The organism is Pradoshia sp. D12 (genome assembly GCF_008935075.1).
Taxonomy (GTDB): Bacteria; Bacillota; Bacilli; order Bacillales; family Pradoshiaceae; genus Pradoshia.
Window position 1 is genome coordinate 568,187 of sequence record NZ_CP044545.1, and the last position, 57,671, is coordinate 625,857.

Genomic DNA, 57,671 nt, shown 5'->3' on the forward strand with positions numbered 1-57,671 from the left:
CACGTACTGCTTGTGTTTGAGATTGGAATCCATATGTTTCTGCTTGAACAGTGTAATCACCTGTTGCGTGCGTTAATTCATAGGATCCATCCTGTGGGTTGGTGTAAACAGAACGGCCAGTTTCAAGAACGGTTACCTCTGCTTGAATTGGTAAAAGCAGTGGTCCCGGGCTTTCATTGCTAGGTTTTTCATTTTTTGAACTATCTTTTTCAGATATTGGTTTGATTTTTGCTGCGTCTACTTTTTCTTTTGCTGCTTTTTTGTCGTCTTTAGGGTCTTTAGCTTTTGTATCTTTGATTTTAGTATCAGTAGCTTTTGTATCTTTCTTCACACCATGTTTAGCTTTTGACGAAGGTTGGATAGGAGTTGCCGATAATTTGACATCATCCAAATACCATCCAGCTTTCTGGACAGACCCATCAGTTGTAACATTGAAGGAAATGTAGATGCGTTGTCCTGCATATTCGCTTAAGTCAACTTCGCCATCAATCCAACCATCGGATGTTTGGTTGAAACGAGCTGCCTGTGTCCAGTTGGTACCATCAGTAGAAATAAATACATGCCCAAAGTCATAGTTTCTTTCTAAATCAAACCATTGTTTGAACTGTAAGTAGCTGGCTCCTTCAGGAAGATCAATTGGTGGCATTTCCAGGCTCATATTAGAGCTGTTTGCATAGTTTCCTGTCAGATTTGTTGCATATACCTTTTCACCAGAGAATGCAGCGCCAGGGCCTGTTGTTGGTACTCCCCATTCCCATGAATTATTTGTACCGTAAGATGTCCATCCGATTGGGTTTTGTTCAAAATCTGTTTCATAGCCAACTGTAATACCCGGAAGTAATTCTATTGGATAAACAGCTGTTTCTTTTGAATTGCCTCCAAAGTCATATGCGATAAATTGGTATTCTGTTGAATCACCGGTTAAATCAACACCAGGTATGGTTGCTTCGTATTCACCGGATTTATAATTTCCGCTTACACGTTCCGCAGCGACTTCAGTCCAGCTGCCATCTGCTTTTTTATATTTCAAAACGACAGATGTTACGGATACATCGTCCGTAGCGGTTGCGCTAAGAGGAAGGTCCATTTCTTTATAAGAAGTAGTCACAGGCTCTGTTTCAATTTCAGGTGCATGAGTATCATCACCTTCCTTGGAGACAGTTCCTTTAATTTTTCCTAAACCACTAACAACTGAAGAGACAGCATCAAAAGCATTTACCAAACCGTGACCATATCCATAGTTAGGTGACTCTGGATAAGCGCTGTCAGTTAATGGTGTTGCTGTTAAGTCCATAATCTCTTCCATTTGATCGACAGTTAAGCTCGAATCAGCTTGTCTAAGCAGGGCAACTACTGCGGCCACATGAGGCCCGGCCATTGATGTTCCATTATAGGAAGCATAATCGTTTCCAGGTATAGCTGAGCGAATATTTACACCTGGTGCAGCTATATTTGGTTTCATGACTCCTTCATATGGAGAAGGTCCCCTTGAAGAAAAGCTTGCCAAAGCATTATTGATATCTGTTGCGGCAGTTGCGTAAGATTCAGGATAATTGGATGGAGCTGCTATAGTTCCTGCTCCTCCTCCGTCATTTCCTGCTGAAAATTCAGGGAAGATATCCGCATTTTTCCATGCTTGAACCATTGGACGGAACCATTCGTCCAATCCTGGTCCGCCACCCCATGAGTTGTTTACGACATCTGGTGCGTATTCAGGATGTGGAGTTCCATTAGCATCTTTAGGAGCTAATACCCATTCACCTGCTTCTAACAAATCAGCACTCGAGCCTCCACCTGATGCAGAGAGAGCTTTAACCGCTATGAATTTAGCGCCGGGTGCTACGCCGATTTGGTTAGTACCGTTTGAATCTGATCCGACCATTGTTCCAATTGTATGTGTACCGTGACCATTATCATCAAATGCTGCAGGGCGGTTTGTAGAAGTAGCATCAAACCAGCTGAACTCATGGGTCGGGTTGTCTGGATTAGCAGGGTTGTACCCACGGTATTTTGTCTTTAGGGTAGGGTGATCCCATTGCACACCAGTATCTATGCTGGCAACGACTGTTCCAGCTCCATCAATTCCCATTGCCCATGTTTGAGGTGCGCTGATTTTTTCGATATTCCATTCAATCGAGGAGACTTCTGCCTTTGTCTCTGTTTTAGAAGGTTTCTCCTTAATATTGGACTCGATTAGTGGTTTCTCAGCTTTGGATTGTTTAACAGGTTCTACAAGGTGTACTTTTTCATTCGGTAAAAGTTTTTCTACTTCAGGAAATGCGGCAATTTGTTCCATGACTTCTTTTGTAGCCGTAACAGCCATACCATTAACGATGTAGAAGGATTGAATATCTTTAACCTTACCGGCTTTTTCTTGTTTCTCTAAATAGTTTTTTAGCTCATGCTGAGTTTCTTCAGCAGTTGCGCGCAGATTTGTAACGATGGAAGATCGTTTTGTCAAGGTCGTCTTGGCTGATGAAAGCTTTTGTTTTTTTGCAGTAGCAGTAGCTTCTTTTGCTACCTTGGCAGTGTCGACCTGCTCTTTAAGTTTAATTAAGAAGGTGACTTTTTCTTCTTCCTTAAACTCATTTTGAAGATCTTTGGAGATTTTGTTACTGCTATTCTGTATAATCGTAGATTTTGCTGAACTATGGATGGATTCTGAGGAAGCAGTAGAAGATGGTGAAGACGTAAATCCTGTAGTTAAGAGCAATGATGGAATGAGCATAGATGTTAGAATGAGTGACGACAGTTTTTTTCTCTTTGTTTTCAACAAGTATTCCTCCCTATACTAGATTATTAAATTGCCAATATGCCAAGTATTTTTTCACCTCCCTGTTAAGTAATATCGAATTATGTAATCCTGCTGATATTTCTACCATAACGAATTGAAGTAAACAAATGCTGTCACTAAATGTCGCAAGTATACTATGGAAATTGAAAATGAATCATTGGATGTAGTTTGGCTACAGCTGTAGGTGTCATTCTAATTAGGAAATGATTAGAAAAGAATATACTTATACCTGATTTCATATGGAGATAGTTGTATGAAAAAGGAGGGAGGAAGAATTTTAATATACTATTATAATAAAAATAAGCCATCTGACTTATTAAGCTATTTAATTACTAGTCTTTCTTTGTCTTATTCAAAAAAAGACTGGGGATTAAGGTGGGATATTTTGTTACTTATATGAAATAAGGTGAATCCAACTCTCACCTTTATCCCAGAAAAATATTCAGAATCGGTAGTTTTAATTTATTTAGATAAAGAAATAGGCTATGTTTATTGTTGGAAGATGTCGAACTATAGCAGGATATTTAGAGGATACTGACATAACTGATGTAGAATATGGTTTATGTGCTTTTGTCTTATGCTTGTCGGAGGCCAACAGGATGTTGGTCACAAAGACGTTGCCACACGATGTGGCGTATTTAGTCTTTGTTCCTTGATGCAGTCGTTTCAGCTTTTTATTCAATCTAGCTTCAGGGCCTAGGAGCTCGGGACATAAGCAAAGCCACTGCGGGGGGAAGTACATCCCCTACGTGCCTTTGTCTTATGCTCCTCGCTCCTGACCAAGGCCCTTCAGCTTTTTTGTTTTGAATTGCTTGAAAAATTAATGAAATTTGATGATAATTAAATAAAACATGTATACTGGCTACATGCTGATGTTGGTAGAGAATATTTATACGCTTTATATAAGGGAGAAATCATGATGTTAACAGTGACACCCAAATTACCTGGAGAAAATAATAAACATTATTCGTACAGAATTATTAAGAATGGCATTATGTCTCTAGAATTAAAACCAGGACAAGCAATCAGTGAAATTGAGCTGGCTAATGAATTAAGGATTTCTCGTACTCCAATCAGGGAGGTAATCGGAAAATTAAAAGAGGAACATTTGGTTGAAGTATGGCCGCAGGTCGGTTCATACATATCAAAAATTGATTATAAATTGGTTAAAGAGGCGGCCTTTATGCGCTCTGTACTAGAAAAAGAGGTTCTTAAGTTAGCCTGCGAATCTATTTCTGATGAAACATTATTAGAGTTAAAGAAAGTTATCAGTTTACAAGAAAATTTTATAGGAAAAAAAGGAATGGAAAGAACTTTTCATGAATTGGATCAGGAATTTCACTCCCTATTTTATAAAGATCAGGAAAAAGATCATATCTGGGATGCAATAAATCGGTTAAGTACACATTATAATCGAATCCGATTGCTATCTGAAATCGAATATGATTATACAGATATTATTAAACAACATAAAAACATTATTGATATTATTGAAAATAAAAAAGTTGATCAAATAGATGAGGCTGTTAGTCACCATATATTAGGACCAGAGAAATATTGGAATAGTTTGCTGGAACCGGATAGCCAATATGCTGAATACTTTGTAGAATAATCTCGTATGTCCTTATCATCAATGGTATATTGGATTATTCGATCAGCCCTTATTCATGGAATAAGGGTTTTTACTGTTTAAAAGGGTAATATAAACTTAAATTGGATGTATGTACGTTTTCCCCCCTTTAAATATAATAGATTGATAAAATTTACCGTTACTTTAGTTTCTCTAATACCCTTGCAAATATAGAGGACAGTTACTATAATCACCGATATAGGAAAAACGGTGAATGTTAGAAGAAAAGTGGGAAAGTTGAGAAATAGGGCGAAATGTCTGAATAATCTTGACAAATGTGTTAAAATGGGTAATGTTATATTAAAAGATGTTAGAATTATTAGAAAATTTAAAATGTTCAACCAGATAGAAACGGAGGGTTTTAATTGGGTAATATGAAGAGTAAATCTACAACACTAGCGATTGGCTTTATGCTCTTTGCCTTATTTTTTGGGGCTGGAAATCTAATATTCCCAGTATTAATGGGACAAATGTCAGGGTCAAATGTTTGGGAAGCTACATTTGGCTTCATCATAACTGGGGTGGGATTGCCTCTGTTAGGGGTATTGGCAATTGGGTATTCTGGCCAAAGCGATTTATATACGATGGCTAAACGTGTACACCCAATGTTTGCTATTATATTTACTACAGTTCTTTACTTGGCAATCGGGCCTTTATTTGCGATGCCGAGGACAGGAACGGTTTCATATGAAATTGGTGTTAAACCTTTAATCGGTGATATGAATAGCACAGTAGCAATGGCGCTTTTCACTGTAATCTTTTTTGCTATTACTTGTTTCTTTGCATTAAAACCAGGAAAAATTATAGATATAGTTGGTAAAATGTTAACACCAATATTATTATTTTTTATCGCTTTATTGATTCTAGCAGCTTTGTTTAATCCAATGGGAAGCCTGACAGCTCCGGCTGAACAATATACAGAAAACGCATTCTTTAAGGGTTTCCAGGAAGGTTACCTAACAATGGATACATTGGCATCCTTCGTATTTGGAATTATCATTATTAATGCAGTTCGTTCAACAGGGATTCATGGCAAAAAAGAAATGATGACAAGTGTTATGAAATCTGCTTTCATTGCAGCCGGTTTACTTGCGGTAATCTATGCAGGGCTAGCATATTTAGGTGCTACCGGTGTGGAAGAGATTGGTGCATTTGATAATGGGGGTGCGATATTAGCAGCAGCATCTCATTATTATTTTGGTTCTTATGGAAGATTAATTTTAGGACTTGCTGTTATTGCAGCGTGTTTAACGACTAGTATCGGTCTTGTGACGGCTTGTGCGGCCTACTTTAATACATTGGCTCCGAGATGGTCCTATAAAACATATGCTATTGTTTTATCGGTATTCAGTGCATTAGTTGCCAATGTGGGACTTGCCGACTTAGTGGCTATTTCAGTACCTGTCCTGACAGCTATTTATCCTTTGGCTATATGCTTGATTTTCCTTACATTCATGCACAATGTATTTAAAGGTTTTTCAGAAGTATATATTTGCAGTTTGGCATTAACCTTTATTGTTAGTTTGTTTGATGGTTTTAATGCAGCGGGTCTGCAAATAGAAGCAATCAATAATTTATTTGCTTATTTACCGCTTTACTCCGTGGGATTAGGATGGATTGCACCAGCCATATTGGGCGCTATTATTGGTTATCCGATTGGTATGATGAGACAGTCTGCTCCCATAATGAATGAAGTTCCAGATATGCAGAAAGACTAGTTAGTACATGTAAAGCCAGCGTGAGACACCGCTGGCTTTTATAATTTACTTTTTTACCAATAAAGAAAATAATCCCGGCTCTATGATGGAGCTGGGATTATCTTTTATTCTACACGCTTAGCAAGGTCGATATGATCGGCAGCAGAATTATGAGTAGAAGGCAGTGGATTCTGTATAAGAGATCCTTCTGATGGCTTTACATAATCATCATAGAAGACAGCTAATGAAGTAGTTATAAAAGGTGCAAGGTATATAGCAATACCAAAGATTGTGATATACCCGATAATCAGGCTTGCCATGCCGCTTAAATATACTCCATCATTTACAGTATCAGCACCAATAGCAATAGATACGATTCCGATAAAAATTAATACGATAGGGATAATAAACCATGGTAAAAAAGATAGGTATAGTACAAATAAATCTTTCTTTTTACCATTCATGATTCGTCGGCTTTCTGTAATCGCTTGAAGAGCGGTTAAATCGGAACGGTCACGCAAGATAAATAAAGTCATAGAATAGGCTAACGCTTTAATGATGCCGGGTATAATTAATAAAACTGACCAGAGTAAGGTAAATAAAAAGATTAAAAAGTTTGTTAAGGCATTCCTGAAATAGTTCAATTTAAAACCATCAAATAGTGTTTCAATAGAAGGATTTTGCTGCCTCTTTATAGCTAAGTGGAACCATTGATATCCTACAGCCAATGGGCTTGATATAAAGAAAAATGCAAGAATAAAAAGAAATGATTCAGCAACTCTGCTAACAAGGAGAGTTATGAAAAAAACTCCTATCGCAATTCCCCAGTAGCCAGTTAATTTTTGTTTGGCTGTGTTTTTAATCAGTTTGATATTCATTTTACAACTCTTTCCTTCTTCCTGTGTGTTTATTACTATTTATAAGAATAATATAATCTGACTGAATTTGTAAAACTATATAAGTATTTGTAATTTTTAGATAATTAGTTGGAATTTAAAAGAGCATCAAGTATAATTGGGAGTAATTAACAATACCTACCGGTCAGTATGTGAAAGGAGTGAAGGAATGGATTTTTCCTATTCGAGTAAGGTGATTGACTTGGAGAGACAGTTAAGTGATTTTATGAATAAGTATGTATATCCTAATGAAGGATTATATGAGGTTCAGTTAAATGAGCAAGAATCACGGTGGAGTCTGGTGCCTCCGATTATGGAAGACTTAAAATCAAAAGCTAAAAATGCGGGGCTTTGGAATTTATTTCTGCCTGAGAGTGAATATGGTGCTGGTCTGACCAATTTGGAATATGCACCTTTATGTGAAATAATGGGACGCTCATTAATCGGCCCTGAAGTGTTTAATTGCAGTGCTCCTGACACAGGTAATATGGAAGTATTAGAAAGGTATGGGTCTGCTGAACAGAAAGAGGAATGGCTTAAGCCTTTATTAGCTGGTGAAATACGTTCCTGTTTTTCAATGACCGAGCCAGATGTCGCTTCATCAGATGCTACGAATATTGAAGCAAGTATTGAAAAAGATGGAGATGGCTATATCATCAATGGCCGCAAGTGGTGGTCTTCAGGCGCAGGAGATCCAAGATGTAAAATTGCAATTGTGATGGGGAAGACGAACAAAATGGCAGATCGGCATGAACAGCAATCTATGATTCTTGTACCTCTTGATTCAAAAGGAGTAAAAATCGAAAGAATGCTTCCTGTTTTTGGTTATGATCATGCCCCTCATGGACATGGAGAAATTACATATGAAAACGTTAAAGTACCCGCTGAGAACATAATTTGGGGAGAGGGAAAGGGATTTGCGATAGCACAGGGAAGGCTGGGTCCAGGAAGGATTCATCATTGTATGAGGCTGATTGGGGCAGCAGAGCGTTCACTAGAAATATTATGTAAGCGCATTCAAACAAGAACTGCCTTTGGGCAGCCGCTATCTAATCAAGGTGTAATAAAAGAGTGGATTGCAAATTCAAGAATTGAAATTGAGCAGGCAAGATTATTAACTTTAAAAGCAGCTTACATGATGGATACGGTTGGGAACAAAAAAGCGAAGGCCGAGATTGCGATGATCAAAGTCGTTGCTCCAAATATGGCTTTGAAGGTTATCGACAGGGCTATACAGGGACTTGGAGCAGCAGGAGTTTCAGAGGATTATCCTTTGGCAGCTCATTGGGCAAATGCAAGAACATTGCGATTAGCTGATGGACCCGATGAAGTTCACCGTGCACAGATTGCCAAGCTAGAGCTTAAAAAATATCTAGGGGAGGAACAAGCTGATCATGAACGTTTTACAAATGTTTGATTTAACCGGTAAGACAGCGATTATCACAGGAGGCGGACGTGGGCTTGGAGCCCATATTGCACAGGGTTTGGCAGAAGCGGGAGCAAATATTGTTCTATGTTCACGCAAGATTGAGGCTTGCACCGAGGTAGCAGATCATCTGAATAAAGAATATGGAGTTGAAACCTTGGCCTTAAAATGTGATATCACGAATGCGGAAGATATTCATAGTGTCGTCTCAGAAACACTAGATAAATTTGAAGATATTGATATTCTTGTCAACAATAGCGGTGCCTCATGGGGAGCTTCTGCATTGGATATGCCGCTTGAAGCCTGGAATAAGGTTATCAATACTAATTTGACAGGTACCTTCCTGATGTCCCAGGCAGTGGGAAAGGTGATGATGGAACAGAAGCGAGGAAAAATAATCAATATTGCTTCAGTTGCGGGGCTCGGTGGAACTCAAGCTGACATGATGGATACTGTTGGGTACAATGCCAGCAAAGGAGCTGTCCTTACTTTAACAAAGGATTTGGCAGTGAAATGGGGGAAACATAATATTCATGTTAATGCAATCGCACCTGGTTTTTTCCCAACCAAAATGTCTCAGGTCTTACTCGAACGCGGAAAAGATGCAATTGAATATATGACACCGCTTGGAAGGCTTGGAAATGATGAAGACCTCAAGGGAGTTGCTTTATTCCTAGCCTCTGCTGCATCCAATTATATAACAGGTGAGGTATTGGTAGTTGATGGCGGAAAACACGCCATGGTTTAAATAAAAGATGAAGGAGATTTGACTATGGAAAATATGAAAAAGAAAGCTTGGCTTACGCAATATCCGGAAGGTATTGCATCTGAAATCGAAATTCCGAACAAATCACTGCCAGACATTCTTCATGAAACGACAATCCATTACCCCACAAACAATGCCCTATCTTTTTTTGGAAGAAAAATGACCTATCAGGAACTTTTAGGGACATCCAATCGCTTCGCCGCAGCACTTCAGAATAATGATGTTAAAAAGGGTGATAGGGTGGCAATAATGCTGCCAAACTGTCCTCAGTATGTGATTGCCTATTATGGGGCCCTATCGATGGGAGGAATTGTCACACAAATCAACCCCATGTTAGTAGCTAGAGAACTGGAATATATATTGCAGGATTCCGATGCTGAAACGATTGTTGTCATGGATGCATTCTATCAAACTGTTAAAGCGGTTCAATCTACTACGAATCTCAAAAATATTATTGTAGTAAGCCTGCAGCCATCCGGGACAGAATTTGGAGATGATTGGACATTTGAGCGATTTATCTCTGAAACAGTCATGCCAGTAGAGCCAGTAGTTATTGATCCGAGTCATGATGTTGCTGTGCTCCAATATACAGGTGGCACTACGGGGAGATCGAAAGGAGCCATGCTCACTCATCGTAATTTAGTTGCCAATATCTATCAAACAAAGGAATTTTACAAGAAGATGGTAAATAAGGGGAAGGAACGGTATCTGACTGTCATCCCATTATTCCACGTATTTGGTATGACGGCCTGTATGAATAATTGCATATTAATGGCGAGTGAAAACATATTGCTACCCCGTTTTGATTTAGAAGAGGTCCTTCAAACCATAAAACAGGAGAAGCCAACTATATTCCCTGGCGTACCAACCATGTACGTGGCGATCAACGCTCATCCTAAAGCAAAGGAATATGGGATTGATAGCATAAAAATTTCCAATAGCGGAAGTGCTCCTATGCCTATGGAATTAATGAAGGAATATGAATCAAAAACGGATTCTAAGATTTTGGAGGGTTATGGTCTTTCGGAAGCATCACCCGTTACGCATTGTAATCCGGATTTTGGTGTTCGTAAACCTGGAACAGTCGGAATTGCCTTCCCATCTACAGATTGTAAAATCGTGGATGTAGCTACAGGGGTGGAGGAAGTCCCGGTTGGCGAACTGGGAGAATTAATTGTCAAAGGTCCGCAGATTATGAAAGGCTATTGGAATATGCCTGAAGAAACGGCTGTTGCTCTCCGCAATGGATGGCTATATACAGGGGATATTGCCAGGATCGATGAAGATGGATATCTAACGATTGTTGACCGTAAAAAGGATCTAATCATTGCAAGCGGTTATAATATCTACCCTCGTGATGTAGAAGAAGTCCTGTATGAACATCCATCCGTACAGGAAGCTGTTGTAATAGGAGTTCCGGATGAGTATCGCGGAGAAACAGTCAAAGCAATTTTAGTATTAAAAGCGAATGAGTCAGCTACGGATAAAGAGATTATGGAATATTGTAAAAATAATATGGCAGCCTATCGAGTGCCGACAATTGTAGAATTTCGTGATGAATTACCAAAAACAAATGTTGGAAAAATACTTCGCCGGGCTCTGAGGGAAGAAGTCGAAACAAAGTAAGGGTGACATGAATACACACGAACTGGGGTCTTGATGATGAAACAAAAAATTAAGAACACCAGCATTTCTTTATTTGAACAAAAGGGTTTTGCAGAAACATCCATACAGGATATTGTTGATTCTTTGGGAGTTACAAAGGGAACCTTTTATTACTATTTTGCAAGTAAAGAAGAATTATTGATGAATATTCATCTCGATTATATTAATGGATTAATTGAAAGACAGGAAGCGATCCTAAATACCTCGAAGAAAACCTGTAGACAAAAAATACACGATATAGCGTATTTACTAGTGAGTGATATTCGAACCCAAGGTTTAAGTGCAAAGGTGTACTTCCGGGAAATGAAACTATTATCCGAAGATAAGCTGGAAGAGATTTTGCCAAAGCGTGATCAATTTCGCTTTAATATTGAAGATTTAATTAAGCAGGGGATAAAGACAGAGGAGTTACGTTCAGATCTAAATCCTACCATTATCACATTTGGTATTCTTGGAATATTGAACTGGAGCTATCAGTGGTTTAACCCTGAAGGTGTTATTTCTGAACATGAATTAGCAGACATGTTTGTAGAGATGATCATGAAAGGAATTGAAAAAGGGGAGTAGGATCACACTCTCCTTTTTTGAATAAAATTGCCTAATTGGAGCTGATTGGTGTAAAGATTACGAATATCTTCCGAGTTATACAGCAGGGTGTAAATATGGCGGGATGCTGTGAATGGGTAAAAGGAGGCCACTATGGAATCAATGGTAACCGTCCGTTTTTCGGAAACAGATGCACTTGGTCATGTGAATAATACAAGTTATTTCATTTATCTCGAGGAAGCTCGTCTTCATTTTTTGAAAGAAATGGAACTGGATTTGAAAATAAGAAATTGGTCATTCATTTTGGCCTCGACTAAATGTGATTTCCTCTCTCAAGCCTATTTTGATCAAATATTAAAAATTAACACGACTGTATCCAGAGTGGGGACAAAGAGCTTTCAGCTTGAACATGATATTTACTGTGCCCAAACCGGTAACCCGATTGCCAAAGGGACTGCCATCCTTGTTCAGTTTAATTTTGACAAACAGGAAAGTGAACCGATTCCTGAATTGCTAAAAGAGAAACTGTTGAGGCTGGTCGAAGCTGTTTAATGAGTCCGATTTTTGAAAGAGGTGGGATAGACATGACCCAAAGAGTTAGTAAAGATACGATTCCCGTACGAAGCGGAGAAGAATTGCAGCAGCATGTACTTGAAGCATTTCTGCGGAGTAAGATTAACGATTTGCCAGAAGGAAACCTGGAAATTGAACAATTCTCGGCAGGTCATTCAAATTTAACCTATCAATTGAAAATAGGAACATGGGAAGCTGTTTTAAGGAAACCACCGCTAGGTCCTGTAGCTCCAAAAGCCCATGATATGCAAAGGGAATACAGCATCCTCTCAGAAGTACATCCTCTTTTCAGTCCGGCTCCAAAACCAATCCTTTACTCAGATGATGAACATGTTATAGGGAGTCCGTTTTTTATTATGGAACGAAAGCAAGGTATTGTATTTGATACTTCTGTCCCTGAAGGCATTAAACCTTCCCGTGAACTCTTTCAAAACTTATCTCGGGAAATGGTAGGACGGCTTGTTCAGCTTCATAGCATTTCATATCAGGAAACTGGATTAAAGGAAATCAGCAAGCCTGATGGTTTTATGGAAAGACAGACAAATGGATGGATAGCACGTTATGAAAGAGCAAAAACAGATGATATTCCAAATATACAAGAATTAGAAAAGTGGTTAGTCGATCATATTCCAGCTTCATGTGATGCTTCAATTATTCATTATGACTATAAATTGAACAATGCGATTTTTAATGAGGATGGAACGGAAATGGTCGGTCTATTTGACTGGGAAATGACGACGGTTGGGGATCCGCTCGCTGATCTTGGAGTAGCTATGAGCTATTGGGCAGAGGGGGACGATTCTGAAGTATTGAAGAAAGGACTGGGGAAGCCATCTGTTACGATTTGGGATGGATTTTATACAAGGGAACAATTTATTTCAGAATATGCAAGACAAAGCGGCCGTGATGTCTCCAATATGAATTTCTATTTAACATTTGCCTATTTCAAATTAGCGGGGATTTGTCAGCAAATCTACTATCGTTATCATAATGGCCAAACAAAGGATCCGAGATTTGCCAGCTTTGATAAGTATGTAAAAACATTGATTGAGCATGCTTATTCACTTACAAGGAATCAATAAGATGCTGAAAGTTCATGTCTTGCTGACCAAGGAAGATATATCACCAGAAAAACTGGCCTCAGGCAACAAGATAGCTGTTGTACTAGATATTCTCCTGGCCACAACCACGATTGTAACAGCTTTGCAGAATGGAGCAACAGAGGTTATTCCCGTTCTAAATCAGGACGAAGCTATTAAAGTAAGCAGACAATTTGAGAACGGACAAGCCTTGATGGCTGGGGAATTACATGCAGAACCAATCGATGGATTTTTTTATCCAGGACCGGTTAAAATTAGCACGCGTATCCATGGTAAAACCTTGATTCTTTCAACTACTAACGGCACAGTGGCTCTACATAAAGCGGCATATGCAAATCTAGTGTATATATCCTCCTTGCTTAATAATGCTGCCGTGGCACAGGCGATACTGAATGATAGCAAGGATGAAACTATTGTCGTGATTTGTTCAGGAAATTCAGGAGAATTCAGCCTAGAGGATTTCTATGGTGCCGGCCATTTAATTGCAAATATAACCTGCAGAACCAATCAAGGGATTGAGCTGAATGACGCTGGAAAAGCTGCATTGGCTTTTTATGACAGCCATTCATCTAATTCATACTCAGTTCTGGCGGCATCCAGAGTTGGATTGCTATTAACCAAATACGGATTAAAGGAAGATCTTCTGTTATCAAGTACAAGTGGATGTTATGAGATTGTTCCTGTGTTTAAAAATAATCGCTTTATATTAACGGTAAAAAAGGAGGTATAGGATGCGATTTCATGAGCAAGTTGCCGTGATCACTGGCGGTGGCAGCGGGATAGGAAAGGCTACAGCTCTGCGTTTGGCTAAAGAAGGAGCAAATGTCATTCTAGTTGGAAGAACCTTAGAAAAGCTTGAAAGTGTTGTTGATGAAATTAATAATCAAAGCCATCATATCCAGGCAACCTGTTTTGCGGCCGACGTTACGAAAGAAGAGGAAGTAACAGCGTTGTTAGATTTTATTGAGGATCATTTTATGGACTTGCATGTGGTCATCAATAATGCAGGTGGTTCAGTGCAATCAAAAATAATGGATACGGCCGTAGAGGCTTGGGATATCGTTCAGGAAGTGAATTTGAAGAGTGTGTTTTTAGTTTCAAAAATACTTGGAAAGTTTATGATGGAGCACGCTAACCGTGGAGGTAATAGGGCATTTGTCAATATAGCGAGTCTATCTGGCCATAAGGCTGCTGCTCATATACCTCATTATAGTTCTGCAAAAGCAGCTGTGTTGAATTTTACGAAGGCACTTGCTTTTGAAATGGCCCCATATGGTATCCGTGCAAACTCCGTATCACCTGGATTTGTTGAAACACCGTTGACAGAATGGGCTTTAACGAATGAACGGTTTGTGAAATCAATAGAACGCAACACAGCATTGAAAAGAGTAGGAACCAGTGAGGAAATAGCCAATGTTATTGCCTTTTTAGCATCGAGTGAAGCTTCATACATGACTGGTACAGATGTACTGGTCGATGGGGGATGGATGATCACTTAAAAGAGAAAGGGAGATGGATGATGGAACACTTATTAATAAAAGAAATAGGTTCAGTATTAGTATTAACATTAAATAGACCTGAAAGCTTGAATGCTTTTAGTCCGGAAATGATAACAGGACTAATTAGTGAATTAAAAAAAGCTGATAAAAATCCTAATGTGAAAGTGATTATTTTAAACGGAGCAGGCCGGGCGTTTAGTGCCGGCGGAGATGTAAAAACGATGGGAACCAAATCAGCAGCTACTACCTACGAGTATTTAGGAGTCATAAATGAATGTATTTTAACGATGAAGGAGATTGAAACTCCTATTATTGCTGCGGTACATGGTTTTGCGGCAGGGGCCGCTTTTAATTTGGCGCTAGCCTCCGATTTGATTGTGGCCGCTGAGGGAAGTAAGTTCGTTTTAAGTTTTTCACAGGTTGGCCTTATTTCGGATGCAGGAGGTTCCTATTTTCTTCCACGCTTAGTTGGTCCGCATTTGGCGAAACAATTTTTCTTTTCAGCTGAACCTATACCAGCAGAACGTTTATATGAACTTGGGGTTATTAATAAACTTGTACCTTTGGAAGCTTTGCGTGATGAGGCGATTCAATATGCGACTATGTTATCCCATGGTCCAGGAAAAGCATATGGGCAAATGAAAAAACTGATTGATTATTCTTTTACGGCTACTCTCGAAGATGTCCTAGAGAGAGAACGTATCACTCAAACGATGATGATAGCCACGGAGGATCATCAAGAAGGTGTATCTGCATTTAAAGAAAAAAGAAAGCCGCAGTTTACCGGCAAATAAGAGAAAGGGAGTATGTATTATGAAAGCCATTCAATTTACTGAGTACGGAGGACCAGAAGTATTAAAAATGGTCGAATTAGATAGGCCGAAACCTGGTCCATATGAAGTATTAATTGAAATACATGTAGTTGGTGTGAATTATGCAGATACTGCCAGACGCGAAGGCCAATATGTTGTACCAACCAAACTTCCTTTTGTGCCAGGAGCAGAAGTTGCCGGGGTTGTAGTCGAAACTGGCTCAGAAGTGACAAACGTAAACATTGGAGCAAGAGTGGTCACGCTGATTGAATCTGGAGGATATGCTGAGTATGCTGTTGCAGAGGCTCGGTCCGTAATTCTCCTGAAAGAAGAACTGGATTTAAAAGAAGCGGTCGCCCTCCCACTTCAAGGTTTGAGTGCCTACCATATTTTAAAAACAATGGGGCAATTGCAAGAGGGTGAAACCGTTCTCGTTCATGCAGCAGCTGGAGGAGTTGGGACTTTAGCAGTCCAATTGGCTAAATTAATGGGCGCCGGTAAGGTAATTGCAACTGCCAGCACGGAAGAAAAGCTGGAGCTTGCACGTTCTCTGGGAGCTGATGTATGTATCAACTATACAAAAGAGGGTTGGTATAAAGACGTGCTGGAAGCGACAAACGGCCGTGGAGTTAATGTGGCGCTCGAAATGGCTGGCGGTGATGTTTTTAAGGAGACACTGAAATGCTTAGCTACGTTCGGGAGATTGGTGATATATGGTGTCGCAAGCGGAGAACAGGCCGTGATGCACCCCTCATCCTTAATGGCGAGAAACCAGTCGGTCATTGGATTCTTTCTTCCGCAAATTATGAGAAAACCAGAATTGCTGTTGCCGAGCATGCGTGATCTCTTTTCATTCCTAGAAGAGGGAAAATTAAAATTAATAATAGGTGAAGTCCATCCGATTGAGGAAGCAGCGAAAGTACATGAGCTACTGCAATCGAGGAAAACAACAGGAAAGGTAATACTCCAGGTTCGTCGTTAAGGTGATGATATTCTCGCAAAGCATGCAGTTCTAGCATGCTTGTTTTTTATTATAATAAGAGTAAGTATAAATGTGACATTATTTGATATTGTTATATTGATATTATCTTATATCCATTTTAATGGAATAAAGAAACATCATTAAATTTGTATTATGTGCCATTGTTTTTACTAGTTCTTATTTTGTAAACTATTATAGTGAAATAAAAAAATAAGGACTGAAGATAATGGAATGGAAAAACATATATCGTGGTATGTTAATGGGAATCAGTGATTTAATTCCCGGTGTAAGTGGAGGAACCATAGCGTTTATATTAGGTATTTATGATCGCTTATTATTATCAATCAGTGGCTTTTTTAGCCGTGATTGGAGAAGGTATCTGGGCTTTTTATTGCCACTGGCAATCGGTATGGGGTTTACTATACTGACGTTTAGCCGATTGATTGATTATTTGCTAGAGCATCATCATGAACCGACACAATTCTTTTTTGTAGGGTTAATCATCGGTGTACTGCCATTTATTATAAGACAGGCAGAGGTGAAAAAACACTTTACAGGAAAGCATTTTGTGGTTGTCGTTTTGGTCGCGATCATGATGGCAGCACTAGGTTTCCTGAAGCCGAATGAATCTGTTGTTATATCTGATGTAACGCTTTTATCTGGGCTTGGATTATTCTTTTCCGGCTGGCTTGCAAGTATGGCTATGCTGCTTCCAGGTATTAGTGGCTCGTTTATATTATTGTTGCTCGGTGTTTATTCAACTGTTATTTCTGCTTTATCAGATTTAAACTTTACAATTATTATACTTGTAGGGGCTGGAGCAGTGGTTGGCTTTATTGTGAGCAGTAAAGCAATTAGCTTTTTACTGAGGGCATATCCACATATGACGTTTGCAGTCATAATGGGGTTGATTATTGGATCTATATTTGTAATCGTTCCTGGATTGCCAACAGGAATAGGTACTATACTGCTATGTTGTATAACTTTTGTGGCAGGTCTTTTGGTAACGAAAATTTTTACGAAGTAATAATTGACTAGAAAGTATAAGGATTGTCTCGGACAATCCTTTTTTATTTTGTTTCGACTGCACTGTTAAAACAATTATGTGGGATAGATAGGAAAAGGGCGTTTATGCTTAGAATATTAAGACATAAGCAAATGTATAGATTAACTACAATTTTACAATAAAAAGTATTGGAGGTTGAATCGTGCAAAAGGGACTGAGGTTTATATTTTTGGCATGTCTTATTTTAGGAGTATCAGCATGTGGAAGCGAAAAAGAAGAGACGATAAATAAGGATAATAAAAAGAATCAAACTACAGAAGATGTAAGTACGGATAATAAAGAAGGTACCGAAGATAAAGAAACAAAAAATGGCGTGGCATCAAAAGGAGAAGAGCCATCTGTATCCTCTGAGGTGTATCAAGATCGATTTACTTCTGGCAATATGGGTGTGAAAAAGATACTATATGAAAATTTAAAAATGAATGACACTAAAAATATTGAGGACGTAATCATTACGTTAGAAGGTATACAGTATGCTGAGATAACCCCATCAGAGGAAACTAAATCAAAGTTCAAAAATTTAAATGAAAGAGACAGTATCATACTTACCATGAAAATAAAGCTTGTGAACAATTTCAAACAACCATTAATATTTAAATCCATTCGTTCTTTTTTAAGAGGGAACGATAATCAAATAACCTATCTGCCAGAAACAAATCTGGAGCCGAGCCAACAAGGAGAAATTGCTGCCGGAACATCTAGTGAAAAGCTTCATGTCTTTTTAATAGACAAGGATTTGTTCTTAATTACACGAAATTTAAAATTGGAGTTTGGGCCATTCCTAAACAGTGAAGGTAAAGATTTATTTAATGGTAAAAAGACAGAATTTGAAATCCCATTACCGAAGTAATAGCTATAAAAAGAACCGTAATTCTGCTTGTCAGAATCACGGTTCTATCCCTGTGTTAAACATGTTGCAGATTGTTAAGAATTAATCAAATCTGGAGTCACTAAGAATGCGGCCAATCTCTTCCATATGGCCTGTTTCATCGGAGATAAGATCTTCTAGTTTGACAACTAATTCAGTTAAGCCTAATTCCTCAGCTTGTTTCTTGCGTGTTTCGTAGCGATCTATTGTATCTTTTTCTGCCTGATAGGCAGATTCAAGCATTACCTTAACATCAGTGGTTTGTTTAACTTCTGCTGGTGTTACAGTTGGTGTTCCACCCAATGTACTGATTTTTTCTGCAAGATATAAAGCATGTCCCTGTTCATCGGCTATTTCACCTTCAAAGAAAGGTTTCAGTGTTTGTCTGTATAAACCAGAAACCATTGCCGCATAGCTAGAATACATGATTGATGCAGCATATTCGTTTGCTAGATCTTCATTTAAACCATCTATTAATTCTTTTAATTTTTTTTCCATTCTATAATCCACTCCTTCTATATTCTATAATTCAAATGTACCCTACTTTACTACATATTAAGCATTTTTTTTGTGGCAGGATTTTGAAATGTTCAGGGAATATTTTTACATAATAAAAAGCCTGATCCGATAAAGGACCAAGCTTGGATTATTAAGTCAGATTAATTTTGAGAAATTAATACGTTTATTGAGAGCATACATAATTGGAGCACCAATTGTCATGACTGCTAATTCTCCAGCTGCGGTTGTTGCCCATGCAAACCAGAAAGGAAGTTTCAAAACAATATTTAACTCTATAGCAATTAAGAACATGGTAAAAGTAAAAACGAATGTATTAATAGCCATCCTTGCCCAAATATTGCGGACAAATCGGAAGGTTAGAATGGTGATTGTTAATGCTAGTATGGATTGGCCAACACCAAATATTAAATCATATGCACCCATTGATGAGAAAAAGAGGTTAGAGATAAATACTCCTATCACAATCCCATACATGTATTTTTTATTAAATACAATCAAGTGATTGAACATTTCAGGTACTCGAAACTGAATGTTCGAAAATGCGATTGGCTGTACGATTATAGTGACAGCAATATATAAGGCTGCCAAAACTCCATTTACAGCAAGCGTTCTAATATTCATTTTTTTCTCTCCCTTAGTTTTTTATCGTGGGATGGTTACGAACCACGTTTAGTATTTCCGAAGACACCAAATAATCATAAGCATAATAAGATGCCTAGTCAACAAAGGATTGTAGTTGGATCATGGCCAAAACATCATCGTATAGTTATGATCGACTGGCATAAATCAATAAAAGACGCCGAGAGAAATCTCGGCGTCGTCTCTTATTTAATCGTTAGTTTAATGACTTGGAGTTAATTTTTTTTGTATTGATTGGTTTTATGTCATCCTTTTTGAAGATAGTTTTACGAATCCAGGGAAGAACGTAATAGTCTCCACCGAATCGGCCGGCATTTGCACCTGCTACAAGAATAACCATTCCCAGTATGATGTAGAGCGGGTTAGTAGATACTGTTCCGCCAAATAAAAACATAAAATTCATTAATAATCCAAAGAAGGCAGCTGTAGTTGTTAAGACACCAAGCAGTAACCCAAGCCCAACTAGAAATTCTCCCCATGGAATTAAGATGTTGATTAACCCTACGTTAGGAATCGCAAATTTTTCAATGAATGAACCATAAATCGGATACAGTGCCCCTCCGTCTGGCCCAGTTACAGGATTAGCAACAATATTTCCAAGGAATCCGGATGCATCAAATGCTCCGCCTTTAATTTTCTCAAATCCATGAATCATCCATTCATAACCAAGATACAGTCTTATAATCAATAATAGTCCGGAGGCATATTTATTAGTTCGTAACCAATTCATCATTTTAAATCACTCCCATATGGATTTAACTGGCTCTAATCCGCGGTTTTTAGTTCCAGTAACTTTCTATACCTTATTTATATACCATATGCTTGATAATGTGGTGCATTATCCCTGTGTTTCTTTTTTTGTACAAAAATATGTGAACCTTTTAAGTTAATACTAAAAACAACTTTACAAACGTGATATTGTTCGTTCCTTCACAAACTTTTACATAATGAACCAATTAGTGTTGTATTAGAATGAAAAATAACACTCTTAATTAAATGAGCTATTTAAAAATTTATATATAAGAGTAAAATATATTTAATGATAAAAGGTTAGAAAGAGAACATTTAAGGAAAATAATAGTATAGGTGTTTGAAGGAGGAATGGGAATGAGCTTACAATCAGTTATTATTGAAGCATTACATGTTAAACCGGAAATAAACCCTAAAGAAGAAATCAAAGACAGAGTTGGGTTCCTAAAAAGTTACTTAAAGAAGAGCGGAGCAAAAGGATTTGTTCTAGGAATCAGTGGTGGTCAGGATTCTACATTGGCAGGACGTCTGGCTCAGATGGCTGTGGAAGAACTGCGTGAGGAAGGGGTTGCGGCTAAATTTATTGCTGTCAGGCTTCCATATGGAGTACAGCAAGATGAAGATGATGCTCAGCGTGCTCTGCAATTTATTAAACCAGATGAAAGTATTACTTTTAATGTCAAGTCTACTGTCGATGTCATTACAGATCAATACAAAGAAGCAACTAATGAAGCATTAACCGATTTTAATAAAGGGAATGTGAAAGCAAGGCTTCGTATGATTGCGCAATATGCCATTGGTGGACAAAATGGACTTCTGGTAATAGGTACAGACCATGCTGCTGAGGCAGTGACAGGTTTTTATACAAAATATGGAGACGGCGGAGCTGATGTTCTTCCTTTATCGGGTCTCTCTAAGCGCCAGGGCAGAGAATTGCTTAAAGAATTGGGAGCTGAGGAAAGACTTTATATGAAAGAGCCGACTGCCGATTTGCTGGATAATAAACCGCAGCAAGCTGATGAAACAGAGCTTGGCTTAAAATATGATACGATTGACGACTATTTGGAAGGCCGTAAAGTCGATGCTGAAGCTGCATTAAAAATTGAAAAACAATATTTAAAAACAGAACACAAACGTCAAATGCCTGCATCCATTCACGATAATTGGTGGAAATAACTAACCAAAAAGTAAGCCTGTGATTTTCATAATCATGGGCTTATTCTATTGTAAGGTGAAATGAATCGTGATTAAGATAACGATATACTGGTATAATTAATTGGAGAAAAATAAAAAACACGAATTGTTTTAGTTAATTTTCTGAGGGTATAGGATATAATCTATTAATATATTTATTTCAAATATGACAAATGTTCCATTTTGCTATCATATTGTATTGAAGATGAAACTTTACCGAAACCGTTTTGCAATCAAATTTTATTACACTATATAAGTTATAAACTATTCTATTGAACAAATTTGTGTGAGAGAACCAGGGAGGGGTCGTATGATGAATAATGAAAATAACTTGATTGAAAAGTCCTTATATAAAACCTTATTAACAAACGATAATGCGGCGAATCCGTTGCTTATAATAAGTGAAGAATTTTTGGCAGAACAACAAAAGGAATTGCCTGAGCTATCAACGCTTAGATTTGCTCAGGGAGAGCTTTATTTCCATTATAAAGACTATGAGACATCCATTTTTAAATGGGAAAAGGTTAGCAATGACCTGGCGCCTTGGGCTATAAAGAATATGGCGGATGCTTACTTTGCAATGGCTATGTATAAAAACGCTGAAGAGCTATATAAATCTATCGAATCAGACTCGATTATATTGAATACCGAAGTTGGATTGCAATTATTTGCTCTATATACGAAATTGGATAAAACTGAACTGGCTGATAAAACGATTAAAAAGGTAGTTAAGTTGAATCCAGATGACTCTCAAGTAACAGAAATAGCACGTTCATTCTTTGAAGAGCAACGTGATTGGAATAGTGCAGTTGAACTTGCAGTAAATGAATCCATCCGTACGGAGTCATTGCTTTGGTATGATGTTCTGCAGTCCTATATTGATCAGGGTGTAACGAAAAATATGGAACCTGGCTATTTTTACCAAGTATTACATAAGCTCTATTCCATAGATAGCGGTCAATTTGAACAACTTGCAGTATCTCTTTGGAACAGCTATAAGGGCGAACCGGCATATTTGCAATGGGTTCAGGGATTTAATGATTTACTGCAGGATCTGGAACTTGTTCATCCCGAACCATGGTCAGATTTATCTTTCTTATTTAAAGAGGGTTACTTCGAATTAATTAATGGACATAAATTATTAAAAACATTAAAGGGCTTATTACCAAGTTTATTACGTAACTGGATTCGCATAACAGATAGGAAGCATGCTCTTTTAGCTTCTTCTGCTATATTGGCATGGAACGATAATTTTCCTGGTATGATAGGTCAAATAGATATTGATCATGCAGAGAGAGTATTAATGCAGGCTGAAAATAACCGGAATGGCTTGGAGGATAGCGTTCGATTATTTGAGGAAATTGATCAATGGGCAAATCAAAATAATTTATCTGTCAGCGAAAGACAAAAATGGATTATTGATGAATTATTAGATGTAAATGTACAGCATATTATGATTGCCGGAACTAGCGGTAGCGGTAAATCTGCCTTAATTCATTCTATTTTAGGAGAAGAGTTATTTGATAAACCAACTTCATCGGCTATCATGTTTAAAAATGCCGAAGAAGAAAGCATAATGGAAGTGACAGACTCTTCGATTAATCCACTAAATTTAGAGGAACTTGAAGATAAGGTTTCAAACAGAAACTTTGTTGATAACAAGCCAAGTATCATTGAATACCATCTTCCGAGTCAATTCTTGGCCGAAAATCAAATAGCAATCATCGATACTCCCGGATTCAGTATTGCAAATAATAAAATCCAGGAAGTACGCCGTTATTTGAATATGGCAGATGGTCTTTTACTTGTATTAGATGTAAATGATCCATTTACAAACAAAGAACGCGAAATTGTTATGGCCCTTCATGAACAAGTGCCAGATCTGCCAATTCATTTCTTATTAAATAAAATGGATCTTGTTCACAATGATCAGGAGGCTATTCGTATAGTGGATGAAGCTTGGTCCAGAATCAGTCCTTACCTGCCAAATGCTACAATTTTTGCTCATTCTGCTCATTATAGAAGCAATAGGCAGCTTTCAGATTTTGCTGAATTTATTAAAATGAATCTAACAAGCAAATATAAGGAAAGCGCTCGTACTGCTAAGCTGCTTCACTTTGTACGTGAGACTATATCAAGCTTGCTGGACCAACGATTGGAAAGGGAAGAAAGCTTGATTGAATCCATTCATTGGAATGAGGACCTTTTAGCAAAACTAAATGGTGCGAAGAATCAGATGGAGGATTTGGAGAAAGAAAAAGCAGTATTGTTGCGTAAGACGTTTAAACAAAGGAAGGAAGCCATTCGCCTTGATGTGGAGGCGGCGGTACCTAAAATTCTCCGAGCCAGCAAAGATTTAATTACAGAGGACAGTGATTTCCGCAAGATTCATATAGACTTAAATGAGAAAATGAATGTACGGATTCAGGAATACCTGGAGAATACGATTTTGCCTAAGTATTTTTATTCCTTAAAGGATTGGATTACCGAAGCGGAAGTAGAGTTAAAAGAGAGTCAGGCTTATTTAAAAGAAATGGCTGAAGGCTTCAATGCCATTTATCAGGAAGAACGAATGAAAATGGAATGTGATTTCAGAGTGCTGGATGACTGGCGCAGGGATGCAAACCGAATGACGAGCGGTGTACAAATGGAGACCATTAATATACTGCTTCGCCACACACCGCAACAATTATTATTGAAGAGTGCAGGCATGTTATTCGGATCGATTGCGAATAAAAGTGTTATGTACAATAAATATACAACGTTGATTGAAACACAGGATTATACAGAGGTTGCTCAATTGATTGCAGATAAATTCCTGCTGCAATTTGATATGTTTGAAAAATCGATTACTCGAGATGTTTCAATGTTCTTTGCAGATCCGACAGAAGTAATGAATGGTGCAATGTCAGATACGAATGAGAAAATTGCTGAACATAATGGCGTACTTGAGAAGATGCGTTCTCAGCCAGAATTGTATCGTGACCCATTAAAGCTATACGAATTGCGATTACGACAATACGAATGGATTTTAATTGGCCAAAAAGAAGTTCAAACTATTTCAAGGTAAAAAAAGGTGATTCAGGATGGTGGTTAAGCCATCCTGAATCACCTTTTTTATGTGAAGTTTAGGAGCTTTAAGATGTTCGCAGTTTATAGAATTTAATGAAATTTTTAACAATAACCTTTACTACTGAATAAGTAGGTATAGCTATGAGAATTCCTATAAATCCGTATAAGGAACCCGCTACAAGCAGCAATAATATGACCGTCAGCGGGTGGATATCCAGACGTTTTCCCATTACCTGAGGTGTAACGAGATGACCCTCAAGCTGCTGGACAATGACTAATAATATCAGAACTTTAAAGGCTGTAAATGGGCTGATTAATAGACCTGATATAATCGCAGGGATGGTTCCAAGGAACGGTCCAAGGAAGGGTACAACGGTCAGTAACGTTGCAAAAATAGCTAAAATTAATGCGTTCTCAAGCCCAATAATTAGATATCCAATATACATAAGGATGCCATCGACTATTGCAACGATAAATTGACCGACGATATAAGTGGATAAGGTTTTATCAACATCCATTAAAATTCTGTTGCCCTCGTCCTCTACATTAGCAGGGATATGCTTTAATAAAAAGGGTCTGAGTTTATGCCCATCCTTAAGAAAATAAAAAACAATAAAGGGAACAATTAAAAGTACAGTGACTATGCTCGTAACTGTCGAAAATATGGTTACAGCATGATCGGATAATACTTTAGGAAAACTATCCGCATATTCTTTCCCATATTGAGTGAGCTTGTCTACGGAAAAATAGGTTGAGGCGGCATTCTCATTTATAATTTCCTTTGACTGGGATGTGATTGTTTCTATTCTGTCCGGTATTTTATCGATGAGTTCTTCGCTCTGAGAAACAATGACGGGCCCCAAGAAATGGACACCAGCATAACCCATTCCGCCAATTACTGCATAAATGAGAAGTATACTGATAGTAATCGGCATATACTTACTCAAAAAATGAACGACCGGCCTCAATATATAATATAGAAGACCAGCTATTAAAATCGGAAAAAAGATGGTTATAATCAGTTTTTGGAATGGCCATATAAAGTAATCAATCTTCCCTAATAAATAGATAATGATTAGTATTAAAATAGTGCCGGTTGCATACTTATAAAAAGGTTTATTAAACCACATAGAGCACCCCCAAATGTTAAATTAATGTCTTCACATCTATACCCTTAATTGGTTTAGTTATACTCCAATGTCAGGTAAATAAATGGCACCGCATAACCTGAGAAAACAAACAGCGATTATCATAATAATAAAGTGATAATCGCTGTTTAATATTCTAATATATTAATTTGGTGAACCTTTCATCATCGATGATGACAAATTATTGTTCTTTAATTATAATACCTAATTTAGTAAATGCCTGATTTACGCTGCTTTCTGTTTGGATACATGAAAAATCAATTCCAAGCTGTATGCTTGTTTGTGCCACCTCGGCACGAATTCCTGTCATGATTACCTCTACACCGATTAATTTGAGTGCTTCTATCATTTGAAAAAGGCGGTGTGCTACCAAAGTATCAACGATAAAAACCCCTGATAAATCAATAATTAATTTGGAGATTTGATTGTCTGCACTTTGCTGAAGGGTACTTTCGTTTATAGCTCTGGCTCTGGTGGAATCAATATCACCCACTATCGGCAGTAATCCGATATTTTCAGTCAATTTAATCACAGGAGAACTTAACTCATTGATTAGGTTGGATTGTGAGTGGATTCGCTTTATCAATATGTTTGTATAGTTTTCTGTATAGCTATGTGTAAGTTGATCTATTGTAGAATTAAACTTTTCCTCCCAGAAAAAAATATCTTTAAAGGTAATATCCAAGCTGGTAATATCGATAAATTTTTGGGTGTACTTCCATATAACTCTTCTTAAAAGCCCGGCAGCATTAATAGAATTACTTAGAGGTGTACCGGATTCAAGGCGTACCTCTGCAATAGATAATGTGCGTTCTTTTATTATATAATCTCTCTCTTCTTCTGATTGAAACAAGCTGTTTGCTATTAAAAATAAATATTCTTTAAACTGCTTCTTTAATGCATTAATTGTATGGATAGATCCGTTAAGAGAATAATCTGCTTCAGTACTCTTCGGCATTAGTGAATACCAATCTTCAATTATTTCATCTGAATGAGTAATCAAATAATCATATAAGGCTTTTGATTTAGTTTCCATAATGACCTCTTTTCTTTACCATTCTATATTCAATATTTTGCGTGTATTATGAGAAAAACACAATTAATTAATTACTATTTTTGGAAGAAAAACATGGTTTATTTTAAAGGAATTTGTAGTTTTGACTTTTAGTGTCATAAAATACAAAAAAATCAAAATTAAATTGCGTATTCTTGTAAGCAACCTTATAATGTTATTCATAGACTTTTCTGAATATTTAAAATAGAAAACAAGAGGGGGCGTCATTTTGAAAAAGAAATCATTATTTATGTTTATTATGATAGCTATTATTACTGTCATTGCAGCTTGCGGTTCGAAAGAGGAAGAGAGTGCCGGCGGTGAAGGCGGTACAGATAAGACGTTGAGAGTCGTGACTGATGCGGCATATTCACCATTTGAATTCCAGAAGGAAGGTAAATTGGTTGGTTTTGACGTTGATATTGTGAATGCTGTGGCGAAGGAAGCCGGTTTTAAAGTGAATATTGAACATGTAGGATGGGATCCATTATTTGTCGAGATTAAAAACAAAAGGGCAGCGTTTGGGATGTCAGCAATCTCAATAAATGATGAACGGAAAAAAACATATGATTTCTCTGTTCCATATTTTTTATCAACCAATAAAATTCTTGTCCCGGAAGGCAGCGATATTAAATCTGCACAGGATTTAAAAGGGAAGAAAATTGCTGTTCAGGCTGGTACGACAGGTCAATTTGCGGTTGAAAAGGTAGTAGGCAAAAATAATAAAGACATCAAGAAGTTTGAAACAACTGTACTGGCGATTATGGATATGAAAAAAGGCGGTGCAAAAGCTGTTGTAGCTGATAATGGAGTTGTCGAGGAATACGCAAAAAATAATCCTAAGGATAAGTTTGTGGTAGTTAAAGACCCAAATGCATTTGACAATGAATACTATGGCTTAATGTTTCCGAAGGACAGTAAAGATAGGGCTACCGTGGATAAAGCTTTAAAAGCAATTATAGAAAATGGAACATATACTGAGATCTATAAAAAATGGTTTGGAGTCGATCCAGATCTTGAAACATTAAAAGCTCAGCAATCGAAATAATAAAGGTGTGAGAGGACTGCGTATCACAGGTGTTGCTGTGCTACGCAATCTTTGTCTAAGGGGGAACAGATGTGGATTTCAGGTGGGATATTATTGAAATTTATGCTCCATTGTTAATGAAAGGAACACTATATACAATTGGACTCTCAATAGCTGGTATTTTAATAGGTTCGATTCTTGGGTTATTAATCGGTCTTGGTAGATTGACCAAAAGGAAATGGTTATCTATTCCCCTAAATTGCTATATTGCTTTTTTTCGTGGGACTCCAATATTTGTCCAACTCCTATTAGTTCACTTTGGTGTTGTACCAGCATTGACAGGAGAGACAAATGCCATACTCGCAACTATTCTTGCCCTCTCATTAAATTCAGCTGCATACATAGCTGAGATATTTCGAGGAGGCATTCAGTCGATTGATTCGGGACAAATGGAGGGAGCCAGGTCGCTTGGGATGTCTCATGGACAGGCTATGAGGTACGTTATTTTACCACAAGCATTTAAGCGCATTATTCCGCCTCTGGGTAATGAGTTTATTGTATTGATTAAGGAGTCATCTATAGCCGCTGTTATCGCAGCTCCAGAATTAACGTATTGGGGTAGAGCTATGGCGACTGAATATTATCGGGTGTGGGAGCCTTATTTAACATCCGCTGTGATTTATCTCATCCTTACGCTTTCTCTTAGCTTGTTATTAAATCGATTGGAAAGAAGGATGGAGACAAAATGATAGATGTTAGGAATTTGAAAAAAAACTTTGGATCCAATGAGGTATTAAAAGATATATCTATTAGGATTGAACCTCAGGAAGTTGTAGTAGTGATAGGTCCCTCTGGTTCAGGGAAATCCACCTTTCTTCGTTGTTTAAATTTACTGGAGCAAATAACGGACGGACATGTCATTATAAATGGAGTAGATCTTGCCGATAAAAAAATTGATATTAATAAGGTACGAACCAAAACAGGAATGGTATTTCAACATTTCAATTTGTTTCCTCATAAAACGGTACTGGAAAATCTAATGCTGGCACCTACCAAGGTGAAAAAGGTTCCTGATGATGAAGCAAAAAAACATTGTTTGGAGCTCCTTCGAAAGGTAGGTCTATTAGATAAGGAAAATGCTTATCCAGATTCATTGTCAGGTGGTCAGAAACAAAGGGTCGCCATTGCACGTGCATTGGCAATGGAGCCGGAAATCATGTTATTCGATGAACCAACTTCAGCACTTGATCCGGAAATGGTTGGAGAGGTCCTTGAGGTTATGAAAGAGCTTGCGCACGAAGGAATGACAATGGTGGTTGTTACACACGAAATGGGATTTGCGCGTGAGGTGGGAGATCGGGTTGTTTTTATGGATGATGGATATATCGTTGAAGAAAATGAACCGACCAGTTTATTTGAAAATCCGCAGCACAATCGAACAAAGCTGTTTTTGAGTAAAGTTTTATAATGAAAAAGGGACTGCAATAGCAGTCCCTGAGTCGTTATACACCTGTACGTTTGCGTTGGTTGTTTGGTTTCTTTGTCAGTTGGCTTTGCAATTCTTTTGTTTTTTTGACAGGTCCGTTTACATGGCTGCCGGCTTGATTTGATTGTTGCTTAGAAGCAAGTTTTTGTTTAATCGCTTCTTGAAGACTTACTTTTTTAGACATATTATAATGAACTCCTTAAATGGATTTCCTTTATAATATCCCCAATAAGCCATAACATCAAGATTAGAACTCATCCAACTTTCTACCCTTGGTTAATTTTTCGAATTCTTCCATTGATTCTGGTGTTTCATCTTTATTGCTCACATGGTAAGGGTTTTGACTTTGGTTAAATCCGGGCTGCAGGCTGCCGGTGACAACTCCCATTTTAGTAGCTTTAGAATCATTTATGATGGATTCCTGTCTGCCATCTGGATTTGGTTCTGGGTTAACGTGGATTTGATCACTGTTTCTGGGCAATAGGAACATTCCCTTCTTTTTGTGTATTCATTCTATAAGTTCCCTAAACTTCTTTTATTCATACAATTTTATGGAGTAGTCAAGGTTGTTATTTAATGCCATTAACTGAATAATAACCTCAGATTATTGGCATATTATTGGATAAATATTCAGAAGCGAAAGGCAACCTTCAAAATTAGGTTGCCTTTTGATAATTGATATAGTTCAGTAGGTTTTTTAATACTTTATCGTTATAATATTTATATTAGGTTAGATAATGTTTCGGTTGGAGTTGTAGATGAATGGGAATAACTGATAGCTATGTATGGCAATTTTTAATAGCAATCAATTTGATATTTGCTATTACTATAACCTTTTTAGAAAGGCGTAATGTCAGCGCTTCATGGGCGTGGTTAATGGTTTTGAGCTTTTTTCCAATTGGAGGCTTTATTCTGTATATTGTTCTAGGGCAGAATTTAAGTAAAAGGAAAATATTCACATGGGATAAACGGGGCTATGATTACTTAGAGCAGCGTATCGCTGAACAAAAAGAGCACATGAAAAATATGGAAGAACCATTTAATACTTCTATTACACAGAGGTATAAGGATTTAATTTTAATGAATATGAAAACAGACCATGCTGTATATACCAATGATAATGAAGTTGAAATTTTCACAGATGGCAAGGAAAAATTCAATGCCTTATTTCAGGATATTGCTAGTGCCAAAAAACATATTCATGTTTTATATTACATTATCCAAAACGATACATATGGAAACAGGCTTCTGGATGCGTTGATTGAAAAGGCTAAAGAAGGTGTAGAGATACGGCTGATTTATGACGACGCCGGTTCCAGGAGAATCTCTAAAAAGCGAATAAAGAAATTAAGAGAAGCTGGCGGAAATGCAGAAGCGTTCTTTCCTGGGAAATTACCGCTTATTAATCTCAGAATCAACTTCCGAAACCATCGGAAGCTTGTCATCATTGACAGGAAAGTAGGATATCTTGGTGGATTCAATGTAGGTGAAGAGTATTTAGGACTTGATCCGAAGTTTGGTTATTGGAGAGATACCCATTTACGGATCATCGGAGACGCTGTGAATGATTTACAGTCTCGTTTTATGCTCGATTGGGCTCAGGCTTCAGGAGATAAAATGGAATGGACGGAAGATTACTTTAAATATAGCAAGCAACACAACGAAAAAGGGGTTGGGCTTCAAATTGTTACCTCTGGGCCTGATTCTGAGAGGGAACAAATTAAAAAAAGCTATATACGTATGATTTTGGATGCAAAAGAGTATATATATCTGCAGACGCCTTATTTTATACCGGATGACAGTTTGTTGGACGCCATCAGGATTGCATCCATGTCAGGGGTGGACGTCAGAGTAATGATACCAAATAAACCAGATCATTTATTTGTTTATTGGGCCACTTATTCATACGTTGGAGAATTATTAAAGGCTGGTGCAAAGGTGTTTTTATATGAGAATGGGTTTTTGCATGCGAAAACTATGGTGATAGATGATCGATTGGCAACTGTTGGAACAGCCAATATAGATGTACGCAGTTTTCGATTGAATTTTGAAGTGAATGCAATTATATATCATGCAGACACAGCTGTTCGCCTAAGGGATACATTTGCAGATGATTTAAAACAGAGCCATGAACTTACATCAGAAATTTATAATAATCGTTCCCTTTTAATTCGGTTTAAAGAGTCTTTATCCAGATTATTGTCTCCAGTTTTATGAATAGAAGTAAATATGTACTGTTTTTAAAGACACTAGGGCGAGTTAGTGTCTTTTTGTTATGGTAATGCAGTATAATATTGGTATGTTTTTTAAAACATTCTAATCATACTCCTTATTAATAGATAGTAGAGAGTTTGGAACCAGGGGGAGGGGTACACACATGACATTTAAGCAAAAAAATTTAGTGGGTTTTGGCTCAATACTAGTGATTATAATTATATTGATGGTCATAATTGACGGTAGATTGAGCAGCTCTAGAGAAGATTTACTTGAAATAGTGGATGATCGCTACCAAAAGGTTAGTTATATTAATGATATTCAAAGAAATTTTGCGGAATCGGAGCGTACTCTTAATTTATTGGGACAGGATTCGCGTACTCCAAGTAAAGAAGAATTGAGCGCAGCCTCTGAAACAATAGATCAAAATCATATATATATCGAAGACCGTTTTAGAAAATTAGAAAGCATTGCTAATACGGAAAAAGGCGAGGCCTTGTTGGCGGAGTTCCGTGCATCATATGAGAACTATACAAAGCTAGAAACACAATTAATCACTGATATGCAAAAAGGGGTATCAAACTATGATGTCGTAAGGGCAGAAAAAGATAAAGCAAGTGATAATGTACTTGCTGTCATTGCAAATTTCGTTGATTTTCAAGAAAACCTTATGGATGACGCACTGGTGCGTGCCGACGGTAAATATGAACAAATGCAGACGATTATTATCAGTTCTCTAATCGTTACAATTGTTCTAACGTTATTTTTGGCTTATTGGGTAATCATGACCTCTTCACGGGAATTAAATAGAATTACAAAGGTGATCACTAATGTCGATCTAAGTGATACCACGACTATGCCGAGGATTGAAGTAAAAGTAGAGGATGAAATTGGCCGAATTGCATCTGCTTTTAATAGGATGTCAGCTTCATTGGAGACATTTAGTAGAAACGAAAAAGAATATACTCAGGAAATTGAGAATCAAAGCTGGGTGCAAACACAAGTTGCCGAAGTTGCGGAGATGTATCAGGGTATCTTTAAAGTTGGACAGCTTGCAGATGAATTCATTAATAAAATTACTCCAATCATGGGAGCAGAACTGGGTGCTTTTTATTTAAAAAGTGAAACTGAGGATGACCATTTTTATAAGGCTGCTTCTTATGGTGACGGAGGACGTGATGGATTTAGTTTTGGAGAAGGCGTAATCGGCCAGGCGGTTGCTAATAAAGAAGTTGTATTACTTGATGATGTTCCGGGAGATTATAAACTTATTACAACAGGGCTTGGAGAAATTAAACCCAAATCTATTGTCATTGCTCCAGTATTATACGAGAATAAAGTTATTGCTGTTTTGGAATTTGCAAGTATTAAAGGCTTTACTGATTTAGAATTAAAAACGATTAATCATATGCTTGATAATCTTGGTATGGCTATTAAGAGTGTACTGAGCCGGATGGAAGTGGAACAATTACTAAATGAATCACAGGCGATGACAGAAGAATTACAGGTTCAGGCAGAAGAATTACAAACACAATCTGAAGAACTTCAGATGCAATCAGAAGAATTACGTATGATTAATGAACAATTAGAAGAACGCAATCAGGAAGCAGAGCAGAAATCGAGGGAACTTGAGATTTCTAAAGAGGAGCTTGAGGTTAAAAATGAACAGCTCCTTCAAAGTTCAAAATACAAATCTGAGTTTCTTGCGAATATGTCTCATGAATTGAGAACGCCTCTGAATAGTATTTTAATATTATCTGAAATGCTGGCCGATAAAGAGCCTGGTGAATATACAGAGGATGAAAGAGAATTTGCAAAAGTGATCCATACATCAGGTAATGATTTAATGGCACTCATTAATGATATTTTGGATTTATCTAAAATTGAGGCTGGTAAGCTGGAAGTCTTCTTTAATGAAACCAATGTTTGTGAGGTTATTGAGAGCTTAGAACGAGTCTTTTCTCCTCAGGCAGAACAAAAAGGTCTGGAACTGGTTATTGGAAAAGAAGATGACCTGCCTTCCATTTTTTATACGGATGAACAAAGAATGCAACAAATACTAAAGAATTTATTATCCAACGCTGTGAAGTTTACGGAAAAAGGTTCGGTTACTATGAAGATGGAAAAAGTGAGAAATACTCGAGAGAAAGAACTTCTTGATGGTATTACGGAAACCGACTTCTGGATGAAAATTGTTGTAACCGATACAGGTCCTGGTATTGCAGATGATAAACAACAAATTATTTTTGAGGCCTTCCAGCAAGCAGATGGAGCAACAGCCCGTAAGTATGGCGGAACTGGATTAGGATTATCGATTTGCCGAGAATTTTCAAAGTTACTTGGCGGATATGTAACTCTAGAAAGTGAAGAGGGCAAGGGAAGTACATTTACTGTGTACTTGCCGAATCTGCCGGATGGAATGACTAATAAGAACAGTAAAGTGAACGATGACATTATTCATTTGCCAATTGCAAATGATGTAATGGAGCAAATTGCTGTTCAAAAAGAAGTAATAGATCCTGAGGAAGAAGAATTATTAATTTTGGATGTCTTTAATGGGAAAAAGGTATTAATCACGGATGATGACCATCGTAATATATTTGCTCTACAAAAAGCCCTGGAAAGTAAAGGTGTTCAAATCATTGTTGCCCAAAATGGAATCGAATGTCTTGAAATCATTAAGGAGCAAGATGATTTAGATATGATTCTTATGGACATTATGATGCCTGAACTCGACGGTTATGATACGATGAGACATATACGTGCAAATCCTGAATTTACATCGATTCCTATCATTGCATTAACAGCTAAAGCAATGAAGGGAGATCGAGAAAAATGTTTGGAAGCTGGTGCAACAGACTATATCAGCAAACCAATCAATTTAGAACAGCTATATTCAGTGATGTCTGTTTGGTTAACGAAATAGGAAGAAGGGAGCTGCATAGTGTTGGGTTATCCATCATCTATAGAAGAACGCGAGAATTTAGAAATTGATTTATTGCTAGAGGCAATCTACCGGATGACAGGGTACGATTTCCGTGGTTATATGCGTTCATCAATTGCTCGCCGCATAAAAAATCGACTGAATAAGGATCACCTGACAACTGTTTCCGAGCTTCTAGTACGAGTGATTCATGAAGAAGGGTATGTAAATAATCTTCTGAGTGACTTTTCGATTAATGTTACAGACATGTTTAGAGATCCAGATTTCTTTTATGCTTTTCGCAAGAAGATTGTTCCTAGATTGAAGGACCTCCCAGAAATACGGATATGGCATGCGGGATGTTCGACCGGTGAGGAAGTATATTCGATGGCAATCCTGTTGGAAGAAGAGGGATTGGCTGATAAAACAAAGATTTATGCGACGGATATGAATGAAAAAGTTATTGAAAAAGCTCGCCAAGGGGCATTTCCCTTAAAAAGAATGCAATCTTATACGAAGAATTATTTGCAGGCTGGCGGATTGGATGCTTTTTCTAAATATTATAAGACCGATATGCAATATGCATATTTTCGTCCATCCCTATCAAGAAATATAGTTTTTGCCCAGCATAATTTAGTGACGGATGGATCATTTAATGAATTCCATGTGATTATTTGCAGAAATGTCATCATATACTTCACATTGGAATTGCAGGCGAAAGTATTCCAACTATTTGATGAAAGTTTAAGTCCTGGCGGCTTTTTGGGGCTTGGTAACAAAGAATCCCTAAAGATCATGGAGTTGGCTGATACGTATATGGAACTAGATATTAATCAGCGGCTTTATAGGAAAAAATTATATTCATAATAGGATTTATAAAAGGAAAAGGAGATCTTCAAACTGTTCTGACACAGGTTTTTTAGTGTCAGTCGGGTTTAAGGTCCCCTTTTTATCTATATAGCAGCATATAAAAATCCTTTTATTTTGACAGCCGTGATCTTCTGCTATTGCCTTTAGTTCGATAAGAAACTTTTCCAAACGGTTTTTTCCACCGTAAAGTATTCTTCGTGGGAGCATACAGCTAATATACATTTATCATTATGGTAAAACATAAAGTCTTCTGGTAGCTCAGGACCAATCCAATCAAAAAGGGAATTACAACGTTCTTTCAAAAATTGTCTTGTAGCATTATTCATTTTAAAATAAAAAACGTATGCTGTATCTTCAGAAAGTCTTGTGATTTCTCATTCTTTTTGTATTCTTTTTTCGATTATATGTTCTTCAATGTCGGTTACCAAATTATCAATGAGAGTAAATCTATTTATTGCTTATAATCTTTGCCCTTTATATTTTTATTTACCATTAACATATTAATCTCCCCTAAATACTATATCTGCTTATTTACTACTCTTTACCTCTCTCTTACGGGGTATTTTCGGATGAAGCACTTGATATATTTATCGATTGACATTAATAGTTGGCTTCAAAGCTTGGTGATTTAAAAACAAGTGTGTAAAAAGGTTGATGTTGTCCGTAATCATCAATTAAGCAATAACAATTCCTGTATATGGTCTTGTCATCAATCCAAAAAGAGGACATTTTGATCTTTTGTCAGATGAGAATGCTTATATCAAACAAAAGATAAAGAACAGACTCCATTAGAATCTGTTCTTTATCTTTTTAGAAAAGTTGATTTTTATCCCCTTACAAGGATGACACACATATCATCATGCTGATTTGCCTGTTTCTCCTCAGGAAGGATAACATTTAAAGGAGCCACTGCTTCTTTTTCTGACCATTGATACTTTCCTATTTCTCGCAAATGTGCCAAGGCTTTAGTTTCATCATTATCAATAGCCTCCGCCACACCGTCAGTATATATTAAAGCCTGAAAACTATCAGTATAAGGAATAGTTATTTTATTTATATGCATTTCCTCGAAAAATCCAATTGCTGTATTTCGCTGTCCCATTTCAATTAAGTCTTTCCCATCGATATAAAGGTAGCCCGGTGGATGGCCGGCATTGACATATTCAATCGTCTTTGATTTCGTATCTACCAATAAATAAATACCTGTTAAGTAGTAGGATGTTAACTTTGTTTTTTCCTCCAGTAAAGTCATACAGCGATTCAATTCGAGAATGACTTTTTCAGGATCAACCACATTCCGTACCGCTTCACGAAGGATAGAGGAGATATACATACATACTAATGATGCAGGTATGCCATGCCCCATCATATCAAACATAAATATGGCATAGCGATCCTGATCAATCTGCTGCCAATAATACATATCACCTGCGAGATTAGAGGATGGCTTATAGGACCTCGTTATTTTGATTTGATTATTTAATATGGGCTCACTTAACAAGCTTCTCTGCACCTTTGTAGCGAGATCAAGCTCATAGCTTATTTTTTCATCCTGATTTTTATGCCAATCTTTCTCCTCTTTTAAACGGAGAGCAGCGCGTATTCGAGCCAATAGCTCTACCTTATTAATAGGCTTCATTAGATAATCTGATCCACCGGCATCCAGTGCTTCCGCGAGTTTATGGGTATCACCTAATGCGGTCACAAAAATAACAGGTATATCTTTATATTCCTCCGTTGCAGTGATTCGCCTGCAGGCTTCGATTCCATCAATTTCTGGCATCATAATATCCAAAAGAATTAAATTAAAGGAGCTTCTGCCGTGATTTTTACTTAAATCTTCTTCTAAAATATGAATCATTTCATTTGCTGATTTAGCCAGCTTAATAGACCTGTATCCTGCCTGCTTTAAGATGGTCTCAATTACAAATAAATTCACTTTATTATCATCTACCACAAGTATTGACATACTTTCTTTCACCCATCTTCTAAAATACTAAATCTTATATTAATTATGGTATGTCACTTTAACTTAAAATACAAATAGTTGAAACTAGGGAGTAAATGGTTAGGTTATTACACTATTAAAAATGATAAATTAAAGTCTGCAATTAAAGAATGAATAGAAAAAAGGACTTATCGCCAATGGATAGGATTCTATTCAAAAATAATTATGTCACCGGTGTTAATTTTTTGTTTTTTTTCAATAAACCCATTAATCCTGCTATCAGTAAAAGGATTCCCGGAAGTATATAGAAAGCCGAAGTGCAAATAAATCCACCAATAGCCGCAATAAGCATAAAGGAGCTTCCTAATTTAGGGTTGCTTTTGACAACAACTAATCCAATGATCGCAAGAATAGAACAGTTAACCATCCAAGATTGATGGTTGTACAGAATCTAAACCCCAACAAATAATGCTATACCAGCTGCGAAAATCCCCAAAATACCATCAAGTAAACCAAGAAAAAATTCTGTAGTTCTGCTCTTTTTGGAAACCTCCATTTTTTACCCACTACCTGATATTCTGAAATATTATTTGAAAGAATTAGATTGTTGATTTTTTTGGATACTGAAAACTCTGTTAAACAATTAAATGTACTAAATCAGTTTGTATGCTCATAGCCTGAAAGGAAAATGAATTTTAAAAAGGATGGTGTAGCTATGACTGAGCAAAATCGGCCTGAAAAATCGCACATGAAATCTTATACACCTTTTCACAGTCGATTTGATCCGTGCAGACCAATTGGTAAGAAGTATTATTCTACTCCTCCTAATCTATTTCTCGGATTTCAACCGCCTAATTTGCCTCAATTTTCACCAAAGGAGGCATTATTCAAGGGCACACTCTGGCCTGTATTTTATGACTTTTATGAAAACCCCTATGAACATAAAAGGAGGGATTCTCAGTGAAGCCCCAATTACCTGATGAATATTATCAGCTATTAGAGGAAATTCAGGCAATCGACTTTGCTTTAGTGGAGCTAACCCTTTATTTAGATACTCATCCCAATGATTTAGAAGCCATGCAGCAATTTAACGAATTCTCTCATCAGAGCAGGCAGCTTAAACAGCAGTTCGAAAAGAAATTCGGCCCACTTCAACAATTTGGTAATAGTTATACAGATGCCAATTGGAGTTGGGGAACTACTCCGTGGCCTTGGCAAATATAAAAGATGAGGTGATTAAAGAATGTGGTTTTATGAAAAGAAATTGCAATACCCTGTTAGAGTCAGTACCTGTAACCCGACTTTAGCCAAATATTTAATTGAACAGTATGGAGGGGCAGATGGAGAGTTAGCAGCCGCTCTTAGATACCTGAATCAACGATATACCATTCCTGATAAAGTGGTAGGCTTGCTAAATGACATAGGCACAGAAGAATTCGCGCATTTGGAAATGATTGCCACGATGATATATAAACTCACAAAAGATGCTACTCCAGAGCAGATGAGAGACGCTGGTTTGGCAGACCACTATGTTGATCATGATTCTGCTCTTTTTTACCATAATGCAGCAGGTGTACCATTTACAACTGCATACATTCAGACAAAGGGAGATCCTATCGCAGATTTATATGAAGATATTGCCGCTGAGGAAAAAGCAAGGGCTACCTACCAATGGATTATCAATATGTCAGATGATCCAGATTTAAATGATGGCTTACGATTTTTAAGAGAAAGAGAAATCGTTCATTCTCAGCGATTCCGTGAGGCAGTACAAATTATTACAGATGATAGGGAAAAGAAGAAGATATTTTAAACGATTTATCAATAATAAAAAAACCTGTGTTGGCTGTACAACACAGGTTTTTCTTGAGGCCAACAGGATGTTGGTCACAAAGACGTTGCCACACGACGTGGCGTCTTTAGTCTTTGTTCCTTAATACAGTCGCCTCAGCCTTTTAGTCAATCCAGCTTCAACGGCTAGAAGCTCAGGACATAAGCATGACCACTTCGGGAGGAAAAAGCGCCTCCCTACGTGCCCCTGTCTTATGCTCCTCACGGGCCAACAGGATGTTGGTCATGAAGACGTTGCCACATGACGTGGCGATTTTAGTCTTCGTTCATTAATCGAGCCCTTCAGCCTTTTAGTTAATCCAGCTTTAACTCCTAGTCCCTCGAGTCATAAGGATAGCCACTGCGGGAGGTTAGGGCGCCTCCCTGCGTGCCTTTCCTTATGCTTGTCGGGCCTGACCAGTCGTCTCAGCCTTTTTAATCAATCTAGCTTCAGGGCCTAGGAGTTCGGGACATAAGCATAGCCTCTGCGGGGGAGGAACGTCCCCTACGAGCCTCTGTCTTATGCTCCTCACTCCTGACCAAGGCCCTTCAGCTTTTTAGTGGGCGTGGCCCCAGATCATGGTTAGGATGGTTCCGAAGATGACTGCGTGTGCGACGAATAGAGCATAGATAATGTTTAGATAGATTGTTCTCTTTTCTTTAGATTCATTAACATGCATGAATAAAAAGAGTTGTACAGCTGTTTGAATAATGGCGGTTATGGATAGGATCACCATTCCGGCCGTAAAGGAAATATCATAAAAGGCTACGGATAGCGCAATGATGGTTAGAATTAATGATATGACATAACCCAAAACATGTTTAAGTGGAAATAGTTGTTTTATCATCCTATATCAACTCCTTCAAATAAACGAAGCTAAAGATGAGAATCCAGATTACGTCAAGGAAATGCCAGTATAGGGAATAGATAAAAGATTTATTGGCTGTTTCTGCCGTAAATCCTTCTCGTATGACTTGAATTAGTATACATAATCCCCAGAATAACCCGAATGTTACGTGGGCTCCATGCGTACCGAGCAGCATGAATAAGCTTGATAAAAATCCGCTTGTTTGCATGGTTGCGCCTTCTTCGATATAGGTCATAAATTCAAAAATCTCTACACCTAGGAAGACAAGACCAAGCAGCATGGTAATAATAAAAAATGTAATCATCGGTTTTTTCAAATTAAGTCTCATACTATGAATAGCTAGCCCGCAAGTAAAGCTACTTGTTAAAAGGACAATCGTTTCAATAATGACGCCTTTAATTTCAAAAATTTCTTTTGCTGTAGGACCATCGCCCGTACCATTAAAGAGGGTATAATAGGTTGCGAATAACATAGAAAACAATGCAATCTCAGCTCCAAGGAATAACCAGAAACCAAAGATTCTTAATTGATTTTGTTCTGTACTGTATTCCAGTGGAAGGGAAGAGTCTATCTTCATAGTTTTTCACCTCGCAGTACTTTTTCAGTTCCTTCTATTTCCTCTACAGAAACATAATAGCCAGGATCTCGTTCAAAGGATTTAGCAGCCATTGTGATAAATACACCAATCCCAAATATAATAGCTGGAATCCACCAACTGAATACTAGGCAAAAACCAGAGAGAAAGAAGAATATACCCATAATGGCTGGTTTTCCTGTATTGCTTGGCATGTGAATAGGCTTTATTTCATCTTCGTAAAGCGGTTCATTATTAATTTTGGAATACCATAAAGGGTCGACGTCCTTAACGTTTGGCATAACCGCAAAATTATAGAATGGTGCCGGACTTGGAATTGACCATTCCAATGTACGTGCATCCCATGGATCCGCATGTTTGTCACGAGGACTTTTGAATGCACTATAGATGATATTATAGATAATTAATCCAAAGCCGATTGCTAACCCTACGGCTCCAATACTTGCAGTGAGATTCAGTGGGCCATAGCCTGTCGCTTCAGAATAGGTATACATCCGGCGCGCCATACCATCCAGACCTAAATAGAATAGAGGCAGGAATGTTACATTAAAGAATATCGCAATCAGCCAAAAACTAATTTTTCCGATTTTTTCATTTAAGCGGAAACCGAAAACTTTCGGGAACCAATAATAAGTACCTGCAACCATTCCAAAGACAGTACCCGGAATTAATACATAATGGAAATGGGCGACTAGGAACATTGTATTATGGTACTGGTAATCCGCACTTGACATTGCGAGCATAACGCCCGTTACACCACCGATTGTAAAAATCGGTATAAAGGCCAGCGAGAATAGCATGGCTGTAGGGAATACAATTTTCCCTTTTCGTAGAGTAAACAGCCAGTTGAAAATCTTAATACCGGTTGGTACAGAAATAGCCATCGTAGCAATCGCAAATATGCTATTAACCGTTGCATTGTGGCCCATTGTATAGAAGTGATGGGTCCATACAAGGAATGATAGCAATGAGATGGCAATCATACTGTAGACCATTGATTTATAGCCGTATAGATTTTTACGTGCGAAAGTAGAAATGACATCGCTGAAAATACCGAAAGCTGGCAATATAACAATGTATACTTCAGGATGTCCCCAAATCCAAAAGTTGTTTGCCCAAAGCATATCCATACCGCCATTGGTGGTTGAGAAAAATTGTGTTCCAAAAAGTCGGTCAAACATCATTTGTGCAAGTGACACAGTAAATGTCGGGAACGCAAACAAAATAATGATACATGTGATTAATGCAGACCAAGTGAACATTGGCATTTTCCAAATAGACATACCCGGAGCTCTCATTTTGATAATGGTTACGATAAAATTAATGCCCGTCATTAATGTACCAAGACCGGATAATTGAAGAGCAATTGCATAATAATTGTGTCCGACAGTCGGACTGAATTCATTACTTGCCAAAGGGAAGTAGGCACTCCAACCTGCATCTGGAGATCCGCCAATAACAAACGATAGATTGTAAAGCATAGCTCCGACAAAGAATAACCAAAAGCTGATAGCGTTGAGTGCCGGAAAGGCAACGTCACGAGCTCCAATTTGTAAAGGAACAACGATATTCATGACTCCCAATACAAATGGCATAGCCATAAAAAGAATCATAATAACTCCGTGAGTAGAGAAAACTTCATTGTAATGCTGTGACTCCAGGAATGTCATATTTGGAGTTGCAAGCTGCAAACGCAGCATTAATGCGTCAACGCCACCGCGAAATAACATAAGGAACGCAGCAAGGATATACATGATCCCAATACGTTTGTGGTCTACTGTAGTTAACCATTCACGCCACAGCCATCCATATCTTTTGGTATAGGTCAGATAGATAATGATTGCCAACATGGCAACAACAATGCTAACCATAGCACCATAGATAAGCGGATCGCCTGTAACAAAGAATTCATCCCATTTCATGGTCTAATCCCCTTTCCTGATTTATTCATGATTATGTTCGTTCGTTTCTGTATCTGTTCCATCTGTAGCATCATCATTGCTTTCATGGAATGGCCATACAGGAGCCGGACTGAAATCAAGGTGTGTGGAAGAGTAAGTGGCTCTGCCCATTACTTCCATATCAAGCAGTTTGTTAAATTCCTTCTCAGTTAAAGGTTCGGCAGTTTTTTGGACCTCATCTACCCAGCTATCAAATTCTTCTGGAGACATGGCTAATGTTTCGAACTCCATTTGTGCAAAGCCTTCTCCACTAAAGTTGGCGTTTCTTCCAAAATAGGAACCTGGTTCGTCTGCAACGATTCGTAATGTAGTTACCATATCGCTCATTGCGTATTTTTGACCTGCCAGCTGGGGAACCCAAAAGCTAGTGATTGGTCCAAAAGAATATAAACGGAATTCAATCTCCCGATCTGTTGGAATGTTGACATAATTGACTGTTTCGATTCCTTCTTCGGGATAGCTGAAATGCCATTTCCAGTTGGAAGAAGATGCATAAATCACTAAAGGCTCTTCGTCTTCATATCCAGCTGGTGTACTTTCCACCTGAAAAGTGGTGATGACCGTAACAACTGAAAGTACGACTACTATAATGATAGGGATGGCAGTCCATATAATTTCAAGCCACTTATTTCCTTTTTCATATGGCGGTACATAGTCTACGGGCTGTTTAGATGCTCGATATTTCACAATCATATAGATAAAAAGAGCGTAAACAACCACTAAAATAAAAGCCATCACGATCATAGAAAAAATAATCGTATCGGATTGAATTTTTGCTTGTGGCCCTTTTGGATTCAGTACCATTAAAGGGTTACAACCTGCCAGTGCGAATATAGCAGCAAAAGACATACTGAATAAAGTCCATTTCTTCTTCATGATAGTCTCCTTTCTTGAAAATTATTTATATTATATAAATAAAGTATTATACTATTATGATAAAATTTAAAATAATGAAAATTCAACTGATAACCCTCGTTTTTAATAAGTTTTTATATGAATTTTTGATATGAAATAGAAGTTATATAGAATATTATATTTTTTTGATATAGTGATGGGAAAGAGAGGGTTAAAAGGTAGGTTTTGGCCTTGGAGTGTTTAAGTGAATGCTGATTCCGATAAAGAATAAATGGGTAAATATAAAAAGAACAAAAAAATAAGCTACCAATCGGGAATCGGTAGCTCGGATAATTGAGTCAATTATTTAGTTTCCGGTGTCCATTGCTTACGGACTTGTTCATAGGCTAACTGTCTGATTTCTGATTCATCAGTGTCTCTTGGTGCAAGGACATTTGTTTGATAGTTTTTCCCCATGAAATCTATTAATACTGTAACATTTACCATATAAATCTACTCCTTTTGTTCGTTTAATCAATAGTTAATAGACGCATTAAATGCATCATTTTTGTTCATCTAAAATTGGTTTTCCAAGGTTTTAGAGTAAAAGTGAAGTGATGTTTTTCTAATGGACGGTATGTTGTTGAGAGGATGAATGTACTATTCCCGTTTTTTGAAAAATATAAACTTAGCAATTGGCAATTGGAATAAATTGAGAGGTTAAAGGAATTATATAATAAAATTGGCAATAATTCCATATGTTTTTTGTTTATAAATAAAAATAAAAATAAAAAAATTGGAGGGATTTTTTTGTCTGTATTGTTATTTGATCTCGATGGTACATTAGTTGAGACAACGAGATTAAGTATACCTATTATTCATGCGGAAATCAAGAATTATCCACACCTAAAGGTCCCTAATCCTAAAAAGATTCAATCTGCGTTTGGTTTACCTCATAAAGAGTTTTGGGAGCTTTTAACACCTGATGCCACCGAACAGGAAGTAAGAATGATTTCTGAGCGTTCAGAGAAAGAATTACTGGAAAGCTTAAAAACTGAAAATGTACTGCTTCCCTATGCCAGAGAAGTGTTAACTGAACTAAAAAGAAGAGGGCATATTTTATCAACAGCAAGTAATTGTTCAACTGCATATTTAAATGAAATACTAAATTCACAGCAAATTAAAGATTTATTTTATGAGCCTCTGTGTATTGAAAGGGTCGGCGGCCGTAAGAAAAAGGATATTTTGTTAGCGCACTTTCAACATTTAAATAAATCTGATGCTTTTATGATAGGAGATCGTTCGTCTGACATTGAGGCGGCAAAAGCGCATCATGTACCAGCTATAGCTTGTCACTTTGGATATGCTGAGGATGGTGAACTGGAGGATGCGGATTACCATATTTATTGTTTGAAAGATTTATTAGAGATATTCAACTAAACATATATAAATAAAGGGCAGTTTATTACAATACAATTTGCAGTATACATTCGATACGAAAAGCTTAAGAAACTTTAAGCTTTTCGTATATTTAAACTCATAATAATTCTTGAATCATTTCAATCCTGTTTCCAAATGGGTCTCTAAATTCAAATCGTTCAAATCCTGGTATGGGTAAACCCTTTATTAATTGAATATTTTGTTCTTCTAAAACCGTTTTCCAGTATGATAAATCCTCGACTATATAGGCTAAATGAGCTTTTGTTTTTAACCGGTCAATTCCATCTTCCGTACCTACATGTACATCCTGATCTCCAACCGATACCCAAAATCCCCCACGTCCCCTTAGTGAAGCAGGCTTTTCTTTTTCAACCAGACCGAGAATCCTACAATAAAAATGTTTCCCTTCTGTTTCATATCCTTTTGGAATGGTAATCTGAGCATGGTGTAATCCCAAAATCATAAAATCGTCCCCCTTTTGCAATAAACTTTTCACCTTTCATTTTATATCTTCAATTACGAGCTTGGAAATTCGGAGTCATTATCGTTTCTGATAAGCTTTACTTCATGTTTTATAGGTCTTGCCTTCCTAATCTAAAAATATTAAAAAACGCATTGAAATTCGGATGGAATTCAAATGCGTTTCATGGTCAATCTAATATGAGCTTTTTTATTTATTTGAGATTAGTTTTGCCACAGGTGTACTTTTCCATAATTTTTTTGCAGAAGGGAGAATTCCCTTTGCCTGATTGATTGGATAATTAATGGCGCTTTTTTTATATTCAACATCACTCATGATTGCTTGTTGCTTTCCTGTTAAACGATCTGTTTCATGTTTAATGCTATCCGTTTGTTGTTGTATTCGCGTAACAGTTGCTTGTATCTCATTAATTGTAGGTGTTGATTCTTTGAACGTTCGAAAAGCATATATACCGAGATATACAATTGATCCAACGATAATAGCTAAACTAATCCAAACGATGATCATGCACAGTCCTCCTTTGAAATATTCCCTTATCATAACTATATCTTACCCATTATTGAGCGTTTAGTAACTAATGACTTAGAAAGAAAAAGGATTAATAAGTGCTTAAGCGGGTATTGAACCCATATATTAACTTTTAGAGAGGGGATGATGGGAATGGATAAAAAAGTAATTGGTGTTTATGATAATGGTCAGGATGCTGTACGGGAAGTGGAAAGATTACAGAAGCAAGGGTATCAAAAAGAAGATATTTCCGTAGTAGTGAAGGACAAAGAAAAGGCAGATAAAATCACATCTAAGACTAATACAAATGTTGACAGTGGTCTTGCAGCTGGGGCAACTACAGGTGGAATCTTAGGAGGATTAACAGGATTATTGGCAGGTGTCGGTGCACTGATAATCCCTGGTATTGGGCCAATTGTTGCAGCAGGGCCGATTGCTACAACATTGGGAGGAATTGCAGCAGGCGCTGGAGCTGGTGGATTGACCGGTGCGCTGGTTGGATTGGGTATTCCTAAAGATACAGCTGATAAATATGCTACTGATGTAGAAAAGGGGAAGATTCTTATATTAGTCGACTCCGAATCACAAAAGAAATATGCAGCTCGCGATACGTATGAAAGATCTGATGATCCATTAGTGGGAGCGCAGCGCGAAGTGAAAGTAACAATAAATCCAGCCACGGGTGGAGATCCCAATTTAAGAGGAAAAGATAGTTATAAATAATATATCTATAAGTGGAAGTCATCGATTCCTTGATGGCTTCTTTCTTTTTATGCATTGAAAAACGAACCAAGCATCTGCCTGATTCGTTTTAAAATAATTTTGAAATGTAAGTAACAACTTCTCATTTATTAGTATTCGTTTATGTGTGTGATGTAAATTGCCGCGGTTATCTATTCCACTTGGACGTTTTTACTTAGACGATATAAGCCCTACCTCTCTTATATCCTTACGGCTCCGAAGCCGTTCCAGTGTGAATAAGTGTTCCGAAAAACATAAATTGCAGAATGCCATATTTATTTACATATCTATGTGTAAGTCACTACTTTAAAATTATATCTTCTAAGTATATACTTTATAATTTCGTTTGTCAAATATGTTTTTTACAGAACGACGTCCGAAGATAACCACGATACTTGTTTAACCGCTATTTCTCATATACCCAAATAAAAATGATAAAAAACCTGTAGGTTATCTTACTTAGGTAGAAATTGTTCAAAGGAAACACGCATAGGATAGGTCATAAGGAAAAATGGGGAGGTTACATAATTGAGACAACAATCGATGAATGATTTAGTGAAACAAACCCAAAGGGCTATTAATGGAGAGTACAGTGCTATACAGTGTTATGAAAAATTAGCCCGACTAGCACCAACAGAAGATGAACGGCAGCGAATATTGGAAATCAGAGAGGATGAGATTAAACATTTTAAACAACTGGTACTACTATATACAGGCATAACAGGGAGAGATCCAAAGCCAAAACAGACAGAACCTTGTGAGGATGATTATTTACGGGGGCTTGAAGCGGCTTTAAAAGATGAGCAGCGTACCGTGGATTTTTATCTTTCAGTTGCAGACGGAACCATTAATTTAGCGGCAAAGAAGTTGTTTAATCGTGCAGCTAAGGATGAACAACAGCATGCAGTATGGTTTCTTTATTATTATATGAAGAATAAATGAAAAGGGCTAAATTGGAATTAGAACACATAATTTAAAAATGTCCTGCATAAGAGTCCTCCTATTCGGGAATAAGGTAACTGTACTAAACTGAATGGGAGGATGAAATATGAAAGCAGTCACATACCAAGGGGCCAAAAAAATTGAGGTTAAAGAGGTTGAAGATCCGAAGCTTGAAAAGAATGATGATATAATCGTCAGAATTACTTCTACGGCCATATGTGGTTCTGATCTTCATATCTATCAAGGGAATATGCCGATTAGAGAAGGATATATAATTGGACATGAACCAATGGGAATCGTAGAAGAAGTCGGTCCTGAGGTGACAAAAGTCAAAAAAGGCGACCGGGTAGTTATCCCTTTCAACGTATCCTGCGGGCAATGCTATTACTGTCAGCATGAGATGGAAAGTCAATGTGATCATACCGAATCCAATCCACATCAGGATACAGGCGGATATTTTGGATATACAGAGCGATATGGGAATCATCCCGGCGGACAAGCAGAATATTTAAAGGTTCCATTTGCGAACTATATGCCGTTTGTCATACCGGAATCCTGTGAATTAGAGGATGAGTCATTATTATTTATGTCTGATGTTTTGCCTACAGCTCTTTGGAGTGTGGAGCATGCGGGGGTAAAACCGGATGATACTGTGGTCGTACTTGGCTGTGGCCCAATTGGTTTAATGACACAAAAATTTGCTTATATGGCTGGTGCTAAAAGGGTTATAGCTGTTGATCACTTGGATTATCGATTAAAACAAGCTGAGAAAATGAATAAAGTAGAGACGATTAATCTTAATAATTATGATGATACAGGGAGCTATATAAAAGAAATTACACAGGGTGGAGCTGATGTGGTCATCGATTGTGTTGGAATGGATGGTAAGAAATCAGCTATTGAAAAAATTGAGCAAAAACTAAAATTGCAGGGAGGAACGTTAAGTGCTATTCAAATTGCCACGAAGGCGATAAGGAAATTTGGTACTTTGCAGCTTACCGGTGTTTACGGATCTGTTTATAATATGTTCCCGCTAGAGAAATTTTTTTCACGCAATATTACGATGAAGATGGGACAAGCTCCTGTTGTTCATTATATGCCTCGATTATATAAAATGATTGAAGAAGGAAAGCTCGACCCTACTGAAATTGTAACTCATAAGTTACCACTTCTGGACGCAGCGAAAGGGTATTCGTTATTTAATGAACATGAAGATAATTGTACGAAGGTTATATTAAAACCATAACTAAGATAAAACAAAGCATTCCTCCAGCAGTAATAGAATGCTTTGTTTTATTTTAAGGTATAATTTTACATAAAAAGGGAGACTGACATGAAAATTGGAGTGATTGCTGATATTCACGGGAATGAGCCTGCCTTAAAAGCGGTACTATCTAAGCTTGATTGAAGGAGGGATATTGAACATATCTATTGTCTGGGAGATATGATTGGAATCGGACCGAATACCAATGACGTTTTGGATATTCTATTTACAAGAAATGATGTATCCATGATTACGGGAAACCATGATGAAGCGGTTTTAGCACTTCTAAAAGGAGAGGAACATCCACAAAGCCACTCCCATGTAAAAGAGCATCATCAATGGATAGCAGAGAGGATGGATAAGCAATTCATCCGGAAGTTGGAAGGGTTGCCTAGGGCAATCAATTTAACTGTCGAAGGGAATTCAATTTTGTTTATTCATTATCAGATTGAGCCAACGAAGCTAAATGACCATATAAGCCAAGACCCTTTTAGCAGAATTGTTGAACCAAGTCTTAAGAATATAAGGACTTTATTTAAAGGATGGGAAGAAAAGTTAATCTGTTTTGGTCATCATCATCCACTTCATTTCTTCAGAAGTGAACGTACTGTCTTTCTAAATCCAGGCTCTTTAGGTTGCAATTCAAAGCCTACTGCCTAGATATAGCGGGAGACAAGGTGGTTATCTCTAACGAAGATGCTACCTATGATAATACAAAATATTTAGCTTCATATGAACGGCTTCAGGTCCCGGATCGTGATTTTATTCTTAAAATTTTTCATGGCAATCAATTAAAACAATAACTCTTAATTGCTAATCTGAGATTATTAAACAACTCCATTTCTATATCCTAGGTTACTGGAATTATTTCCGACTAATTCCTTGCCTATGCCAAGGCTAAGGCAGGGGGTAAAGAGTATAAAGTAAATAAAAAACCCGTTAACCAGGATGTAAATATCCAAAGCTAACGGGTGTTTAAGGTATAGCGTCGTTACATTAAAATACTTTAGTTGTCCAAGATTCACAGTTCCAAACATCTGTAGCTATGTCCTGATAGAAGTCAGGTTCATGGCTGATCAGTAGAATACTTCCCTTAAAGGCCTTTAATGCGCGTTTTAATTCTTCTTTAGCATCCACATCAAGGTGGTTGGTTGGTTCATCGAGAACAAGTAAATTGTTTTCACGATTGATTAGTTTACATAAACGAACCTTCGCTTTTTCTCCACCGCTAAGTACTTCAACTTTACTTTCAATATGCTTGGTAGTAAGGCCGCACTTCGCCAGAGCAGCACGAATTTCTGCCTGATTATAGGAAGGGAACTCCTGCCAAATTTCTTCGATACAGGTATTATTGGATGTTTGTTTTACTTCTTGTTCAAAATATCCCATATACAAATGTTCGCCAAGCTCAACCTGGCCAGAGATTGGTTTAATTTCACCGAGAATACTTCTGAGCAAGGTAGTTTTTCCAATCCCATTGGCACCGACGAAAGCAATTTTTTGTCCACGCTCCATACGTAAATTTAATGGTCTGGATAGAGGCTCATTATACCCAATGACAAGATCCTTTGTTTCGAATATAAGTTTACCGGATGTACGTGCTTCGCGGAAATGGAATTCTGGTTTCGGTTTTTCTTTCGCCAGTTCAATGATATCCATTTTTTCAAGCTTTTTCTGACGGGACATGGCCATGTTTCGAGTAGATACACGAGCTTTATTACGTGCAACGAAATCCTTGAGGCCGGCAATCTCTTGTTGCTGTCTTTTATAGGCGGCTTCAAGCTGTTGCTTTTTCACCTCATACACTTTCATAAAATCATCATAATTTCCAACATAACGGGTCAATTCCTGGTTCTCCATATGATAAACAAGATTGATAACACTGTTTAAGAATGGAATATCATGTGAAATTAAAATAAAGGCATTTTCATAATTTTGAAGATAACGTTTGAGCCACTCGATATGCTGCTCGTCAAGATAGTTGGTCGGCTCATCTAAAAGTAATATATCGGGTTTTTCAAGTAATAATTTTGCGAGAAGGACTTTTGTACGCTGGCCACCGCTTAAGTCCTGAACATCGCGCTCAAGCCCAATTTCATCGAGGCCCAATCCTCTTGCTATTTCCTCAACCTTTGCATCAATGACATAAAAGTCGTTGTTAGTGAGGACGTCCTGCAGTACACCTGATTCCTCAAGTAAGACTTCTAATTCCTCAGGAGAAGCTTCCCCCATCTTAGCAAAAATTTCGTTCATTTCATTTTCCATATCAAAAAGATACTGAAATGCTGTTTTCAGTACATCGCGTATGGTCATACCTTTTTCAAGAACAGCATGCTGGTCAAGGTAACCAGTACGAACTTTCTTAGACCATTCAACTTTCCCCTCATCAGGCTCCAGCTGTCCGGTTACAATATTCATAAATGTAGACTTTCCTTCCCCATTTGCTCCGACAAGGCCAATATGTTCGCCTTTTAATAAGCGGAAGGAAACTTTGTTAAAAATGGCTCGGTCACCAAAGCCATGGCTTAAATCTTTAACGGATAATATCATTTATCTATACTCCTGCCTCTTAATTGTTTGTAATTAATGGGTCTATACGCATTTAATAGTACAATATTTCACGATAAAAGCATAGATAATCAATTGATTAACAGTAATTGTAAAATTAATGGGTTCATACTTAGAAGGGTCAGTATTTACGAATGCTCACATAAGTTGTATGATGTTTAATGCAACAATTAGAATAATTCGAAAATAGCGAAAAGAGGGTAAGAGAGTATGAAAAAGGGATTGTGGTTATGCAGTATTATGGCCTTGATGCTTGTTATCGTCATGGGTTGTTCATCAAAAGAAGAGACAAAAGAGGAAGTGGGCACTAAAGAATCAGCGGATGTAAAAAGTGACTTATTAGATTTCTATCTTTCCATAGTGAATGTGATTAATGGAAGTGATCGTGATTTAAATACCTATGAGGGAGCAGAGAATCCTTCTGTCTTAACAGAGGAAGATAAACAAAAAGCTGCTGCTTCAGCAAATTCTGTTGTGGATGCTTTGGAAGATGTGAAAGTTCCTGATAGTTTAGAAAAATATAGCAAGGATTTTGAAAAGGCTATAAAGACTATTTCTGATTCATATAGAGAAAAAGGAATTCAATTGTCCGGTACAGCTGAACCCAATATGGATAAAGTAAATGAGCACTTTAATGCTGGAAGTGAAAAAGTTAACGATATTTTTAAAGCAGAGGATCTTATCGCGCCTAATTTAGCTGCTGAAGTAAATGGTTAATAAACGCAGGCACCCAGTCGATTGTTTAATCGGTTGTTTTTTTGATTCGCTTGGGAGTGAAAATTCCCAAGCGAATCAGTTTATTTCCTGGATTTAGCGCGTGCATCAGCTGCTTTTGATCTGGCTTGTGCAACGAGATCATCATGATCAGCTAATGCCTCAGAAAATTCTACATCTAATCCGTCAGATTTTATGGAAGGCGGCGTGGTGTTTCCACTTGCCATCCTGTTTCTGCCGTGAAGTAAGTTATGGTTATATCTGCCCATTTTTGATTACCTCCCAAATGAAGAATATCTTCCTGATTAGATTGCAACAAAATCCAAGCCATTATTCTGGTAAATAAAAGGTTAGTTTATGGACGAATTCCTTTAGATCCTGTAAACCCAGCCGCTCGATCTGCTGCTTTAAATTCCCTTTTGTAACGAACTTCTTGAGTAGAGGTCAGGCGATTTTTCATTTGATCTCGCTTTTTCTTATCCATGAACATTCTCCTTTTCAAAGTAGTGTCATTCCTATAATTTCCATAATTAAATGTTTTAATTCATTTTCTAAAATCAAAGAAAGGACTAAGATAAGGATATATGCTACATTAAAAGAGGAGGCGAGCTAACGATGCCACTTATCTCAAAAATTGAACAACAAAAAAAGAATAAAAATCGTTTTAATATATACATAACAGAAGAAGGACAGCCTGAAAGATACGCATTTAGTGTGGATGATGACTTACTTGTCCGCATGCGGCTATCGAAGGGGATGGAAGTCGATGAATTATCCATTATGGAAATTCAGTACCGTGACCATATCCAAAAAGCATTTCAGTCTGCTGTCAATTATCTATCTTATCGTATTCGTTCAGAGCATGAGGTTATTTCCTATTTGAGTGAAAAGGAATGGGAACAGGCGGTTATTGATGAAGTAATTCATAAACTGCGTGAGTATAGATATGTTGACGATGAGGAATATGCGAATGCATTTGTACGAACCCAAATGAATGTCAGTAAAAAAGGACCTGATGTCATCCGGACAGAGCTGCTCAATAAGGGAATCTCAGAAAAGGATCAGCAGACTGCATTAAGTCAGTATACGAATGATTTGCAAAGAGAAAATGCTGAAGAATGGGCCAGTAAGACATTAAAAAAAAGTAAGGGTTCCATGAAAGAAGCAAAACAGAAAACAATCCAATTTCTTGTACGGAAGGGTTTTTCAATGAGCCTGGCCAAATTGGTGACTGAAGAGTTAGCGGTTGATGATAAGAATGCTGAATGGGAAAGTCTTGTAAAAACAGCGACTAAATTTCACAGAAAGTATGCTCAACTGGATGACTATTCGTATAGTCAAAAAATGAAAACAGCTCTATTTAGAAAAGGTTTTGATATGGACTTAATTTCTCGTTTTGTAGAACTGGGCAAAGAGCGAATTGATAACGGAGATTTTGAATTGTACTGAGAGGGGTAAAGAAATGCAGGAGAAAAAATTCAGTGAGATGTCAGAGCATGAGCTTAGACAAACAATCGCAGATTTAAATGAAAAAGCAAGAAAGGCTGAGCAGCTTGGGATGGTTAATGAGTTTGCCGTACATAAAAGGAGAGCCGTTATGGCAAAGGCTTATACATTAGACCCGGCTGATATTATAGTCGGTGAAATGTATGGTATAGATGGAGCGCCTGGAGAATATTTTAAGGTGGAGTATTTAAAAGGTGTGTTTGCCTGGGGGTATCGTCTTCAACAAAATGAAGAAGAAGGGCTGCCTATTTCCTTGCTAATGAAATTAAAATAAAACGAGAAAAAAAGAGCTTTCTGTAGAAAGCTCTTTTTGAATTTATTTAGAATCCCGTTCTCCAGAGGCATGCATTCGCTCCTGTGGACGAGTATTTGTAGTGCCATCTGCTCGTTTTGAAGCATACTCTGGTTTGGATCGGGGTTCCCCATTAAATTTATTATCATGCTCATAAGGAAAGCCTTTTGCTTTATTTCTCAAGATTCTCTCACCTTTCATTCTGGGATGATGGATGCCTTATTAGTATTCTAAAATGGCTCCCACCCATTCATGAGAAAGCTTTCCTGATTATCCAGTAATCATATTTAGTTTCTTTTGAAGCTTTTCTTCTGTAAAAACCCATCCAGTAAATGAGTTGATAATAGTTAAATCATCATCTAAATGAACGACAGCCACAAAGGGATATCGTCCTCTGCTCCGATAACGTAAATCAATGAATCGGACAATATGCATGCCCTCCTGATAGTCCATTTCCCATCGGTATACCGGAGAGAAAGATACAAAGGCAGAGAGATTCACATCCTTTAGAGCAGCATCCAGTATTGGACTTTCCGGTAAAGGAATACGATCAAATGTATCGTAAAATTGTATTTCACGATTTTCAGCTACCCCAACATAATACTTATCAGGAGTTGTAACAGCTACCTTCCAGCGGTGATAACGCATGGTTGGGGAAAGTGTAATTCGCCGAGCGTCAGGGATTTGTAAACGAATCTGAGCCTTTAAGCTTCTGGATTCTGTTATCCGAGCAATATAATAACCGATAATAATTACATACATTATTAAGAATAAAGTTCCTGGATCAAAGCCGAATGTCCATAAAATAAGACCTACAATATGAATTCCGAAGATAAAGGGATCAAATGTATTAATAATCCCGAGCGCGACCCATTTTGAGGACAGGGGGCTTAGAGCCTGTGTTCCATATGCATTAAATATATCTACAAATACATGCAAAAATACAGCGAAAAAGGTCCACAACCATAGATGTAAGGTATTCGCTTCCGGAATAATAAGGGCAATAAGAGCCGTAATTAATATAGGCCAGAGAATTACAAATGGTATGGAATGTGTCCTTCCGCGATGATTGCGTATATATACTGCATTATTTTTCATTTTTAGAACCGTATCTATATCAGGTGCCTGGGAACCAAGGATTGTACCGATCATAACGGCCGTTGCTGTTCCTGTATGGGAGGCGACCTGAGGATCCAGGGTGGCTAATCCACCAAGTGCTATACCCATTACAAGATGAGTACCGGTATCCATAATACATCCTCCTTTTCTACTGACTTATAAAGGAAACTACTATTTTTATCCAATATTAATTACTTTTCATACCAGTCATGTTGTTTTAAAATGAAGGGAATTAAAAAATCAAGGGTAAACCTATTCAGTATGATTACTTAATTTATTCCCTATTCCATTAATTTTTAACATAAACAGGAGGAAACGTGAAGACACTTGTAAGTTGCAATATAGAACAATTCAGAAAAGATCTTATAGATTGGTTTATTCAGGAACAAAGACAGCTCCCGTGGCGATTAAATAAAGATCCCTATCGTGTCTGGGTTTCTGAAATTATGCTTCAGCAAACCCGTGTGGATACCGTTATTCCTTATTACGAACGTTTTATGGAATGGTTTCCGACACTTGATGATTTTGCTGATGCTGATGAGGAAAAATATTTAAAAGCATGGGAAGGTCTAGGCTACTATTCTCGGGTTCGTAATTTGCATAGTGCAGTTAAAGAGGTAAAGGAAAACTACGGTGGAATTGTGCCAAACACTCCTGAAGAAATTAAAAAATTAAAAGGTGTCGGTCCATACACTGCCGGTGCGATATTAAGCATTGCTTATGGTGTTCCGGAGCCTGCAGTTGATGGAAATGTCATGAGAGTCATTTCCAGGATATTAGAAATATATGATGACATAGCGAAGCCTGCCACCCGCAAACTATTTGATTCAGCTGTACGTGAATTAATTGATACCGAACATACGTCAGAATTTAATCAGGCATTGATGGAACTTGGCGCTCTTATATGTGTTCCTGGTAAACCTGCATGCTTATTATGTCCGGTAAGAGAGCACTGCTGGGCATTTGATAAAGGAATCCAGCAGGAGCTTCCGGTAAAAACTAAAGCTAAAAAGACCAAAATTGTTCATTTATCGGCACTTGTGATAAACGATGAAAGTGGAAGAATCCTGATTAGGAAGCGGCCGGAGACAGGTCTTCTCGCAGGGTTGTGGGAATTCCCAAGCTATGAAACAACAGGAGATGTGAAAGAACTTAAAGAAATGATTGCGGAACAGAATCAAGTTGAATTAAATCAATTAACTCCAATCGGTCATATCAATCATGTATTTTCACATTTGACATGGGAAATTGATATCTATACAGCCACTGTGAATAATTTGGAGAACTTTAAAAGCAATACACATAAATTAGCATATGTGAAAGATCATGATTTTCAACAGTATGCTTTACCTGTATCTCATCAAAAAATTTATGAAACATATGTATTTAATGGTTAAAAAATAACCCGGCATCAGCTACCTGCGAAAAGATAACAATCTTCAGGTATAGCTGATGCCGGTTCTATTTTAATTAATCGTAGGAAACACGCGTTCCTTTTGTCCAGGTTGCTTCCTGTCTCTTCAGGCCGCCTCTTCTTTCAATTTCCTCAATAATTTCTCTTTGAATGGTATGTCCCTCTATATTTAAATAGGGCATAATCTGCTGAAATGAATGATGGTAAAATTCCAGTTCATCTTCCTTCCATTCACTTTTAGGAATCATGGATAACTCTGACATATCTCTTCCTACAAACATAATAAAGCCTCCTCTTTTCCTGTTTTAAATTTCTATATAGGATGCCGCTATATAGTGAAGCAAAAACAAGGAAAAAAATAGAAACACTCTTTTTGTATATGAAAACCTCTGTTGGATACATTAATAGGTGTGGAGGTGATATTAATGGCTAACAACAGTTCAAAAACAAATGCAAATCAAGTGAGACAACAAAACGCACAATCTGCAGGTCAAAGCCAAGGTCAATTTGGTTCTGAATTTGCAAGTGAAACTGATGTGCAATCTGTGAAACAAGCAAACGCGAAAGCAGAGAAAAACAAAGCTAAAAACTCCGGTAACTCCGGACAACAATAATGTAAAACCTTTAATTAAAGCACTTGCCCGTAGCGGGCGAGTGCTTTTTAACGGCTCGACAAAACCTCTTAGAAGGCTACAGAAAAAGTCAAAGGTATTTTCTGCTTATTAGAGAAATGTATTATTATACTGATTTTGGGTGGTGTAGAGCATGAAGAGTTTTGAAGAGTTAGTTAATGAACAAATGGTCATTATGGATAAGCTTTTACATATGCAAACAGAACTTGACCGTTATATGGAGCTAGAGGAGGAACTGAGGAATCGAAAGAATGATGAAGATTTACTATGTGTCCAGGACGATATAAGTGAGATGAAAAGAGAATTAGATACAATCCAAACGATATTTATGCAATTAACAGAAAAAGTGATTGAAAGCTATCAGTCAAAATCTGCCCCGAAACTATAAAATATAAATACAATTCTTCATTATTTAGGGCATCTCTATAGGTGTTCTTTTATTTTTATTCTCCGCTTCTGTTTCCTTCATTCATTATGACTCATGTTTGTAAACGATTAATTTTGGTTATAGGATTAATATTTCACTCTAAAAAAGAGCTGGTTAATGGCGATTTGTTTAACAATTTATAGCTTATCCGCTTTTCATGGTGGCTCTTTGTTTTAAAATTGTATGTGAATCGTTATAATAATAGAAGAATACGGAAAAAAGCATCTTAATTTAACGGTTAATATATTGTCAATTTGAACACAGAGACGGTATATAAGTGCCCTGCCCTATAGGGAGAGAAAGTAGGTAATACAACGTGCGAGTACCGAGAGAAGGAGAAGAAATCCAAATACACAGTTACAAACATAATG

Annotated in this window: 61 protein-coding genes, 1 pseudogene and 1 riboswitch (2 of these 63 running past the window's edge); of the genes and pseudogenes, 38 read left to right on the forward strand and 24 right to left on the reverse strand. The window is 37.4% G+C overall.

The genetic code is table 11. From position 1 onward, the window contains the following. Nucleotides 1-2,776, reverse strand: partial view of a S8 family peptidase gene (locus F7984_RS02775; RefSeq protein WP_181162049.1) — the 5' portion only. Its footprint begins 1,631 nt before the window's first position; 2,776 of the gene's 4,407 nt are visible here — the first part of the coding sequence; it begins with the start codon at nucleotides 2,774-2,776; the stop codon falls past the left edge of the window. 937 nt (nucleotides 2,777-3,713) lie between these two features. Here F7984_RS02775 and F7984_RS02780 point away from each other — a divergent pair. After that, the gene (locus tag F7984_RS02780) at nucleotides 3,714-4,406 is read left to right on the forward strand and encodes a GntR family transcriptional regulator (RefSeq protein WP_066108055.1); all 693 of its coding nucleotides are present in this window, start codon (nucleotides 3,714-3,716) and stop codon (nucleotides 4,404-4,406) included. A gap of 383 nt (nucleotides 4,407-4,789) precedes the next feature. Beyond that, the gene (brnQ, locus tag F7984_RS02785; RefSeq protein ID WP_373925501.1) at nucleotides 4,790-6,142 is read left to right on the forward strand and encodes a branched-chain amino acid transport system II carrier protein; all 1,353 of its coding nucleotides are present in this window, start codon (nucleotides 4,790-4,792) and stop codon (nucleotides 6,140-6,142) included. Nucleotides 6,143-6,246: 104 nt separating this feature from the next. On the opposite strand, the gene F7984_RS02790 is transcribed toward brnQ, so the two are convergent. Then, on the reverse strand, nucleotides 6,247-6,999 hold the full coding sequence (locus F7984_RS02790; protein WP_139892683.1) for a DUF975 family protein: 753 nt from the start codon (nucleotides 6,997-6,999) through the stop codon (nucleotides 6,247-6,249). Nucleotides 7,000-7,186: 187 nt separating this feature from the next. Between F7984_RS02790 and F7984_RS02795 the strand changes: the two genes are divergently transcribed. From F7984_RS02795 to F7984_RS02850, 12 genes are all read left to right on the forward strand, one after another. Beyond that, entirely contained in the window at nucleotides 7,187-8,434 is a 1,248-nt protein-coding gene (locus F7984_RS02795) for an acyl-CoA dehydrogenase family protein (protein WP_139892682.1), read from the forward strand. After that, nucleotides 8,412-9,191, forward strand: coding sequence for an SDR family oxidoreductase (locus F7984_RS02800; RefSeq protein WP_139892681.1), 780 nt, complete (start codon nucleotides 8,412-8,414; stop codon nucleotides 9,189-9,191). Before F7984_RS02795 ends, F7984_RS02800 begins: the two co-directional genes overlap by 23 nt. Before the next feature lie 33 nt (nucleotides 9,192-9,224). Further along, nucleotides 9,225-10,835, forward strand: coding sequence for a long-chain-fatty-acid--CoA ligase (locus tag F7984_RS02805; RefSeq protein WP_140462209.1), 1,611 nt, complete (start codon nucleotides 9,225-9,227; stop codon nucleotides 10,833-10,835). Between the two features lie 36 nt (nucleotides 10,836-10,871). Continuing rightward, nucleotides 10,872-11,441, forward strand: coding sequence for a TetR/AcrR family transcriptional regulator (locus F7984_RS02810; RefSeq protein WP_140462210.1), 570 nt, complete (start codon nucleotides 10,872-10,874; stop codon nucleotides 11,439-11,441). A gap of 132 nt (nucleotides 11,442-11,573) precedes the next feature. Continuing rightward, a complete protein-coding gene (locus F7984_RS02815) occupies nucleotides 11,574-11,972 on the forward strand; it encodes an acyl-CoA thioesterase (protein ID WP_066108042.1) in 399 nt (132 codons plus the stop codon). A gap of 32 nt (nucleotides 11,973-12,004) precedes the next feature. Then, a complete protein-coding gene (locus F7984_RS02820) occupies nucleotides 12,005-13,075 on the forward strand; it encodes a phosphotransferase family protein (RefSeq protein ID WP_181162050.1) in 1,071 nt (356 codons plus the stop codon). 1 nt (nucleotide 13,076) lies between these two features. Next, nucleotides 13,077-13,823, forward strand: a complete 747-nt coding sequence (locus F7984_RS02825; protein ID WP_140462186.1) for a 2-phosphosulfolactate phosphatase — start codon at nucleotides 13,077-13,079, stop codon at nucleotides 13,821-13,823. 1 nt (nucleotide 13,824) lies between these two features. Beyond that, a complete protein-coding gene (locus tag F7984_RS02830; RefSeq protein ID WP_140462187.1) occupies nucleotides 13,825-14,592 on the forward strand; it encodes an SDR family NAD(P)-dependent oxidoreductase in 768 nt (255 codons plus the stop codon). Next, nucleotides 14,577-15,386: an enoyl-CoA hydratase/isomerase family protein gene (locus tag F7984_RS02835; protein WP_375138420.1), complete on the forward strand. Its 810-nt coding sequence runs from the start codon at nucleotides 14,577-14,579 to the stop codon at nucleotides 15,384-15,386. Before F7984_RS02830 ends, F7984_RS02835 begins: the two co-directional genes overlap by 16 nt. Nucleotides 15,387-15,405: 19 nt before the next feature. Then, a complete protein-coding gene (locus F7984_RS02840; protein ID WP_140462188.1) occupies nucleotides 15,406-16,386 on the forward strand; it encodes a quinone oxidoreductase family protein in 981 nt (326 codons plus the stop codon). 226 nt (nucleotides 16,387-16,612) lie between these two features. Beyond that, on the forward strand, nucleotides 16,613-17,413 hold the full coding sequence (locus F7984_RS02845) for a DUF368 domain-containing protein (protein ID WP_066108029.1): 801 nt from the start codon (nucleotides 16,613-16,615) through the stop codon (nucleotides 17,411-17,413). Between the two features lie 181 nt (nucleotides 17,414-17,594). After that, nucleotides 17,595-18,302: a DUF4352 domain-containing protein gene (locus tag F7984_RS02850; RefSeq protein WP_140462189.1), complete on the forward strand. Its 708-nt coding sequence runs from the start codon at nucleotides 17,595-17,597 to the stop codon at nucleotides 18,300-18,302. Nucleotides 18,303-18,383: 81 nt separating this feature from the next. Here the strand turns inward: F7984_RS02850 and F7984_RS02855 are convergent, their stop codons facing one another. From F7984_RS02855 to F7984_RS02865, 3 genes are all read right to left on the reverse strand, one after another. Further along, on the reverse strand, nucleotides 18,384-18,818 hold the full coding sequence (locus F7984_RS02855; RefSeq protein WP_066108023.1) for a ferritin-like domain-containing protein: 435 nt from the start codon (nucleotides 18,816-18,818) through the stop codon (nucleotides 18,384-18,386). Nucleotides 18,819-18,974: 156 nt separating this feature from the next. Continuing rightward, nucleotides 18,975-19,460 carry a QueT transporter family protein gene (locus F7984_RS02860; RefSeq protein ID WP_066108019.1) on the reverse strand — a complete coding sequence of 162 codons (486 nt, stop codon included), beginning with the start codon at nucleotides 19,458-19,460 and terminating at the stop codon, nucleotides 18,975-18,977. A gap of 7 nt (nucleotides 19,461-19,467) precedes the next feature. After that, nucleotides 19,468-19,512, reverse strand: a riboswitch (PreQ1 riboswitch). A 162-nt stretch (nucleotides 19,513-19,674) separates the two neighbouring features. After that, nucleotides 19,675-20,211 (reverse strand): DoxX family membrane protein, encoded by a 537-nt coding sequence (locus F7984_RS02865; RefSeq protein ID WP_140462190.1) that lies wholly within the window; start codon nucleotides 20,209-20,211, stop codon nucleotides 19,675-19,677. 374 nt (nucleotides 20,212-20,585) lie between these two features. On the opposite strand from F7984_RS02865, the gene nadE reads away from it, so the two are divergent. Continuing rightward, nucleotides 20,586-21,404: an ammonia-dependent NAD(+) synthetase gene (gene nadE / locus F7984_RS02870; protein WP_066108014.1), complete on the forward strand. Its 819-nt coding sequence runs from the start codon at nucleotides 20,586-20,588 to the stop codon at nucleotides 21,402-21,404. Nucleotides 21,405-21,732: 328 nt separating this feature from the next. Further along, the gene (locus tag F7984_RS02875) at nucleotides 21,733-24,492 is read left to right on the forward strand and encodes a GTP-binding protein (protein WP_139892676.1); all 2,760 of its coding nucleotides are present in this window, start codon (nucleotides 21,733-21,735) and stop codon (nucleotides 24,490-24,492) included. A 67-nt stretch (nucleotides 24,493-24,559) separates the two neighbouring features. Here the strand turns inward: F7984_RS02875 and F7984_RS02880 are convergent, their stop codons facing one another. Then, on the reverse strand, nucleotides 24,560-25,624 hold the full coding sequence (locus F7984_RS02880; protein WP_140462191.1) for an AI-2E family transporter: 1,065 nt from the start codon (nucleotides 25,622-25,624) through the stop codon (nucleotides 24,560-24,562). 199 nt (nucleotides 25,625-25,823) lie between these two features. Next, nucleotides 25,824-26,678 (reverse strand): STAS domain-containing protein, encoded by an 855-nt coding sequence (locus F7984_RS02885; RefSeq protein WP_066108008.1) that lies wholly within the window; start codon nucleotides 26,676-26,678, stop codon nucleotides 25,824-25,826. A 247-nt stretch (nucleotides 26,679-26,925) separates the two neighbouring features. Between F7984_RS02885 and F7984_RS02890 the strand changes: the two genes are divergently transcribed. The 3 genes from F7984_RS02890 to F7984_RS02900 all read left to right on the forward strand — a co-directional run bounded on the left by F7984_RS02890 (nucleotide 26,926) and on the right by F7984_RS02900 (nucleotide 29,191). Continuing rightward, complete coding sequence (locus tag F7984_RS02890; RefSeq protein WP_066108005.1) at nucleotides 26,926-27,744, forward strand: basic amino acid ABC transporter substrate-binding protein; 819 nt, start codon at nucleotides 26,926-26,928, stop codon at nucleotides 27,742-27,744. 71 nt (nucleotides 27,745-27,815) lie between these two features. After that, the gene (locus tag F7984_RS02895) at nucleotides 27,816-28,472 is read left to right on the forward strand and encodes an amino acid ABC transporter permease (RefSeq protein ID WP_066108002.1); all 657 of its coding nucleotides are present in this window, start codon (nucleotides 27,816-27,818) and stop codon (nucleotides 28,470-28,472) included. Beyond that, nucleotides 28,469-29,191 (forward strand): amino acid ABC transporter ATP-binding protein, encoded by a 723-nt coding sequence (locus F7984_RS02900; RefSeq protein ID WP_066107999.1) that lies wholly within the window; start codon nucleotides 28,469-28,471, stop codon nucleotides 29,189-29,191. Before F7984_RS02895 ends, F7984_RS02900 begins: the two co-directional genes overlap by 4 nt. A 34-nt stretch (nucleotides 29,192-29,225) precedes the next feature. Here the strand turns inward: F7984_RS02900 and F7984_RS18880 are convergent, their stop codons facing one another. Beyond that, a complete protein-coding gene (locus F7984_RS18880) occupies nucleotides 29,226-29,393 on the reverse strand; it encodes a hypothetical protein (protein ID WP_175354307.1) in 168 nt (55 codons plus the stop codon). 63 nt (nucleotides 29,394-29,456) lie between these two features. Next, entirely contained in the window at nucleotides 29,457-29,690 is a 234-nt protein-coding gene (locus F7984_RS02905) for a hypothetical protein (RefSeq protein WP_066107998.1), read from the reverse strand. A 281-nt stretch (nucleotides 29,691-29,971) separates the two neighbouring features. Here F7984_RS02905 and cls point away from each other — a divergent pair, with 281 nt between their 5' ends. From cls to F7984_RS02920, 3 genes are all read left to right on the forward strand, one after another. Continuing rightward, on the forward strand, nucleotides 29,972-31,426 hold the full coding sequence (cls, locus tag F7984_RS02910; protein WP_066107992.1) for a cardiolipin synthase: 1,455 nt from the start codon (nucleotides 29,972-29,974) through the stop codon (nucleotides 31,424-31,426). Between the two features lie 160 nt (nucleotides 31,427-31,586). Further along, nucleotides 31,587-34,349 carry an ATP-binding protein gene (locus F7984_RS02915; RefSeq protein ID WP_066107989.1) on the forward strand — a complete coding sequence of 921 codons (2,763 nt, stop codon included), beginning with the start codon at nucleotides 31,587-31,589 and terminating at the stop codon, nucleotides 34,347-34,349. An 18-nt stretch (nucleotides 34,350-34,367) separates the two neighbouring features. After that, on the forward strand, nucleotides 34,368-35,213 hold the full coding sequence (locus F7984_RS02920) for a CheR family methyltransferase (RefSeq protein ID WP_225983648.1): 846 nt from the start codon (nucleotides 34,368-34,370) through the stop codon (nucleotides 35,211-35,213). Nucleotides 35,214-36,042: 829 nt separating this feature from the next. On the opposite strand, the gene F7984_RS02930 is transcribed toward F7984_RS02920, so the two are convergent. After that, nucleotides 36,043-37,185: a SpoIIE family protein phosphatase gene (locus tag F7984_RS02930; RefSeq protein ID WP_066107983.1), complete on the reverse strand. Its 1,143-nt coding sequence runs from the start codon at nucleotides 37,183-37,185 to the stop codon at nucleotides 36,043-36,045. A gap of 202 nt (nucleotides 37,186-37,387) precedes the next feature. Then, a pseudogene (locus F7984_RS02935) lies at nucleotides 37,388-37,720 on the reverse strand (hypothetical protein). Nucleotides 37,721-37,879: 159 nt separating this feature from the next. Between F7984_RS02935 and F7984_RS02940 the strand changes: the two are divergent. The 3 genes from F7984_RS02940 to F7984_RS02950 are packed head-to-tail and all read left to right on the forward strand — an operon-like array spanning nucleotide 37,880 to nucleotide 38,977. Next, nucleotides 37,880-38,128 (forward strand): spore coat associated protein CotJA, encoded by a 249-nt coding sequence (locus F7984_RS02940; protein ID WP_066107980.1) that lies wholly within the window; start codon nucleotides 37,880-37,882, stop codon nucleotides 38,126-38,128. Next, nucleotides 38,125-38,388, forward strand: a complete 264-nt coding sequence (locus tag F7984_RS02945; RefSeq protein ID WP_066107978.1) for a spore coat protein CotJB — start codon at nucleotides 38,125-38,127, stop codon at nucleotides 38,386-38,388. The genes F7984_RS02940 and F7984_RS02945 overlap by 4 nt, the downstream gene beginning before the upstream one ends. A 19-nt stretch (nucleotides 38,389-38,407) precedes the next feature. Then, entirely contained in the window at nucleotides 38,408-38,977 is a 570-nt protein-coding gene (locus tag F7984_RS02950) for a manganese catalase family protein (protein WP_066107973.1), read from the forward strand. Between the two features lie 574 nt (nucleotides 38,978-39,551). Here F7984_RS02950 and qoxD read toward each other — a convergent pair. The 5 genes from qoxD to F7984_RS02975 form a co-directional block, all read right to left on the reverse strand. Next, nucleotides 39,552-39,839 (reverse strand): cytochrome aa3 quinol oxidase subunit IV, encoded by a 288-nt coding sequence (gene qoxD / locus F7984_RS02955; RefSeq protein ID WP_066108542.1) that lies wholly within the window; start codon nucleotides 39,837-39,839, stop codon nucleotides 39,552-39,554. 4 nt (nucleotides 39,840-39,843) lie between these two features. Then, nucleotides 39,844-40,440, reverse strand: coding sequence for a cytochrome aa3 quinol oxidase subunit III (gene qoxC / locus F7984_RS02960; protein WP_139892674.1), 597 nt, complete (start codon nucleotides 40,438-40,440; stop codon nucleotides 39,844-39,846). After that, nucleotides 40,437-42,380: a cytochrome aa3 quinol oxidase subunit I gene (gene qoxB, locus F7984_RS02965; protein ID WP_140462192.1), complete on the reverse strand. Its 1,944-nt coding sequence runs from the start codon at nucleotides 42,378-42,380 to the stop codon at nucleotides 40,437-40,439. The genes qoxC and qoxB overlap by 4 nt, the downstream gene beginning before the upstream one ends. Nucleotides 42,381-42,401: 21 nt before the next feature. Continuing rightward, nucleotides 42,402-43,295, reverse strand: coding sequence for a cytochrome aa3 quinol oxidase subunit II (gene qoxA / locus F7984_RS02970; RefSeq protein ID WP_066107965.1), 894 nt, complete (start codon nucleotides 43,293-43,295; stop codon nucleotides 42,402-42,404). Between the two features lie 321 nt (nucleotides 43,296-43,616). Further along, nucleotides 43,617-43,760: a BA3454 family stress response protein gene (locus F7984_RS02975; RefSeq protein WP_066107964.1), complete on the reverse strand. Its 144-nt coding sequence runs from the start codon at nucleotides 43,758-43,760 to the stop codon at nucleotides 43,617-43,619. A gap of 303 nt (nucleotides 43,761-44,063) precedes the next feature. Here F7984_RS02975 and F7984_RS02980 point away from each other — a divergent pair, with 303 nt between their 5' ends. Then, nucleotides 44,064-44,693 carry an HAD family hydrolase gene (locus tag F7984_RS02980; protein WP_066107961.1) on the forward strand — a complete coding sequence of 210 codons (630 nt, stop codon included), beginning with the start codon at nucleotides 44,064-44,066 and terminating at the stop codon, nucleotides 44,691-44,693. 97 nt (nucleotides 44,694-44,790) lie between these two features. Here the strand turns inward: F7984_RS02980 and F7984_RS02985 are convergent, their stop codons facing one another. Together F7984_RS02985 and F7984_RS02990 are read right to left on the reverse strand one after the other, a co-directional pair. After that, nucleotides 44,791-45,156 (reverse strand): VOC family protein, encoded by a 366-nt coding sequence (locus F7984_RS02985; RefSeq protein WP_066107959.1) that lies wholly within the window; start codon nucleotides 45,154-45,156, stop codon nucleotides 44,791-44,793. A 207-nt stretch (nucleotides 45,157-45,363) separates the two neighbouring features. Beyond that, nucleotides 45,364-45,681, reverse strand: a complete 318-nt coding sequence (locus F7984_RS02990) for a DUF948 domain-containing protein (protein ID WP_181162051.1) — start codon at nucleotides 45,679-45,681, stop codon at nucleotides 45,364-45,366. Nucleotides 45,682-45,834: 153 nt separating this feature from the next. Here F7984_RS02990 and F7984_RS02995 point away from each other — a divergent pair, with 153 nt between their 5' ends. The 5 genes from F7984_RS02995 to F7984_RS19470 all read left to right on the forward strand — a co-directional run bounded on the left by F7984_RS02995 (nucleotide 45,835) and on the right by F7984_RS19470 (nucleotide 49,431). Beyond that, complete coding sequence (locus F7984_RS02995; protein ID WP_225983649.1) at nucleotides 45,835-46,404, forward strand: general stress protein; 570 nt, start codon at nucleotides 45,835-45,837, stop codon at nucleotides 46,402-46,404. A gap of 561 nt (nucleotides 46,405-46,965) precedes the next feature. Beyond that, nucleotides 46,966-47,364: a ferritin-like domain-containing protein gene (locus F7984_RS03000; RefSeq protein ID WP_066108539.1), complete on the forward strand. Its 399-nt coding sequence runs from the start codon at nucleotides 46,966-46,968 to the stop codon at nucleotides 47,362-47,364. 106 nt (nucleotides 47,365-47,470) lie between these two features. After that, entirely contained in the window at nucleotides 47,471-48,610 is a 1,140-nt protein-coding gene (locus tag F7984_RS03005) for a zinc-dependent alcohol dehydrogenase (RefSeq protein WP_066107947.1), read from the forward strand. 198 nt (nucleotides 48,611-48,808) lie between these two features. Then, nucleotides 48,809-49,288, forward strand: coding sequence for a metallophosphoesterase family protein (locus F7984_RS03010; RefSeq protein WP_139892670.1), 480 nt, complete (start codon nucleotides 48,809-48,811; stop codon nucleotides 49,286-49,288). A gap of 17 nt (nucleotides 49,289-49,305) precedes the next feature. Continuing rightward, nucleotides 49,306-49,431: a hypothetical protein gene (locus tag F7984_RS19470; RefSeq protein ID WP_258188260.1), complete on the forward strand. Its 126-nt coding sequence runs from the start codon at nucleotides 49,306-49,308 to the stop codon at nucleotides 49,429-49,431. 193 nt (nucleotides 49,432-49,624) lie between these two features. Here the strand turns inward: F7984_RS19470 and F7984_RS03015 are convergent, their stop codons facing one another. Continuing rightward, on the reverse strand, nucleotides 49,625-51,178 hold the full coding sequence (locus F7984_RS03015) for an ABC-F family ATP-binding cassette domain-containing protein (RefSeq protein ID WP_139892669.1): 1,554 nt from the start codon (nucleotides 51,176-51,178) through the stop codon (nucleotides 49,625-49,627). A 228-nt stretch (nucleotides 51,179-51,406) separates the two neighbouring features. Here F7984_RS03015 and F7984_RS03020 point away from each other — a divergent pair, with 228 nt between their 5' ends. After that, complete coding sequence (locus F7984_RS03020; protein WP_140462194.1) at nucleotides 51,407-51,913, forward strand: hypothetical protein; 507 nt, start codon at nucleotides 51,407-51,409, stop codon at nucleotides 51,911-51,913. A gap of 80 nt (nucleotides 51,914-51,993) precedes the next feature. Here the strand turns inward: F7984_RS03020 and F7984_RS03025 are convergent, their stop codons facing one another. Both F7984_RS03025 and F7984_RS03030 read right to left on the reverse strand, forming a co-directional pair. Continuing rightward, nucleotides 51,994-52,179 (reverse strand): YfhD family protein, encoded by a 186-nt coding sequence (locus F7984_RS03025; RefSeq protein ID WP_140462195.1) that lies wholly within the window; start codon nucleotides 52,177-52,179, stop codon nucleotides 51,994-51,996. Nucleotides 52,180-52,265: 86 nt separating this feature from the next. Further along, nucleotides 52,266-52,394 carry a YfhE family protein gene (locus F7984_RS03030; protein WP_139892666.1) on the reverse strand — a complete coding sequence of 43 codons (129 nt, stop codon included), beginning with the start codon at nucleotides 52,392-52,394 and terminating at the stop codon, nucleotides 52,266-52,268. A gap of 131 nt (nucleotides 52,395-52,525) precedes the next feature. Between F7984_RS03030 and recX the strand changes: the two genes are divergently transcribed. Both recX and F7984_RS03040 read left to right on the forward strand, forming a co-directional pair. Next, complete coding sequence (gene recX, locus F7984_RS03035; RefSeq protein WP_139892665.1) at nucleotides 52,526-53,359, forward strand: recombination regulator RecX; 834 nt, start codon at nucleotides 52,526-52,528, stop codon at nucleotides 53,357-53,359. 13 nt (nucleotides 53,360-53,372) lie between these two features. After that, nucleotides 53,373-53,690, forward strand: coding sequence for a YfhH family protein (locus F7984_RS03040; RefSeq protein WP_066107926.1), 318 nt, complete (start codon nucleotides 53,373-53,375; stop codon nucleotides 53,688-53,690). 42 nt (nucleotides 53,691-53,732) lie between these two features. Here the strand turns inward: F7984_RS03040 and F7984_RS03045 are convergent, their stop codons facing one another. Both F7984_RS03045 and F7984_RS03050 read right to left on the reverse strand, forming a co-directional pair. Next, nucleotides 53,733-53,894: a small, acid-soluble spore protein K gene (locus F7984_RS03045; RefSeq protein ID WP_308810555.1), complete on the reverse strand. Its 162-nt coding sequence runs from the start codon at nucleotides 53,892-53,894 to the stop codon at nucleotides 53,733-53,735. 84 nt (nucleotides 53,895-53,978) lie between these two features. After that, a complete protein-coding gene (locus tag F7984_RS03050) occupies nucleotides 53,979-54,959 on the reverse strand; it encodes a metal-dependent hydrolase (RefSeq protein WP_066107920.1) in 981 nt (326 codons plus the stop codon). A 185-nt stretch (nucleotides 54,960-55,144) separates the two neighbouring features. Between F7984_RS03050 and mutY the strand changes: the two genes are divergently transcribed. Beyond that, a complete protein-coding gene (gene mutY, locus F7984_RS03055) occupies nucleotides 55,145-56,224 on the forward strand; it encodes an A/G-specific adenine glycosylase (protein ID WP_140462197.1) in 1,080 nt (359 codons plus the stop codon). A 73-nt stretch (nucleotides 56,225-56,297) separates the two neighbouring features. Here mutY and F7984_RS03060 read toward each other — a convergent pair whose 3' ends face one another. Continuing rightward, on the reverse strand, nucleotides 56,298-56,522 hold the full coding sequence (locus tag F7984_RS03060; protein ID WP_066107915.1) for a hypothetical protein: 225 nt from the start codon (nucleotides 56,520-56,522) through the stop codon (nucleotides 56,298-56,300). A 138-nt stretch (nucleotides 56,523-56,660) separates the two neighbouring features. Here F7984_RS03060 and F7984_RS03065 point away from each other — a divergent pair, with 138 nt between their 5' ends. The 3 genes from F7984_RS03065 to F7984_RS03075 form a co-directional block, all read left to right on the forward strand. Beyond that, nucleotides 56,661-56,855 (forward strand): gamma-type small acid-soluble spore protein, encoded by a 195-nt coding sequence (locus F7984_RS03065; protein ID WP_225983705.1) that lies wholly within the window; start codon nucleotides 56,661-56,663, stop codon nucleotides 56,853-56,855. Between the two features lie 151 nt (nucleotides 56,856-57,006). Next, on the forward strand, nucleotides 57,007-57,261 hold the full coding sequence (locus F7984_RS03070; protein ID WP_066107909.1) for a YgaB family protein: 255 nt from the start codon (nucleotides 57,007-57,009) through the stop codon (nucleotides 57,259-57,261). Nucleotides 57,262-57,616: 355 nt separating this feature from the next. Beyond that, a protein-coding gene (locus F7984_RS03075) for a nucleoside tri-diphosphate phosphatase (protein WP_066107906.1) crosses the window boundary here: on the forward strand, nucleotides 57,617-57,671 show its start. Its footprint extends 476 nt past the window's final position; 55 of the gene's 531 nt are visible here — the first part of the coding sequence; the start codon lies at nucleotides 57,617-57,619; the stop codon falls past the right edge of the window.

Coding starts and splice junctions, on each gene's coding strand:
- F7984_RS02780 (WP_066108055.1), top strand. CDS start 3,714: ATGTTAACAGTGACACCCAAATTACCTGGAGAAAATAATAAACATTAT.
- F7984_RS02790 (WP_139892683.1), bottom strand. CDS start 6,999: ATGAATATCAAACTGATTAAAAACACAGCCAAACAAAAATTAACTGGC.
- F7984_RS02795 (WP_139892682.1), top strand. CDS start 7,187: ATGGATTTTTCCTATTCGAGTAAGGTGATTGACTTGGAGAGACAGTTA.
- F7984_RS02800 (WP_139892681.1), top strand. CDS start 8,412: ATGAACGTTTTACAAATGTTTGATTTAACCGGTAAGACAGCGATTATC.
- F7984_RS02805 (WP_140462209.1), top strand. CDS start 9,225: ATGAAAAAGAAAGCTTGGCTTACGCAATATCCGGAAGGTATTGCATCT.
- F7984_RS02810 (WP_140462210.1), top strand. CDS start 10,872: ATGAAACAAAAAATTAAGAACACCAGCATTTCTTTATTTGAACAAAAG.
- F7984_RS02815 (WP_066108042.1), top strand. CDS start 11,574: ATGGAATCAATGGTAACCGTCCGTTTTTCGGAAACAGATGCACTTGGT.
- F7984_RS02820 (WP_181162050.1), top strand. CDS start 12,005: ATGACCCAAAGAGTTAGTAAAGATACGATTCCCGTACGAAGCGGAGAA.
- F7984_RS02825 (WP_140462186.1), top strand. CDS start 13,077: ATGCTGAAAGTTCATGTCTTGCTGACCAAGGAAGATATATCACCAGAA.
- F7984_RS02830 (WP_140462187.1), top strand. CDS start 13,825: ATGCGATTTCATGAGCAAGTTGCCGTGATCACTGGCGGTGGCAGCGGG.
- F7984_RS02835 (WP_375138420.1), top strand. CDS start 14,577: ATGGATGATCACTTAAAAGAGAAAGGGAGATGGATGATGGAACACTTA.
- F7984_RS02840 (WP_140462188.1), top strand. CDS start 15,406: ATGAAAGCCATTCAATTTACTGAGTACGGAGGACCAGAAGTATTAAAA.
- F7984_RS02845 (WP_066108029.1), top strand. CDS start 16,613: ATGGAATGGAAAAACATATATCGTGGTATGTTAATGGGAATCAGTGAT.
- F7984_RS02855 (WP_066108023.1), bottom strand. CDS start 18,818: ATGGAAAAAAAATTAAAAGAATTAATAGATGGTTTAAATGAAGATCTA.
- F7984_RS02860 (WP_066108019.1), bottom strand. CDS start 19,460: ATGAATATTAGAACGCTTGCTGTAAATGGAGTTTTGGCAGCCTTATAT.
- F7984_RS02865 (WP_140462190.1), bottom strand. CDS start 20,211: ATGATGAATTGGTTACGAACTAATAAATATGCCTCCGGACTATTATTG.
- nadE (WP_066108014.1), top strand. CDS start 20,586: ATGAGCTTACAATCAGTTATTATTGAAGCATTACATGTTAAACCGGAA.
- F7984_RS02875 (WP_139892676.1), top strand. CDS start 21,733: ATGATGAATAATGAAAATAACTTGATTGAAAAGTCCTTATATAAAACC.
- F7984_RS02880 (WP_140462191.1), bottom strand. CDS start 25,624: ATGTGGTTTAATAAACCTTTTTATAAGTATGCAACCGGCACTATTTTA.
- F7984_RS02885 (WP_066108008.1), bottom strand. CDS start 26,678: ATGGAAACTAAATCAAAAGCCTTATATGATTATTTGATTACTCATTCA.
- F7984_RS02900 (WP_066107999.1), top strand. CDS start 28,469: ATGATAGATGTTAGGAATTTGAAAAAAAACTTTGGATCCAATGAGGTA.
- F7984_RS18880 (WP_175354307.1), bottom strand. CDS start 29,393: ATGTCTAAAAAAGTAAGTCTTCAAGAAGCGATTAAACAAAAACTTGCT.
- cls (WP_066107992.1), top strand. CDS start 29,972: ATGGGAATAACTGATAGCTATGTATGGCAATTTTTAATAGCAATCAAT.
- F7984_RS02915 (WP_066107989.1), top strand. CDS start 31,587: ATGACATTTAAGCAAAAAAATTTAGTGGGTTTTGGCTCAATACTAGTG.
- F7984_RS02930 (WP_066107983.1), bottom strand. CDS start 37,185: ATGTCAATACTTGTGGTAGATGATAATAAAGTGAATTTATTTGTAATT.
- F7984_RS02940 (WP_066107980.1), top strand. CDS start 37,880: ATGACTGAGCAAAATCGGCCTGAAAAATCGCACATGAAATCTTATACA.
- F7984_RS02950 (WP_066107973.1), top strand. CDS start 38,408: ATGTGGTTTTATGAAAAGAAATTGCAATACCCTGTTAGAGTCAGTACC.
- qoxC (WP_139892674.1), bottom strand. CDS start 40,440: ATGAAGATAGACTCTTCCCTTCCACTGGAATACAGTACAGAACAAAAT.
- qoxB (WP_140462192.1), bottom strand. CDS start 42,380: ATGAAATGGGATGAATTCTTTGTTACAGGCGATCCGCTTATCTATGGT.
- qoxA (WP_066107965.1), bottom strand. CDS start 43,295: ATGAAGAAGAAATGGACTTTATTCAGTATGTCTTTTGCTGCTATATTC.
- F7984_RS02975 (WP_066107964.1), bottom strand. CDS start 43,760: ATGGTAAATGTTACAGTATTAATAGATTTCATGGGGAAAAACTATCAA.
- F7984_RS02985 (WP_066107959.1), bottom strand. CDS start 45,156: ATGATTTTGGGATTACACCATGCTCAGATTACCATTCCAAAAGGATAT.
- F7984_RS02990 (WP_181162051.1), bottom strand. CDS start 45,681: ATGATCATCGTTTGGATTAGTTTAGCTATTATCGTTGGATCAATTGTA.
- F7984_RS02995 (WP_225983649.1), top strand. CDS start 45,835: ATGGATAAAAAAGTAATTGGTGTTTATGATAATGGTCAGGATGCTGTA.
- F7984_RS03000 (WP_066108539.1), top strand. CDS start 46,966: ATGAATGATTTAGTGAAACAAACCCAAAGGGCTATTAATGGAGAGTAC.
- F7984_RS03005 (WP_066107947.1), top strand. CDS start 47,471: ATGAAAGCAGTCACATACCAAGGGGCCAAAAAAATTGAGGTTAAAGAG.
- F7984_RS03010 (WP_139892670.1), top strand. CDS start 48,809: ATGATTGGAATCGGACCGAATACCAATGACGTTTTGGATATTCTATTT.
- F7984_RS03015 (WP_139892669.1), bottom strand. CDS start 51,178: ATGATATTATCCGTTAAAGATTTAAGCCATGGCTTTGGTGACCGAGCC.
- F7984_RS03020 (WP_140462194.1), top strand. CDS start 51,407: ATGAAAAAGGGATTGTGGTTATGCAGTATTATGGCCTTGATGCTTGTT.
- F7984_RS03025 (WP_140462195.1), bottom strand. CDS start 52,179: ATGGGCAGATATAACCATAACTTACTTCACGGCAGAAACAGGATGGCA.
- F7984_RS03030 (WP_139892666.1), bottom strand. CDS start 52,394: ATGGATAAGAAAAAGCGAGATCAAATGAAAAATCGCCTGACCTCTACT.
- recX (WP_139892665.1), top strand. CDS start 52,526: ATGCCACTTATCTCAAAAATTGAACAACAAAAAAAGAATAAAAATCGT.
- F7984_RS03040 (WP_066107926.1), top strand. CDS start 53,373: ATGCAGGAGAAAAAATTCAGTGAGATGTCAGAGCATGAGCTTAGACAA.
- F7984_RS03050 (WP_066107920.1), bottom strand. CDS start 54,959: ATGGATACCGGTACTCATCTTGTAATGGGTATAGCACTTGGTGGATTA.
- F7984_RS03060 (WP_066107915.1), bottom strand. CDS start 56,522: ATGTTTGTAGGAAGAGATATGTCAGAGTTATCCATGATTCCTAAAAGT.
- F7984_RS03070 (WP_066107909.1), top strand. CDS start 57,007: ATGAAGAGTTTTGAAGAGTTAGTTAATGAACAAATGGTCATTATGGAT.